The organism is Acinetobacter sp. V102_4 (assembly GCF_031799005.1).
GTDB lineage: Bacteria > Pseudomonadota > Gammaproteobacteria > Pseudomonadales > Moraxellaceae > Acinetobacter > Acinetobacter calcoaceticus.
Genome location: NZ_JAVQNR010000033.1, coordinates 1 through 57671, shown reverse-complemented (window position 1 = coordinate 57671; position 57671 = coordinate 1). Strand labels below are relative to the sequence as shown.

The following is a 57671-nucleotide window of genomic DNA, read 5'->3' as shown; positions in this document are numbered from 1 at the left end:
TTTACAAGAACTTATCAAGCTGGAACTACACAAACCGTTGCTGAAAAGCGATTGATTACTAAGGTTGAACTTACGAGTGGCATTGGAACTAAACAAAATGCGACTTTTACTTATGGTTCATATAATAGTCAGGATGCAAATGGCAACACAGGGAGTATTTATTATCCAGTAACAGCGACTTCAACTATAAGTGGTAAAACGACCTTTGGTTATACTCCAATTAAACAATGGGGAATTGATGGTTATTTGAACTTTATAGGAAAAACGATTAGTAATACAAATGCAGCTACTCTAACTTCTTTAAAAGATTCGAATGATGTATTACGTCGTGAATGGTTGGTGACACAAAATTATGCAACCTATAATTCTAATACAAAAACTTATGCAACAGCCAAAGTAACTTTACAGGTACGGACACCAATTGGTAGCAGTAGTGCAGATGATTATACAGTCAACTATGATGACAATGCTCGTACTGCAGTTTTGACTACAAAACCTGATGGGATCACTAACAGTACAGTGACCTACACAATGGTGCCTAAACCAAAATTAAAGGTTAGTGAGTCGGGTCAGCAGTATAATGATGATGGTGAACTTGAAATTACAGTTTCTGGTACGTTGCCAGCTTTGACTATAGATAATCAGGTTCCAAAGACAATTACCATGCATAGTTGGTATGATTTTCTTCCTCAAATCGTTATGCAAAATGGTTTAGTAATTACTCAAGATATTGATGTATCTGCGAGACCGATCAGTACAAGTTATGCCTATACTGGTTTACCTACAAAAACAACAACGTATAGTTATGGAACTTTAACAAATGGTGCAGCTAATCCGTATTTAGTACCTACAATTGTAAAAACGCCATTTTTAACGATTACTAATCAAGTTAATGCCAATGGCCAGATTATTAAACAGACACAGACATCGTCACAAACGGGAAGTACGAGTAAGGTTACAGACTATACTTACTACACTGACATAACAAAACCAGATTATGGATTGATAAGCAGTGTTGATGGACCGAGAACTGGTACGCTAGATAAAATAACCTATGTTTATGACACTTTTGGTAATTTGGCTAGCCAATCACAAACCGTAAATGCTGTAGCTAGAATTACTCAGTACATGACATATAATAATTTTGCTCAACCTGAAAGAACTGTGTACCCAACAGGTCTTGTTGAACAATATGTTTATAATGCTGATGGGACACTTAAAAGCCAGACTGTCGGTGTTGGTGGAACGACAGGTACTATTACAGGTCAAACAACCTCTTATACTTATAATACTCTTAAGCAAAAAATTAGTGAAACGAACCCAGATGCTGAGGTAACACAATTCGCATATGATACGATTGGTCGTTTAGTTCAAACTACATTACCGAATGGTAATCGTATTCAAAAAGCTTATTTCCCTAATGGGGTTGTCTCAAGCGAAAAGAGCTTATCTAGTTCGGGTGTAGTTACTGCTCAAAATTATCAATATCTTGATGCAAATGGTCGAGTCAGTAAGACTCAACAGGGTAGTGATTCGACGCGTAGAACTAGCACCATCCTTTACGATGTAAATGGTAATGTTGGACAAACTACAAGTGCTGAAGGAATTATTGAAAGATGGACCTATGATGGCTTTAATCGGTTAGTTAGCCATATGGATGGTATAGGAAATATAGATAAAAAAGCTTATGACCTACAGGATAATGTAATTCTCGCAAAAGATGCTTTAAATGCAGGGAGTGATCCATTTAGTTATCGTAACGGTAATGTATTAACTCAGGAAGTTAATAGTGATTATGGAACCAAAGCTTACACTTATAACGAAGCAGATCAGTTAACGCAGCGTTTGCATGGGACTCGTAAGTGTAACTATAACACGCTAGATGAATTAGGCCGTTATAAAGCATTTGTATGTGCTGCAAATAGTGGAACTACAGCTAGTGAATATCAAGTTAATGACAATTATAGTTATGACCAAAGCCGTTATGGCCGTCTAGATAAAGTTACAACTGGTGTGACAGGCTATGATGTAGATACATTATATACATATGATGCATACGACAGAGTTACCCAAAAAGGTACAACTAATCAGTTGTTTAACCGTTATGCGAACACCCTAGGTAAAACCCTTAATGTGAATTATGGCTATAGTACGGGCGGTAAACTTACTTCGATGACCTTACCATCTGGTCGTAGTCTTACTTACAGTTATAGTAGTACAACGGGAATGCTGACGGGTATTAACTTAAATGGTAGTGCCCTTGTTCGTAGTTTGAGCTATGACGGAGCTAACCGGGTTACGGGCTGGCAATGGGGAGCATCAGGTAATGCGGGTTATGCCCAAAGTTATAATAATGATGGATCTATAGCAGCTTTAACGAATAAAGATAATGCATCAGCAGTCAATTATTCATTAACTTTTGGGTACGATAAAGATGGTCGTATTACTCTAATTACCCGTAATAATGGTACAGCTGATACGTATAAATATGATGCAGTTGATCGTTTAGTATCTGAAAATCGGAAAACAGGAACTACTTCGAATTACGGTATTGGTTATACCTATGATACGAATGGTAATCGGGTTAAATATGCTGCCACTGGGCAACATATGCAGTCAGGTTCTATTATTAATTCGACATATACTGGTAATAAATTAGTTGGATTAACCAAAGATGGTGTTGCACAGAGTCTTACAAATACTGCCAACAGTGAGCTCAGCTATGGTACTTATTTACCGACTTACGATTATAGTGGTCGTCGCAAAGTAGACCGAGCAAGCACAGATTACTACTACATGAACTACAACCATAAAAATGAACGTAGTTTTAGAGATAAAGTAGTGAATGGTGCTGTGTCTACAATGACTCAATACATCTACGATGAGGAAAGTCATTTAATTGGAGAATATGACAAAACCGGAGCACTTGTAGAATATGTATGGATGGGCGGCAAACCAGTAGCCGCAATTTATGGTAGTGGTGCTGCAACCAAGATCTATTACATCGTTACAGATGCTCAAAATACACCAAGACGTTTAGTGGATGGCGTGAGTCATGCAGTAGTGTGGAGTTGGGATTCGACAGCCTTTGGTGTAGGTAACCCAACAGGATCAATCACGTTTAACTTACGTTTCCCTGGTCAATATTATGATGTGGGGACTAACCAGTTCTATAACCACAACCGTTTCTATAACCCAGAACTTGGCCGTTATATGGAACCAGACCCGATTGGGTTAGAGGGTGGTCTAAATCCTTATGCATATGCGGGTAGTAACCCTGTGATGAATGTGGATCCGAGTGGGCTATCATTAATGCAAATGAATGATTTTGGTTTATCAATGACTAGAGGGGCTGATTATTCATTAGATAATATGATCCTAAATCAGCAAATTAATCAGTTTAATAATTTTCAAACATTAAATATTGGTTATGGTCCAAATTATACTTCAGTAAGCTATGACACTTCTTATGACAATATATGGGCACTTGGATATGGAGGAGTACCTTCCAATTGGAATATCCCTCAAGTGAGTTCACCTTTAGACATTATGCAAAATCGTTACTATGATATGAAAACAGATAACACAATTGGTAATGATAAATACTTTCACTGCTTAGCACATTGTGAAGCATCTGCGACGGGAAGTATTGGTGTCGCCACTTCACAAGTAATAGGTATTGGTAGAGAGGTTACAGATATGGGACGGCCTGATAAATGGCCAGTAGATTGGCAAGGGAGTTTTTCAGACACTTTAGAATATAAATGGACTGACTCAAAAGCGGATATGGATGCGAATCGTACTGGTAGAGAAGGAGGGAAATCTGGTCAAGTTTGTTATCATGTATGTAATCCATATGTTGTACCAGGAATAAATCAGAGGTATTTAAGGAATGGAAGTCGTTAAAAAAATATATAAAATATTTAAATGGTTTGTTTTTATAGTTTTAATATTTATTGTATTACTCGGTTTAATTGGATTTATTGCAAATAAATTCTTTGATAATGCTGCTATGAAAGATGCTTGTGCAGACTCAGGAGGTGCATGGGATTATCAAAAAGATCAGTGCCAATTTGGTCCGAATGATCCTAGAAATAAGAAATGAGATTCTATTGTATTCTCTAATATCTAAATTATAGAAAATAGCCAGTTACTCATTAGTGGGTAACGGGCTTTTCGTTATATAAAGATAACAACTTTTTCTGTTAAAAAATAATCATTATAAAAATTTTATTAATATTATAAGTAGAAAAGTGATATGGATTTTTGGATTCGACAGTATTTGGTGTATAACCAAACAGGATCAATCACGTTTAACTTACTTTTTCCAGGTCAATATTATGATGTGGGAACTAATCGGTTCTATAACCACAATCGTTTTTATAATCCAGAGCTTGGCCGTTATATGGAACTGGACCCGATTGGGTTTGAGGGGGGCTTAAATCCGTATGTATATGCGGATAGTAATCCAGTGATGAAAGTAGATCCGAGTGGGTTGGAACTTATATCCATGTTATGCAATATCAATAAGGTATTGATGTTTTTAAAATTGGGTTATTTTTATAGTGTAAATAAAATTAATATTTATGATTTTCAGTATGTTACTAACAGTCCATTTTCTTCATATAATATTGAACAGCAAGGTGATTTTGCTGTAGGAATATTTAGAGGTAAATTGCCTAACATTATAAAAAACCGTGGTGCTGGAGGTAGCTGGTAATGGGGAATTTGTATAGCTTACTATTTATACTAGTATTAGTGGCATGCTCTGGTACAGTTAATTTGCTTATTTCGGGTAATGCTAATAAAGGAGTTGTATTTGAGTTATCTAAAAGTGATGCCAAAAAGCTTGATAGTGGTTTTGGATTTTATGTAATGGATAATAGTGCTGTTCCTGCTGGTGTGTTGAAAGAAACTGTATAGCAAATTAAGATAAGCAGGGAAATAAGTTGGTTTAATTTTAAAAATGATTACACCTATAAATGGACTTATGAAGTTAAAACAAACGGATTTAAAGATATTGTAAAACTCAAACAGCTAAAGTTAAATACCCAATATTATTATTCGATTGATGGTGGGGCTGGCTATCATGGTTCAGGTTGTTTTTATTTAAATGAGAATAAAATGGTTATAGGTAGTAAAAGCTGTTGAGTCGGGTATTTTTCATAACTCTGGACTTATATTTTATCTTGTATAGGCATTACTACTTTAGGTTTATGCTTTAACTGATGAGATGAATCAGTCTTTTGATAATTTAATTTTTCATTGTAAAAGTAATTTTGAAGACTGCGGGTTATTAAAATAGTTTTTTATATTTTAAGATGAAATAGGGTATTTTATAAATTAAGTGCCCTATTTTTATTTAAATATAGTAATTATTTTATATTTTACTTGGATATTTATAATTTAATAAATTTTAATTCAATCTAATAAAAGTATGTCTAAAAATAAAGCGATATAAAAAACATACAATTTGTTTTTTTATTGACCAAAGCAATTGTTTTTTGTATAAAGAGTGTTCTGTATATGTTTTTATTTTGGTAATTTTTAGTAACTAATAGGAAAAGTGAATGTTTAAATTAATTAATAAGTTAGGTTTTTTTTGTTTAGCACTTTCAGGAATTCTTATTCTTTCTGCCTGTGAAACAGAGCAAACTTCATCAAAAGAAAATGATGCTATGGTCGGGTACGCACAAGACCTCGCAAAAAAACAAGCTGAATTTGCCTCTGAAGAGCAGCTAAAAAAGCATAATAGTGATGTCATTATTAATCAAACCAATAAGTAAAAAAAGTTAAGTATAAATAACTGTGTTTAAGTTTTACATAAAATATTTTTAATAAAAATATTTTATATCATCATTAATGAATGCTAGATAACTTTATGAAATCTTTAAATCATGTTGTTCAATACATTATATTTTTTTGCAGTTTAACCATACTGAGTTTATTTAATCAGACTGTTCATGCAGAAACAGAAGACATCGTAGCTTATAATTATGCTGCTGCCCGAGCACCTGGGATACAATCCTGTACATATGGATATGATTTATTATCAGGTGATATTAGTTATAACAAAACTCAAATTACAGGTGCATTACCCTACAATTTGAATTACAGGGCACCATTACGTAGAAACTTTTCAGCTGCCCAAACATTTTTTCAACCCGAAACAAGTCGTGTAGGGTGGACAGATAACTATCATAGTCATGTTATTGTTCAGAATATTACTGAACAGGAAAAACAATATAAGTTAAAAGATTCTCCAACAGCTGACCCTAACACCAGATTTGCAGAAAGTTACGATCCGGTTATAACCGTGAATGCAATTAAGGCAATTATAGTCCGGTTACCGGGTGAGGTGGCTGATACAGTTTTTTTGGAAAAGGATGGAGCATTTAGGCGTTTATTTTCTGCAGATCCTGTAGCTCTTTTAAATAGAGCATATATATATAGTTTATGGGATGGTGCTGAGGCAGATGGGCTAGGAGAGTATCAACTTAGTCGTTCTGGAAGTAATCTTATTATTTCTAAAAATGGAGTCCAATATACAATAACTGGTACTTCATATCGGACTGTTAGCTCTCAAACATCTCTTAAAAAAATTAATTACTCCTATTTGACTACAGATTATCTTTTGTGGGGAGCTACAAAAGATACTTGGACAATTAGTAACAGGCCTTATTATGCCGTTTCAAATACGACGCCTCATATAGAGACTTCTGTTACAGTTTCAATGGATTTATATCGTGTTGCAAAGATTGATGATAAGCAAGGCAATGTGACTAATTTACAGTACGATAGCAAAATGAATCTAACTCAAGTTAGTGACCGTTATAATAATAAATTAGTTTTTGAACGTGCTTTTCATGATGTAACGCTTGGAGCAAGCCAAACTGTTGATGAATCACGATTAATTACGAAGGTTACTTATACGGCAGCCCAGGGTGGTACCCAGGTCGCAACATTTAACTATAAAGCATATGCCAATAAAGCTCCAAGTACAGGCACTGACACTTATGTATTTGCTTTAATTAGCTCTGACTCAACTGTAGCAGGCGCTTATAGTTATACTAATGAAATGACAGAAATAGGGGCAATAAAACTCTATGTGGCACAAAGGGGAGCAACTCCGGATTCAAGTTATTATTTTCCCGTGTTAACTGAGGTTAAAAATGCAGCAGGACAGGGTATAATAAAATGGCTCATTACCCAGAATTATTATGTGATAGGTAGTGGCCCAAATGCATATCTTTCAGTAGCAAAGACTACATTAAGAACATATGTTCCCGCAACATTAGCTGGTGGATCACGACAATCTCTAACTTCTTATGATGATAATTTTAAGACGATAAGTACTAAAGTCTCTTTAAGTAATTTAAGGAATGGTACAGCTACAATAAAAAGTTCATATAATGAAATGGAAGTGACGGGTTATCCGTGTTTGACAGTGGATGGAAAACCTGCTGATAAGCTTACTTTCGATGAGCGTAGTCGGTTAACGTATGTTAGCTATCCAAATAGTGGAGTTAACTATACATATGATGATCTCAATCGTGTTACTGAGGTTACGGAGTATGACCGTACCACAAAATATACATATGGACCGCTTAATAACAATACGGTTAATTTATTGTCAATACCAACGAGTATTGTTGCGCCGAATTTAACGATTACAAATGTTATTAACCCAAGAGGACAGATTGTTACCCAAACACAGACTTCAAGCCAGACAGGAAGTACAAGTAAAGTAACAACCTATGGTTATGATGAAACGACGACAAGTAAACATTTTGGACGTTTATTAAGTGTAGACGGGCCACGTTCTGGTACAGCTGATAAAATTATTTATGCCTATGATACTTACGGCAATCTAGCGAGCCAGACGCAAACAGTTAATGGTACTGCCCGTATCACGCAATATTTAGGCTATAACACTTTTGGGAGTCCTGAACGAATTGTTAATCCATCAGGTTTAGTTAGTCAGTTTATTTATAATACTGATGGAACATTAAAAAGCCAGACGGTCGGGGTTGGCGGAGCGACAGGTACGATTACAGGACCAACAACCTCTTATACTTATAATGCAATTAAACAACGCATTAGTGAAACAAACCCTGATGGAGAAATTACAAGTTTTACCTATGATCAGATTGGTTCTTTAATTGAAACTAAATTACCAAATGGTAATCGTATTCAAAATACTTATCATGGTACAGGAACACTTGCGAGTGAAAAAAGCTTAACTAGTGCTGGTGCCGTGGCTGCGGAAAGATATCAAGATATAGATGACAATGGACGAGTCAGTAAGACTCAGCAGGGCAGTGATGCGGCCCGTCAATATACAACCTTCACTTATGATAGTACTGGAAATTTAATTCAGAGTACGAGTGCAGAGGGTATAACTGAAAAATGGACTTATGATGCTTTTAATCGTGTAACGAGTCATACGGACAGTGCCGGTAATGTCGATACGAAAGAGTATGATGTTAACGATAATATTGTGCTTTCGAAAGACGCTTTAAATGCAGGAAGTAACCCGTTTAGTTATCGTAACGGTAATGTATTAACTCAGGAAGTGAACACTGATTATGGCACTAAAGCTTACACTTATAATGAAGCAGATCAGTTAATTCAGCGTTTGCATGGTCCACGTAAGTGTAACTACAACACGCTAGATGAATTAGGTCGTTATAAAGCATTTGTATGTGCGGCAAATAGTGGAACTACAGCAAACGAATACCAAGTTAATGACAATTATAGTTATGACCAAAGCCGTTATGGCCGTCTGGATAAAGTTACAACTGGCGTGACAGGCTATGATGTAGATACTTTATATACCTACGATGCATATGATCGAGTTACCCAAAAAAGTACAACCAACCAGTTATTTAACCGCTATGCGAACACCCTAGGTAAAACCCTTAATGTGAATTATGGCTATAGCACGGGCGGTAAACTGACTTCAATGACCTTACCATCTGGTCGTAGTGTTACTTATAGTTATAGTAGTACAACGGGAATGCTGACGGGTATTAACTTAAACGGTAGTGCCCTTGTTCGTAGTTTGAGCTATGACGGAGCTAACCGGGTTACGGGCTGGCAATGGGGAGCATCAGGTAATGCGGGTTACACTCAAAGTTATAATAATGATGGATCTATAGCGAGTTTAACGAATAAAGATAATGCGTCAGCAGTCAACTATTCGTTAAATTTTGGGTACGATAAAGATGGTCGTATTACTCTAGTTACTCGTCATAATGGAACTAAAGATGCTTACACCTATGATGTTGTAGACCGTTTACTTAGCGAAAGCCGTACCACTGGTACCGCAGCGACTTATAGTATTAGTTATACCTATGACAAAAATGGCAATCGTTTAACTTTAAATGCTACAGGACAACACATGCAGCCTGCTGCAAGTGCTGCCTATACCTATACAACTAATACAAATAAGTTAGCGAGTTTTACAAAAGGAGGCGTTGCGCAGACTTTTAGTCATACTGCTAACAGTGAGCTCAGCTATGGTACTTATTTACCGACTTACGATTATGCAGGTCGTCGTAAAGTAGACCGAGCAAGCACAGATTACTATTTCATGAACTACAACCATAAAAATGAACGTAGTTTTAGAGATAAAGTAGTTAATGGTGCTGTGTCTACAATGACTCAATACATCTACGATGAGGAAAGTCATTTAATTGGAGAATATGACAAAACCGGAGCACTTGTAGAATATGTATGGATGGGCGGCAAACCAGTAGCCGCAATTTATGGTAGTGGTGCTGCAACCAAGATCTATTACATTGTTACAGACCATTTAAACACACCAAGACGTTTAGTGGATGGCGTGACTCATGCAGTAGTGTGGAGTTGGGATTCGACAGCCTTTGGTGTAGGTAACCCAACAGGATCAATCACGTTTAACTTACGTTTCCCTGGTCAATATTATGATGTGGGGACTAACCAGTTCTATAACCACAACCGTTTCTATAACCCAGAACTTGGCCGTTATATGGAACCAGACCCGATTGGGTTAGAGGGTGGCTTAAATCCGTATGCATATGCGGGTAGTAACTCAGTAATGAATGTGGATCCAAGTGGGTTGTCATTTCAAGGACCTACTTCATTTATGCCATTGAATAATTACCAATTATCAAATGTACATGTTGGATATGATTTTTTTAGCCTAAATTTATCTATTGATTATTCTATAAATAAGTCGATAGGTTATCAAAGTAATGACCATAATTTATGGGTGGCAGATGGAAGCCGCTCTCGAGGTCAAGTAAATCTGAGTGATTATACTTTTGATGTGAATCCATTAGGCAAAGCATTTTCACTCGTTGGTGTAGGAAGAGGTGGGGGTACAGCTCCAAAAGCATCTGCTAATTATTATAGAGGTGCTAGAGAAGGTAGTGCAGTAAGTTTTATACCTCGTCAAAATGATTTTAAAATTGACCAGAGGACAGGTTATGTCAAAGACACTCATGGATTATCGATTTTTAATAATCCAAATAGTGTTAGTTCAAAAGGATTTGTTCCTTATAGGATAGATCCTAAATCTATCTCAGATCAATTGAGAATTATACAGAGAGGAAATGATCCTAATCACTATGAAATAACGCCACGTCCAGGTGCAGACCTAAAGCCTGAACAGTACATTAAATTGTGTTCTAATATTAAATGTTTATGATTGATGAGATTATATGAAAAATTATATTCTAAATTTATCCGATGATTTTTCTGAGTATGCTTGGGAAATTGAGTCGAAAGGATGTTTTGAAGTAGATATTAAGATATTTGATAAAATATATACTTTCAATTTTTATGATCCAATCAGATTAAATCAAACAATAGAGGATGACTTAAATTCAAATCAATATTTTTTTTATGAAAATATGGTTGTATTGCCAAAAGTAAATTTAAGGAATATTGAAAAATTTATAGAAGATATAATTGATACTCCTTATTTATTATCTTTTTCTACAAAAAGATAAATATTTATTATGTTCTTCTATATATGGTCTTCAACTATAGACTATTTATATTATATGTTATGTGCGCCCTGCGGGACTCGAACCCACGTCGGTCGCTTAGGAGGCAACTGCTCTATCCAGTTAAGCTAAGGGCGCATAATTTTATGATTATAAACGAAAAAGCTATTGCTAAGGCAATGGCTTTTTCATGTTTTAAGTATTAAAACTTTAGCCATAGTGGGTAATAACGATAAAGTTGAACCATTCAACGGTTTCGAACCCTTATGTCTTGTAGAAAAACAGTTTATAACGCTAAAAAATCACAAAAAATTCATGTTGCTCTTTCTATGATCTGAAGCAAAACACGAAAAAGGTTTAAGGCAAGCAATCGGGTAGGTGAAATTATTACCAGAGAGTTGTTTGTTAAAAATCAGATTTTGCTACCGTATAATTCAAAAGGGCTTAACATGAAAAAAATTGCTGAACAGGACTTATCTAGAATTATTGAAATGGCATGGGAAGATCGGACTCCATTTGAAGCAATTGAGCGAGAGTATGGCTTAAGTGAAAGTGAAGTTATTCGTTTAATGAGATACAACCTGAAAACCAATAGTTTTAAACTCTGGCGCAAACGTATGGCAGGGCGTAAAACTAAACATCAGCAATTACGTTCACCAGAAATTGAACGAGCTTACTGTTCGCGTCAGTATAAATATGCATAACTTCTAATTTTATTATCGATGAAACTTTAATTTTTACAGCGCATAATTTTCTGATTATGAATAAAAAAGCCCCTGTCGAAACAGAGGATTTTTTGTATTCAAGTATGAAATATAGAATTATTGTTTTTTAGAATTCAATAATTTAAATAGTACAAACATGAGAACGATCCAGATTGGAATCATCATCACTGACTCTTTGAAACCTTGGCTCCACATAATGTAGAGAACAACTGCAATAAAGCCTAAAACCAAATAGTTACTAAATGGTGCCCAAAGTGCAGGGAAGTGAGTTTTTTCACCTTTTGCTTTCATTGCTGATCTAAATTTGAGGTGAGTCAAACTAATCATTGCCCAGTTCAATACTAATGCACCAACGACGATATACATTAAGTGACTTAATGCATTTTCGGGTACAAAGTAGTTCAACAGTACACAACCAAAAATTAACAATGCAGAAAGTAATACGGCTGGAACAGGTACGCCTTGTTTGTTTACTTTTTTGAAAACTTTTGGAGCGTTACCTTGTTGAGCTAGACCGTATAACATACGGCTGTTTGCGAACATACCACTGTTATAAACAGATAAAGCAGCAGTTAAAATAATAAAGTTAAGAAGATGTGCAGCCCAACCAATTCCCATTTGGCTAAAAATCATGACGAATGGGCTTTTGTCGAGGCCACCAAGATCTAACTGGTTCCATGGCACTAATGAAAGCAAAATTGTCAATGAACCGATATAGAAAATTAAGATACGGAAAACGACTTGGTTAATTGCTTTTGGAATAGTTTTTTTCGGATCTTTTGCTTCCGCTGCTGCCATACCAATTAGCTCAATACCGCCAAAGGCGAACATTAAGAAAGCTAACATATAGAACAGGCCACTAAAGCCATTTGGAAAAAAGCCACCATGTGTCCAAAGGTTGCTAAATGAAATGCTTGAGCCAGCATCTGCTGTAAACAACAAATAAAGGCCAAAAACAATCATAGAGATGACCGCAGTTACTTTAATAATGGCGAGCCAGAATTCAGATTCACCATAAAATTTAACGTTGGTTAAGTTAACTGCCGTGATTACGACAAAGAAAAATAAGACAGAAGTCCATGCTGGTATGTGGGGCCACCAATAATTAATATATTTGGCCACAGCGGTGAGTTCACTCATGGCAACCAGAACATAGAGTATCCAATAATTCCATCCAGCTAAAAATCCAGGAAATTTCCCCCAATATTTATAAGCAAAATGGCTGAACGATCCTGCAACAGGTTCTTCAACAATCATTTCTCCCAAGTGACGCATAATCAAAAACGCGATTAAGCCGCCAATGGCATATCCTAAAATAATGGATGGTCCCGCAGATTGAATCACTTGCGCCGAGCCTAAAAATAATCCAGTACCAATTGCTCCACCCATAGCAATTAATTGGATGTGTCGATTTTTTAGTCCTCGTTGCAGTGTAGAAGATTCGTTGGTCAAAGGTCTTCACTCACAATGAATAAGTAAATTATTCTAATAGATGGAGTTATTTTAGCCTAGACTACAAATTAATAAGCTGTGACTGAAAAGTAATATTAAAATATATTTAAAATCATTGGCTTACTTTTAATATTTCAATATCGAGTGAAAAGTGCTCTAAAAAATATAATTTCATATAGACTTTTTTTCTTAGATTTTGCTTAGATTAAGTCATTGCAAGCACATTGCTAAATTCCCAAAATATGCTCGCGTCAATACGATTGATGTATAAAGCAGAGTGCTATCTCTTGACCTTAAAACAATTTAAGATGAAGAGAAGGGTAAACAAGAATGCTTGTTTTGATATAGAAGAACATAATAGTAAGGATAACAGTTGATATGAGCTCAGTACCGCAAATTAAAATTCCAGCAACTTATATGCGTGGTGGAACCAGTAAAGGTGTATTTTTTAAGCTTGATGATTTGCCGGAAAAAGCCCAAGTTGCAGGACAAGCACGAGATCAACTCTTACTCCGTGTAATTGGTAGTCCAGACCCTTATGGAAAACAAATTGATGGGATGGGGGGAGCCACTTCTAGTACCAGCAAAACTGTTATTCTCGCGAAAAGTACTCAGCCAGAGCATGATGTAGATTATTTATTTGGTCAGGTTTCAATAGATCAGCCTTTTGTAGATTGGAGTGGTAACTGCGGAAACTTAACTGCTGCGGTTGGCTCTTTTGCTATTTCAAATGGTTTGGTTGATGCAGACCGTATTCCTGAAAATGGCCTATGTACTGTACGAATTTGGCAAAAAAATATTCAAAAAACCATTATTGCCCATGTGCCTATCACCAATGGTCAGGTTCAAGAAACTGGTGATTTCGAGCTGGATGGGGTGACGTTTCCTGCCGCTGAAGTTCAAATTGAGTTTTTAGATCCGGCCGATGATGGTGAAGAGGGCGGCGATATGTTTCCTACAGGAAATGTCGTTGACGAATTAGACGTTCCTGATATTGGTCGTTTCCAAGCGACATTTATTAACGCTGGTATTCCAACCATTTTCTTAAATGCAGAAGATTTGGGTTACCAAGGCACTGAATTACAAGATCATATTAATAGTGATGCAGCTGCACTGGCACGTTTTGAAAAAATTCGCGCATATGGTGCGGTACAGATGGGTTTAATTAAAGATATTTCAGAAGCAGCTGCACGTCAGCACACACCAAAAATTGCATTTGTTTCTAAACCGAAAAACTATAATGCTTCGAGTGGTAAGCCTGTTTCAGAGATTGATGTTGATTTACTGGTCCGTGCTTTGTCAATGGGTAAATTGCACCATGCCATGATGGGAACAGCAGCAGTTGCAATTGGTACGGCAGCTGCCATTCCGGGTACATTGGTGAATTTAGCGGCTGGTGGTGGCGAACGTGAAGCGGTACGTTTTGGGCATCCATCTGGAACATTACGTGTTGGCGCTCAAGCTGAACTTGTTAATGACCAATGGGCGGTTAAAAAAGCAATTATGAGTCGTAGTGCACGTGTGTTAATGGAAGGTTGGGTGCGTGTTCCAGGTGACAGTTTCTAAGCTTCCTCTAAATAAAAAGCCTCTCAATATGTAGAGGCTTTTTTACGGCTGCCTTTAAAAACTCCGCACCCACTTTTCACAGTGAATCGTGTATGATGTAGCGCATGAATGCTTCATTACATTCAATAAAATTTCTCTACTGATTTTATCGAGGCGACTGTGTCATCACTCTCTCAAGTTAATGCGGATGTTTTAAAACAAGCTCAACAACGTATTCAACAAGATTTATTGACGACATTGGCCGCGTTCTCAATTCCAGAGCCTTTAAAAAGTGCAGTACACCATGCAGTTATGCTTGGTGGAAAACGTGTGCGTCCAGCTTTATGTTATGCCACTGCTTCTTTACAGCCAAATCCAAATTTTGCTGCGGCTCGTCGTGCGGCGGTTGCTGTAGAGTTAATTCATTGTTATTCACTAGCGCACGATGATTTGCCTTGTATGGACAATGATTTGCTGCGTCGTGGTCAGCCGACTTGTCATGTTGCGTTTGGTGAAGATACTGCTTTGCTTGCAGGCGATATTTTACAATCGATGGCTTTTGAGGTTTTAGGTAGTCGTTTGTTTGATGAACAAGGGCAGGGTACTGATGCTACGATTGTATTAAAACAAATGCAGATTTTAGCAACTGCCAGCTCTAAAATGGTCTCTGGACAAGTTTTAGATTTACAAGCTGAAGGCAAGCAAATTGCTCAAGACGAACTAGAAAATATCCATCGTAATAAAACTGGTGCGCTCATTCAGGCCGCAATTATGATGGGTGCAGTCACTATCTTTTCCGGAACGGATCAAGCAATTCCAAAATTGCGCCAATATGGGCAGACGATCGGATTAGCTTTTCAAGTGTTAGATGATATTCTCGATATTACGTCGAGTACCGAAGCTTTGGGTAAAACTGCTGGTAAGGATGAGCAAGTGCAAAAATCGACATACCCAGCGTTAATGGGTCTTGAACAAGCACAGATCTATGCAAAAGAATTGCACGATCAAGCTTTTGAAGCCTTAGCTCATTTTGGTGATAATGCAAAAGAATTAGTTGATATCTCACAATTTCTTTTAGCGCGTACGAACTAATAATATTAAATCAATATTCATAACTTCTATTCATGCGAAATGAATAAAGGAGAAAAAAATGAATGGTGAACAACTCCATCAAAAAGCAATTGAAATTGCGCGTAATCTTCCCTTTAGTCAACAGACTCATCCTTTTGGTCCAGACTATGAAGTTTTTAAAATTTTAGAGAAAATGTTCATGCTGACGGCGGAAGCCGCAGGCGTCAAAATGATTAATGTGAAGTGTGATCCGTATAAGAGTCAGGAATATCAGGAGCTTTATTCATTTATTATTCCGGGTTATCACATGAATAAAAAACACTGGATTTCGATTACACCGCATAAGAACTTAACAAGTGATTTACTGCAAGATTTAATTCATGATTCTTATGATTTAGTCGTAAAGAAATTACCTTTGAAAGATCAGAAAAGATTAAAAAACCAATAATATAAAAAACGGCGACATGATAGTCACCGCCTTGATTTTAATTACTTATTTGAAGTAATTGAATTAATTATGCTTTCCCATAATACCGCGAATTGTATTTAAAACATCGGCAGGTAAAACCACAGTTTTAGCATTATTTGATTTCGCCATATCCTGCATTGCTTTTACATATTGTTCACCCAAAAGGTAAGCAACCGGAATCTCTTTATCGCCAACTGCACTGGTCACCATTTCAATTGCACGTTGAGAAGCTTCAGCTAACACGACTTGTGCTTCTGCATCACGGCGAGAAGCTTCTAAACGACCTTCTGCACTTAAAATAGCAGCCTGTTTTTCACCATCGGCTTTAGTAACAGCAGCACGACGTTGACGTTCTGCGGCAGCTTGCTCTTCCATGGCAGCTTGCATGGTGTGAGACGGTTGAATGTCCTGAATTTCGACTGTTTTTAAGGTAATGCCCCAATCTGAAATATCGTCAGAAATAGCAGCTTTTAACTTAGCCTTAATGTGATCTCGTGAAGATAATGCATCATCTAGATCCATTTCACCGACAATAGAACGTAATGAGGTTTGTACAAGGTTTTGAATTGCCCATGTATAGTTTTCAATACCGTAAACTGCTTTTTCTGGTGTGGTTAAATTAATATAGGCTACTGCATTCATGAGCAATACGGCATTGTCACGTGTAATCACTTCTTGCGATGGAATATCTAGCACAATATCTTTCGTGGTAATTTTATAAGCCACTTCATCGATATAGGGAATCACAAAATTAAGTCCCGGATTAAGGGTCGTGTGATATTTACCTAAACGTTGGACAATCCATTTGTAGCCCTGAGGAACAATACGAACCCCTTTAAAAATGGTAACACCTACAAAAGCCAAAAAGGCTAAAACAATAATAGTACCGACTGGCATGAAAATACCCTCTCTTTATCTTTAATGTTTATGAAGTACCATGGGTTTGAACAATTAAGTCGTTACCCGAAATGTCAATAACTCTGACACGATCGCCCACTTTAACAGGAGTGGTGCTCCGACAATTCCACTCATCGGCCCCTAAAATAGGCATTGGAAAGCGAACAATAATTTGATCATGGTCTAGACCAGTTTGAATAACCATTCCAATTTGACCAATAGTTGCTTCACGGGGGAGGCCCGCTTTCGTTTTATCAATTGATAAGGGTTTAATAAACTTGAACCAAAGGATGGTGCATAGCACTGATAATATTATCCACAATACAATTTGCGTTGTGAGGCTAATATCTGGAAATAACCAATAGAGAATGCACACCATAATGGCGGCAATACCAAACCAGAGTGCGGCAAAGGCAGGTAGAATCAGTTCAGAAAGAATAAGTAAGATACCCAATACAAACCAGTGCCAAGGTTGTACAACAAACTCCATAAATCTGCTCTTTTATATATCTTTATGATGGGTAAAAGTGACTAATATCACTTTTACCACTGTAGCAGATGATAGGAAATGTGGATAGAAAAAAACCACTTCAATTAGAATTTAGAGCGTGGCGCGGGCTTAAATGCTGCTGGAGATTTTTTGAAGTTTGCAATTGCACCTTCAATTTGACGCATTTGAGCTTGAGCAGCTTTTTCACCTTCCAAAATTGCTTCATTACTGGATTTCAAGTCTAGTGTACCTAAATGACCAACTTTAGGTTTAATTACCACATTTGCTTGCTTGAGTTCTTCATTAATACTTTGTTGGCCCATGATATTAATCGTCTGATCAAGTAATCCCCACATATTGGCTGGGCGGTTACCTACTGGACGCGCGGAAATATCAACTGCAATCACAATATCTGCACCCATATCACGAGCTGTTTTTACAGGAATTGGGCTGACTAGGCCACCATCTACGTATTTTTGATTGCCGATTGTGGCAGGCACGAACACATTTGGAATACTGCAAGAGGCACGTACAGCTTGACCAGCATTACCTTTAATAAAATCTGCCTTTTGACCATTATCAAGACGAGTTGCCACAGCCGCAAAGCGGATTGGGAACTTCTCAATTGGTTTATTACCAACATTACGGTTAACGTAGTCTTGTAACTTTTGTCCGAGAATAATGCCTTGACGATTAAGGGTTAAATCACGGATATCAGATTCTTGTAATTTCAGGGCCAGACTTTGCAATTGATAAGGTGTTTGCCCACTCGCGTAGATACTTCCAACAAAGCTACCAGCGCTGGTACCCGTTACAATTTTAGGTTTAATTCCATGAGACTCTAAAACCTTGATCACACCAATATGTGAAAATCCTTTTGCTCCACCGCCACCTAAAGCAAGCGCAATGACAGGTTCACGGGCTTTAATTGAGGTCGTCGGTGTTGGTGTTTTGCTAAATTTATCACAGCCAAATAGTGCTAGAGAGATAAATCCAATACTGGCAAATTGAGCAATTTTCATCTTTAAAACAATCTATGTCGAGATAAATTAAGAAGGGCCATAAGACCAGATTCGCTCAATTTTTGCTAGGTTTTTTTCACTAGATTTTGTAAAGGTTCGGCCAGCCAATTACGATTTTTGGGTGAAATTTTTCCTTCATAGTGGTCAAAAATCTTTTGTAGATCTTCATCATAGTTTCCACTTGGGTCTAAGTGGCCTAAGCAGTGAATCGTTTTATGGTCATAATCAAAAGAAAACATCACAATGGGAATATTGGCTTTTGCGGCAATATGGTAAAAACCACTTTTCATTTTTTTTGCTTTTTTACGTGTGCCTTCGGGCGCCATCCCAATCCAGATCTTGTCATATTTTTGAATGGTTGCAACGACTTGTTCAGTTAGTCCATTGGCTGTGTCACGTTTAACTGGAATAACACCAGCCCAATCTAACACCCGTTTAAAAGGTGGTTTAAAAAGGGCATCTTTACCTAATACTGTAATTTGGATACCTAATCCGAAAATCGCAAGAAAGCCATACCATCCATCAATATTGGAAGTATGAGGTGAAATAATTGCTACTGCTTTTGGAAAATTAGGAACTTCACCTTCAATTGTCCAACCTTGCGCTAAAAAAAGTTTCTTAAATAGTGCCCGGCTTAAAGCAGTACCACGTTGGGGTACCAAATCAGGTAAATTAGGGAAATGTTGATCCATATTTTTTTAAATTTTAACTTGTCCTAGTTTTATCTTAATCTTTTGAAATATATGCTTCATTGGCAAAATGTAAGAACAACATGACATTTGATGTTATTCCTCATTAAAGAAATAAAAAGTAGGTATATATGTTTCGGCAGCAAAATCTTTATCTTCTGCTATTTTCCTTATATTGGGCACAAGGGCTACCTGTCGGTTTTATGACCCATGCTTTACCTGTTATTTTAAGGGCACAAGGTGTGTCACTCGCTCATATTGGTGGTTTTGGTCTACTAATGTTGCCTTGGTCAATTAAGATTTTTTGGGCGCCGTGGGTTGATCGACATGCGCTTTCACGTTTAGGGCACTACCGCAGCTGGATTTTACCTACTCAGTTTTTGACTGTGGTCGTACTTTGCATTTTGTCTTTTTTCCCCATTCAAGCTTTAGACCAGCCTATTTATCTATTTACCTTTTTTATTTCGCTTCTTTTAATGAACTTAACAGGAGCAACACAAGATATTGCTACCGATGCTTTGGCTGTCAATTTGTTACAGCATGACCAGCAACATTGGGGAAATACATTTCAGGTGATCGGTTCCCGACTCGGTTTTATTGTGGGGGGAGGCGCCGTACTTTGGTGTTTAGACTGGTTGACATGGCAACCTACTTTTTTGCTATTAGCGGCTTTGGTATTTTTAAATACGTTACCCGTTTTATTATTTAAAGAACCTAAACATGCAGCTTATTCAGGTCATCAACTTAAACCCAGTCAGCAAAATTTAGTCATAAAGATTAAAGCCTACTTGAGTTATTTCTCTCAAAATAAAGAGCTTCGTTCTTGGTTGGTTGTACTTATTACTTTTAAAGTAGCAGATGGTTTAGCTGGACCATTACTTAAACCCTTAATGGTAGACATGGGTCTAAGTTTTACTCAAATTGGCGTTTATATCACGATGCTCGGTGCTGTAGCAGCACTGGCAGGGGCGGCAATTGCAGGTTGGCTGCTTAAATACTTTTCTAGACCTACGGCCTTACTTGTTTTTTCAGTATTTAAAATTATGAGCTTAGCGGCTTATACCTATTTAGCTTATGCGTATGAGCAGAAAATTCAACTCAATGTTTGGGGAGTTTATATCGTAAACGCTTTAGAAGATGCATTCTCTGCAATGTTGTTGGTGGTTATGTTGACCTTAGTCATGCATTACAGTCGAAAAGAATATGCGGGTACAGATTTTACCTTTCAGGTTTCGGTTATGGCGACTGTAAGTGGTGTCCTTTATAGTTTCAGTGGTGTGCTTGGAGATGCATTCGGTTATTTCCATTATTTGATAGCTATTGTCATTATTGGGATTGTTACTTTGTTCCCTATTTACCTGTGGAAACATGCAAAACTACAAGAAAAATAATGTTAACTAAATGAAATAAAGAAAGTTAATATTGCTTAAGCGGTGATCTAAGCTTGATCTAATACCTTTGTCTATGTTTTTAAAAATGTATGTTTTTAGCTATTTAAATGCTCTATTAATTGTGCCATCTTGTTTGGGTAGCAAATGGAAGCTAAAAGGAGTAAAAATGGATTTCGTTAACAAGAAAAATCATGTGAATCAATCAAAATGGGTAGAAAAATGTTCAAGTAGATTGGATATTAGCCTAAAGTCTAAAAAAGAATAATGAAATAACGATTTAATCATTCTATAAGATAAGAGAGTTGTGTAGGATTCGTTACAACATGAAGTTAAGGTAAAAATCTGTAAGTCAAAGTACGTTTTTTATGTCTTTGGTTATTGGTTTTGGTCTTGCATAACGTTGAAATTGGTTTTGGTTGCGGTAATAAAATTAATGTAACCAAAGTGGAGGAGAGTTGATTTTTTAGCCCCTAATTTAATGGCGTAAATCAACTTGGCATGGATAGGCAACATAAAATATATTTTTGGAGTTTTTGATGGATCTATTCCTTAATCGTAAATCTTTCGTTGTTAAAAGTTTAGCTCTTACAGTTACAGCTTTAATGATGAGTGGGGCACATGCTGCGACTTCCGACAAAGCGGAAATTCAACAGCTTCGTAAAGAAGTTGAAGCTTTAAAAGCTTTAATTCAACAACAAAGCCAAGTGCAGCAACAACAGCAGCAAGTACAGCAACAACAGCAAGTACAGTTAGCTGAAGTTAAGGCACAACCTGTTGCTGCACCAGTTTCACCTTTAGCATCATTAAAATCTAAAGCTGGCGCTGATGTGAACCTATATGGTTATGTTCGTGGGGATGCTAACTATATTATTGAAGGTGCGGATAACGACTTTGGTGATGTAAGTAAGTCAACTGGCGAAGCAAAAGATAAATTGCGTGCAACAGCTAAAACGACACGTCTTGGTTTAGATTTTACTGCTCCAGTAAGCAATGCCAAAGTTGGTGGTAAAATTGAATTAGACTTTGCAAGTAGTGACAATAGCAAATCTGAAAACGTACGTATTCGTCATGCTTACTTGACTTATAACAACTGGTTGTTTGGTCAAACAACGTCTAACTTCTTGGCGAGCCATGCACCAGAAATGATCGATTTCTCGACGAACATTGGTGGTGGTACGACACGTATTCCACAAGTACGTTATAACTATAAGTTAGCTCCTGCAACTCAGCTATTTGTTTCAGCAGAAGAAGGTAATAGCTCGGCAACAGGTGACTCAGTTAAATACAGACTACCTGTATTAACAGCTAAAATTACCCAAGGCTACGCTGCAGGTAATGGTAATGCTTCTGCTCGAGCTTTTGTTGAAAACTATAAATCAGGTAAAGGTGATGACCAAACTGGATGGGGTGTTGCTGCAGGTACCGACTTTAAAGTATCAGATCCTTTAAAACTCTTTGCTGATGCTTCTTATGTTGTAGGTAACAGCAACTACTTATATGGTAGTAATTCTGCTTATACTTTAGTTAATGATAATATTGAACAAAATGAATTTGTAGCAGTACAAGTAGGTGGAACTTATAAGATTTTACCTAACTTACGCGCTACTTTAGCGTATGGTGCACAATTCGCTGATGACGGTACTGATTATGCAAAAGCATATACAGCTGGTAATGAAAAAGTTCAACAAGCATGGCTTAACGTAATTTACACACCAGTTAAACCAATTGACTTAGGTATTGAATATGTCAATGGTAAACGTGAAACCTTTGCTGGTGATGACTACAAAGATAACCGTGTTGGTTTAATGGCTAAATACAGCTTCTAAACCTAGCAAAAACATTATGTTTTGAAGAGTCGAGGTTCATGTGAATCTCGACTTTTTTCTTTTTATATAGAATTTAACAATGAGTATTTCTAAAAGTAGCCATTTATGGCTGCTTTTTTATTTAAGTGATTTTTAAGTTTTAATTTCTACAGTGAAGCATCATAAAAGATTGTAGTTGTCCGAGATGCTTAATTTTTTTTCTAAATTAAGGAATAAACAGGTTTCACTGTTTATGTTTAATTTAATTTTAGCTATTTGGTTAGGAGCCATTCTCAATATTGGTTTCTTCCAGAGCATTAATCTTTTAACTCCATATTTTGGAGTAAAGGCTATTTTGTTCTTGGCTGCTACAGTGGTTATTGTTGTTGCTGCTTATTATGCAATTTTACAGATTTTAAATTGGAAATGGACTGCTAAAGTTGTTGCCATTATTCTGGTGATTGTTGGGGGATTTAGCGCATATTTTGTAAATACACTCGGAATAGTAATTTCACCAGATCAAATTCAAAATATGGTACAGACCGATGCAGCAGAGATTTCTGATTTAATCTCATTACGTTTTGGACTTTGGACAGTTTTTTTAGTAATTTTACCTATCATTTTGATTTTTCAAATAAAGCTTAAAAAAGAAAAAACATCTCATTTATTGTTGAAAAAAGTCAGTTCAATTGTCGCTTCTTTTGTAATTGTAGGGACTTTGTTGTTTACATACTATGTTGATTTTGCATCTATCTTTCGTGAACATCGTGATTTAAAAGGGATGGTCTCACCACAAAATAGTATTTCATCTTTAATGTCTTACTATCACAAGATGGCACCTAAGAAGAACTTACCATTAATACATTACGGTGAAGATGCTCATCAAGTTCAGCAAGTACAAAAGAACTTGCCTAAATTGATGGTACTAGTCGTTGGTGAGACAGCTCGTGCGGAAAGTTTTTCACTCAATGGTTATGCCAAAAATACAAATCCAGAGCTTTCTAAACAAGATATTTTGAATTTTTCTCAAGTCAGCTCATGTGGTACAGCAACCGCTGTTTCAGTTCCATGCATGTTCTCTGGCATGCCACGTGTTGACTATGATGAGCAATTAGCAAGTCATCGTGAAGGTTTATTGGACATTGCAAAGCGTGCGGGTTACCAAGTGACTTGGATTGATAATAATTCTGGTTGTAAAGGGACTTGTGATCGTGTTGAGCAATATCAAATATCAGAAAAGTTAAAGCAAAAATGGTGTAAAGATGGCGAATGCTATGATGATATTTTAATTGATAGCTTAAATGAGTATTTAGTCACTATTCCCAAAGAAGACACTCGTCCACGACTCATTGTTTTACATCAAGTCGGAAGTCATGGTCCAGCTTATTACAAGCGTGCGCCTGCTGAGTATCAACCGTTTAAACCGACTTGTGATACTAATGCGATACAGGGCTGCTCTCGAACAGAGTTATTAAATAGTTATGATGACACGATTGTGTATACAGATCATGTGTTAAGTCAGATGATTAATAAACTAAAAGAATTATCGAAATATCAAACAGGTTTATGGTATTTATCTGATCATGGTGAATCAACTGGTGAACATGGTTTATATTTACATGGTTCACCGTATGCAATCGCACCAAGCCAACAGACACATGTACCAATGATTATGTGGTTTTCCGATAGCTGGAAACAACACAACCTTGCACAAGTGAGTTGTTTAGGCCAACAAACTAAAGAAAAGTTAAGTCAGGATAATTTATTCCCAAGCTTATTAAGTTTGTTAGATGTAAAAACTCAGGTCATCAACCCTCAACTGGATATGCTGCACTCTTGTGCCCATGTGAATTAAAGCGAGCCTAGAACATGACAAAAATCTTGATGATTGAAGATGATTTTATGATTGCAGAGTCAACAATAACGTTGCTGCAATATCATCAATTTGAGGTGGAGTGGGTCAATAATGGCTTAGATGGTCTGGCTCAATTGGCTAAAAATAAGTTTGATTTAATTCTTTTAGATTTGGGCCTACCTATGATGGATGGCATGCAGGTCTTGAAGCAAATTCGCCAAAGGGCAGCAACTCCTGTATTAATCATTTCGGCACGAGATCAGTTACAAAACCGCGTGGATGGATTAAACCACGGTGCAGATGATTACTTAATCAAACCATACGAATTTGATGAGTTACTTGCTCGGATACATGCGCTATTGCGTCGTAGTGGGGTGGAAGCTCAGCTTGCGAATCATGAGCAACTATTACAAAGTGGCGATCTGGTTTTAAACGTTGAACAACATATCGCAACCTTTAAAGGTCAACGGATTGATTTGTCGAATCGTGAATGGGCGATTCTTATTCCTTTGATGAGCCATCCAAATAAAATCTTTTCTAAGGCAAATCTTGAAGATAAGTTATATGATTTCGATAGTGATGTGACCAGTAATACAATAGAAGTATATGTGCATCACTTGAGGGCTAAACTCGGGAAAGACTTTATTCGAACTATTCGAGGTCTGGGTTACCGTTTAGGACAATCGTAGTTTTAGTTGTGGAACTTTATAAACGTGCATTATTCATTAAAAAAACGACTGATTTGGGGCACCTCAATTTTCAGTGTCATTTTAGGTTGTATATTAATTTTTAGTGCCTATAAGGTTGCGCTTCAAGAAGTTGATGAAATTTTAGATACTCAAATGCGTTATTTAGCAGAACGAACAGCTGAATATCCATTGAAAACAGTAAGTAGTGAGTTCGATTTTCACAAAACTTATCATGAAGAAGATTTATTTGTAGACATTTGGGCCTATAAAGATCAGGCCCATTTATCTCATCATTTACACCTGTTGGTTCCACCTGTTGCACAAGCTGGCTTTTATTCGCATAAAACCAGCCAAGGTTTAATCCGTACCTATGTTCTGCCTTTAAAAGATTATCAGATCCAGATTAGCCAACAAGAAAAGGTCCGTGAGGCTTTTGCTTGGGAACTCGCAGGAAGTATGTTCATTCCGTATCTAATTATTTTGCCATTTGCGATTTTTGCTTTAGCCGCAATTATTCGTCGAGGTTTAAAGCCGATTGATGATTTTAAAAATGAACTGACTCATCGTGATTCGGAAGAATTAACGCCAATTGAAGCTTTAGACTATCCTCAAGAATTATTGCCAACTATTGATGAAATGAACCGTCTGTTTGAACGTATATCGAAGGCTCAAATGGAACAAAAACAGTTTATTGCCGATGCTGCACATGAACTTCGAACTCCTGTCACAGCTTTGAATCTACAAACTAAGATTTTAATCAGTCAACTGCCTGAGCATGAGTCATTGCAAAACTTGAGTAAAGGATTGGCGCGTATTCAGCATCTGGTCACCCAGCTTTTAGCTTTGGCAAAGCAGGATGTGTCTTTGAGCGTGATTGAACCCACCAAATATTTTCAGCTTAATGATGTTGCTTTAAATTGTGTTGAGCAGCTTGTTAATTTAGCCATGCAAAAAGAGATTGATTTAGGGCTGGTTCGTAATGAACCTATTGAAATGCATAGTGTTGAGCCGACAGTACATTCTATTATTTTTAATTTAATTGATAATGCAATCAAATATACGCCCCACCAAGGCGTGATTAATATTTCAGTTTTTACAGATACAGATGGCTACGCGTGTATTCAAATTGAAGATAGTGGTGCGGGGATTGAACCTGAACACTATGATAAAGTTTTAAAACGTTTTTATCGGGTACACCACCACCTTGAAGTGGGCAGTGGCTTAGGTCTATCGATTGTTGACCGTGCAACTCAACGTTTAGGTGGAACTTTAACACTTGATAAAAGCTTAGAGCTTGGTGGACTTTCTGTTCTGGTTAAACTGCCTAAAGTTTTACATATTCATGAAACAAGAACTTGATTTATACAAGTTCTTGTTTGATTCGTTTTTCAAATTCGAAGCGGTGAATACAAACTGCATAAAATAAGATATTTACTGCCCAAACTACCCAACCTGTCCATAAATTGTGGCTCAGGAAATGCGCACCACGCATCATTTGCCCCCAACCCATCATAAAGCCTAAGATAAGACCCGCCGCTAAGTAAAAATAGGCACGCTTAGGCCGCTCAAGACGATAAACAAAATAACCTGTCATTAAGATGAAACCAGCACTTGCATGGCCGCCCGGAAAACAGTGTCCGTGTTTGGCGGTAAAATCCCATACATATCCTAACGTGGTAGGATGAACCATATTCCAAGGGCAGGCATGAGCCGATTGTGATTTTAATAAGCCAATTATACCGCTACCAATCATGCTCACAAAAAACATATAGCCATATTGCCAGCGATAAAGCTTCAATTTTTCTACTTTGAATGACGCAATCCAAAGACCTAAAAAGATGACATAAACAGTGGTGATGATTTGTTTTACGATTTCATGGTTAAGCCGTACAAGATACCAATTGTCCCGATTGAAAAAATGACCTGTTGAATCCGTCCAAGGTTGGATAAGGTACATATCAATTTTTCCGCCGACTGGAAAAACGATTAAAAGCAGAAAAAAACTTAAAAAAAGTAAGATAAGGTTAATTTGGAAAAAAAGTTTTTGCTTAGTCATTCTGATGAAATATCAATCGACAATGGATGCGACTAATTACATAAAATTAAGCTTAAATTGCTCTTAAACTCTACAGAAGAAAGGGGCCCAATTTTCCTTAAAAAATAAAAAAAGCGACGAGAAGTATCGTCGCTTTGAGCACTTTAGAAAGGATTAAAACATACCTTCTTCAGAGTTTGCAGAAATCTTATGAATGGATAAATCTGCACCACGGAACTCATCTTCTTGAGATAAACGAATGCCAATGGTCGCTTTAAGTAAGCCGTACACAATAAAACCGCCAGCGAGCGCAATGGCAATCGCAAGTGTTGTACCAATGAGTTGTGAGATGAAAGACACACCGCCTAAACCACCAAGCCACTTTTGACCAAATAGACCCACTGCAATACCACCAAATGCACCACACACGCCGTGTAACGGCCATACACCTAACACATCATCAACTTTGAGTTTGTTTTGTGTGTAGGTAAATAGGTATACAAACATCGCACCAGCTGCACCACCAATAACAAGCGCGCTGATTGGATGAACAATGTCAGACCCTGCACAGATTGCCACTAAGCCTGCAAGTGGACCGTTGTGTAAGAAACCTGGGTCATTTTTACCAATCGCATTTGCTGTAATCGTTCCGCCAACCATTGCCATGAGTGAGTTAATGGCAACTAGACCAGAAATAGCATCTACACGCTGAGCACTCATCACATTAAAGCCAAACCAGCCTACAATTAAAATCCATGAACCAAGCGCCAAAAATGGAATAGAAGAGGGCGGGTGAGCACTTACACGACCATCTTTCTTATAACGACCAGAACGTGCTCCCAATAAAATGACCGCAGCAAGCGCAATCCAACCACCCATAGCATGCACTACAACTGAACCGGCAAAGTCATGAAAAGCTGCACCAAAGGTAGTTTCTAACCACTTTTGCAGACCATAGTTACCGTTCCAAACCATGCCTTCGAAAAATGGATAAACCAGCGCAACTAAAGCGAGTGTCGCAATTGCTTGTGAACGCATTTTTGCACGTTCAGCAATACCACCCGAAATAATGGCAGGAATTGCCGCAGCAAAAGTGAGTAAAAAGAAGCAACGCATGAGGTTGTAGCCATGATCGTTTGATAAAACCGTACCATCATGGAAGAAATGCTGGCCATAAGAAATGTAGTAGCCAACAAAGAAATATGCGATCGCAGAGAGGGCAAAGTCAGTCAGAATTTTACTTAGTGCGTTCACCTGATTTTTATGGCGAACCGTACCAAGTTCCAAGAATGCAAAACCTGCGTGCATGGCAAGAACCAAAACAGCACCAAGTAATAAGAAAAATAGATCTACATTTTGCATAGCATGCTCGAAAAAAGTGCTAAATTCCATTTTGGAACAAATCTGGGTCTGTAAATTGCACCAAAATAGATTTAAGGAATCTAAAAACCTAAGTTTGTCGAAACAAACTCAATTGCATAAAAGTGAATATGCAATAAGTGCACCAATTTGAATTGGAAAAGTGGTTTTTGGCGATAAATGGTGCGCCGATTTAGTTAAAATAGGGCAGTTATGGCGCTTTTTACGTTACAAGTCATCTAATGTGCTTAAAAAATGACCTTAAAAAGTTCGTTATCAAATTCCTAAAAATTATCCGTAATCATTTAATGATTTGACCAAACCTCTTGAGCAACTTCTATAAATGCTTTCACAGCAGGACTCATATGCTTTTTATTCTTGACTGCAAGGCCAATTGAGCGTTTAAGGTTCGGTTTAAAAGGGCGTTTAGCTACATTTGGATAGAGTGAGAGTAACTCTTTGGTGATGACCATATCAGACACAATGGACACCCCTAACTGGTTATGCACCATGCTGACGATACTCAAAATTTGTGACACATAAAATTTGATGTCCGGTTTCACATTAAAGTTTTTTAAAATTAATTCGACCTGATGTCTACTGCCTGCCATTGTCATGATAAAAGGGCAGTTTTCTAGTTGTACTGGATCAATATAGAGCTGTTGCGCCAGTGGGTAACCATTCGGAATTAGGGCAACAAAACGGTCTTCAATTAAAGGGAATGTATCGAACCGCTCATCTGGCATAATCAAAAAACCGACTTCTATACGCCGTTCCAATAACCATTGAGCTACTTCTTTATCCTCACCTTCATCGATATAAATTTCGATTTTAGGGTAGCGCTGCCGAAAGCTTTCTAAAATTTCAGGCAATAGATAAATGGATGATGAAGCCCCAAAAGATCCGATATGTAATGTGCCTTCATTTAATCCATGGATCGCAGCCACTTCTTTTTCTAATGTGTTGGAAATACTCAATAGTTCTTTTACATGAGTGAGTAACTGCTGGCCTGTTGTAGTCAGTTCAATATCACTTTGAGTTCTTGAAATGAGGTTAATGCCCCATTGTTGTTCTAATGACTTAAGGGCATGAGAAACTGCCGACTGTGAAATTCCCAGCTTTTCTGCTGTGGCAGTAAAGCTTTTCAGTTCAGCAATGAGTGCAAAAATTTCAAGCTGGGTAAATGTCATGTTGTACTTATTATGAGTAAAAACTCATTTTATCATGAGTTTTCATTATCTTTAATATATGAGTAAGCCAAGGGAATTGCCAAAATAGCAAGTCCTTCAACCAAACTCGAGTAAAGAAATGAATAGCATTGTTTTATCTCTATTTCCTTTAGTTGCATTAATTGCATCGGGATACCTGTTTAAAAAATATCATTTTTTTAGCGATGAGTTTTGGGCTGGGGCAGAGAAGCTCAATTACTATATTTTATTTCCCGCTTTGCTTTTTAGTACGTTGTCGACTGCGAAAATTGACTTACAAAGTTTGAGTACAGCCATTATTGCCATGTTGATTGTAGTTTTGGCAGTTACCATTTTCTTGTACATACTTCGCGTGTTTTGGCACATACCACCTGCACGTTTTGGTGTGCACGTACAAAGTATGGTTCGCTTTAATACTTATATTGGTCTGGCGTTAGTGACTTCGCTTTTTAAAAGTGAAGGAATGGCAATACTGGCAATTTTATTGGCGCTTTGCATTCCACTTGTGAACGTTATTTCGGTGCTTGCTCTAACCTCTAAAGAACACATGGCAATTAAACCTGTTTTGATTGCTCTACTTAAAAATCCGTTAATTGCATCGTGTGTGGTGGGAGCGGCAGTCAATGCACTTCACATCCCGATTTGGGACGGCATTGCTAACTTTATTAAACTTTTTTCAGCATCGAGTTTGCCACTGGGTCTGTTATGTGTGGGCGCAGCTTTACAGTTTATGCAAATTAAAAAAGATATTGTCGTGTTGGCGGCAGACACTTTTGCACGACTTTTGGCAGTGCCTGCTTTGGCTTATATGGTTTGTACTTGGTTTGGTTTACCAAGTTTGCAAACACAAATTTTAGTCATTTTCTTTGCGCTACCGACTGCTTCTGCTTCATACATTTTAACTAAAGTATTGGGTGGCGACAGCCAACTCATGGCAGCAGTAATCAGCTTTCAAACCCTATGTGCAGCTGTGACGTTGCCAGTGATGATTTGGTGGATTTCTTAAGATATAAACCTTTAGGTAAGACACGTTCTATTTTCTAAACATTAATAGGCTGATTCTTATTTAAAGAATGCTTTGCTACCTTCCTCATCTGATTATTGCTACACTTTTTTCTTTTTCAGGTGGATGAGTATGTCCTTTGATCTTAAAGTGAGCTTACAGCAAAGGTCTGAGCCATCTGCACAGCAGAAAAAACTGAATCGCCTGATTGATAAAATAGAACAGCAAAAAGTTAGCCTGAGTACATGGCAAAATGCGCAAGCTGAGATTCAACAGCACATACGGCAAAAATTGATGCCTGTGTATAGCGATTTGCATGGCGTCTTATTTCAGCAGTTAGAGCAACTTTGGAATATGTTGCATAGCCATGAGTTTTCCAAAGCGGATATGCAACAACTTGATGAAAAAATTGCCCAGCTTGCACACATGTTGAAGCGCTCCAAACAGCTATCTGAAGAACAGTTGGAGTTAGTGAAGCAGATTGATACCTTTTATCAGAAACATGCGGGGGAATCGGCAAAAAAGAATAAAAAAGCTCAGTCAATAAAATTTGAATATGAAGAAAGTGCTGATCAAAGTGCAGAACTTGAAGAAGACTTTGAACAGTATGCTGCTGAGCAGCAACAAGCACGGGAACAAGCCAAACAGCAACGACAGCAACAGAAACGTGAACAAGCTGAGCAAATGGCAGCCCAGTCACTTAAAACGGTTTATTTAAAAATTGCCGCGATGATTCACCCAGACCGTGAGCAAGATGAAACAAAAAAAGAAGAAAAAACTGAGTTGTTCCAACAAGCAAGTCAGGCCTATGAAAAGCAGGATTTGTTTTATTTACTCAAACTCCAGTTACAGCTTGAACAGCATAAAGAAGTAGGGGCTAAAGAATTATCTGCCGAGCAGTTGAGGTTTTATAAGCTCGCTTTAGATGCACAAAGTCAGCAGCTTGAAAGCCAAATTACTGAGATTTTGGACTCTTTTCAGTTAGCCAAGAATGTGAAAGCTGAGCATGTGCACATCAGTGATGTTTATAAAGCTGTAGATGCGGACTGTACTGAGTTAAAGCAGCAGGTGAAGTGGGAAAAGGAGCGTTTGAAGCATATGAAAAAAGTGAGTGGGGTAGAGATGTTATTGGGGCATGGGGTGCTTTAATTATCTCTGATAAGCCTATTGGCGTATCAACTTATGGCAGCAATAATTAGATTTATACTTTATTTGCTGCCATAACCATACTAATGATGATGTTGTGAGAGAGTAGCTTCTGAAATAAGAAATCGTTGAGATTGGATTTTTTATAAAATATAGTGTGAAAATTATAAAAATTAAAAGATCGGATTTATGAATGAAAAATTTATTCAATTATCAAGAGAACTTAAACATAGACCTATTTTAGAGAAGGCTTTAGGTTATTTTCCTAACTTACCTTTAGTTGCTATCGATTGTGGCTGTGGCGCTGGCAATGAATCTGCTTATCTATTATCAAAAGGATTTAATGTTCATGCTTTTGATATTTCAATTGATGCGCAAAAAGTCTGTGCTGAGCGATTTAAAGATGACTCTAAATTTAGTTTCTATCATGAATCTTTTGAAGACTTTAATTTTCCGTCTGCAAGCTTAATTATTGCTTCATCAAGTCTGTTCTTTTGTAACCCAAGCTATTTTTATAGCGTAATTAAACGAATAATAAATGCACTTCCTGAAGGCGGAATTCTGGTAGTTGATTTATTAGGAAGTCAAGATGAATGGGTTCTGAGAGAACCTGAAAGATTTATAGGATTTACTTATCAAGATATAGCTGATCTATTCTTATATGATTTTAATTTATTGTTTCATAAAGAAATGAATGAAAATTTGCCTTTATTGAATGGTTACATAAAATCATGGCATCTTCATATGGTGATTCTAGAGAAAAAGTAATTTCTAAATATAGAAAAACCCAGAACCTGCTTGCACAGATTCTGGGTTCATTTAACTAAAAAAGCTTAAAGCGCAGCAATCTGCTCCATATTCGCTTTAACTTTCTCTAACTGAGCAGCAAACTCAGCAAGCTTCGCTTTTTCACCTTCAACAACCGCTGCTGGTGCTTTAGATACAAAGCCTTCATTTGCAAGTTTGCCCGCGATTTGGTCGTGTTGCTTTTGGATTTTATCCAAGTCTTTTTGCAAACGAGCAAGCTCAGCTTTAGGGTCAATTAAGCCTTTCATTGGTACAAATACCGATGCATGGCTAACAACGCTAGAGCAAGACAAAGGTGGTTCTTGGTCTTTATTCAAGAATTCAATGCTTTCAACTTTTGCCAATGCTTTGAACAACGCTTCAATACGAATGATTTGTTCACGTTCAGCGTCAGATGTATTTTGAAGTAATACTGGCAATAAGCGCGCATTACCTAAGCCCAACTCACCACGAATGTTACGTACTGCACCAATCAAACCTTGAAGCCATTGCATGTCTGCTTCAGCTTGTTCATTGATTTTTGCTTGCTCAGGAATAGGGTATTGAGCAGTCATAATCGTTGGACTGCCTTTACCAAGCATTGGTGCAAGCGTTTGCCAGATTTCTTCTGTCAAATACGGCATTAACGGATGAGCTAAACGTAAAGAAGCTTCCATCACTGCAAGCAATACACGGCGTACTTCAGCTTTACGCTCTTCGGCAACGTCTGTATCGTTCAGAACTGGTTTAGTTAACTCAACATACCAGTCACAGTATTCATTCCAAATAAAGTCGTAAATCGCTTGTGCAGCAAGGTCTAAACGGTAAGTTGCAAACGCTTGGTGTACAGCAGCTTCTGCTTTTTGCAGACGGCTCATAATCCATTGTTCTGGAAGTTCCCATAGATCAGGGCGAGCGTCAGTACCAACAGTTTGGCCTTCAACATTCATCAGAACGAAACGAGTTGCGTTCCAGATTTTGTTACAGAAGTTACGGTAGCCTTCAACACGTTTTAAGTCGAACTTAATGTCACGACCAGTGTTTGCAAGCGCACAGAACGTGAAACGAACTGCGTCAGTACCATACGCATTAATACCTTCTGGGAACTCTTTGCGCGTTGATTTTTCAATCTTCGCTGCATCTTTCGGGTTCATTAGGCCAGTCGTACGTTTTGCAACCAAGCTTTCTAAATCAATACCGTCAATCAAGTCTAATGGGTCAAGTACGTTACCTTTAGACTTCGACATTTTTTGACCTTCACCATCACGTACTAAGCCGTGAACGTAAACAGTCTTAAATGGAACCTGAGATGAACCATCTTCATTTTTCATGAAGTGTAGGGTCATCATGATCATACGGGCAACCCAGAAGAAAATGATGTCAAAACCAGTCACCAATACATCTGTTGGGTGGAAAGTTTTTAAGAAATCATTTACTTCATCTTGCTTCGCATCGCCAGTCCAACCTAACGTTGAGAATGTCCAAAGCGCAGAAGAGAACCATGTATCAAGAACGTCTTCGTCTTGTTTAAGTTCAACGTCAGCAGCGATGTTGTTTTTCTCACGAACTTCTTGTTCATTACGACCAACATAGATGTTGCCATTCGCATCGTACCAAGCTGGAATACGGTGACCCCACCAAAGCTGACGTGAAATACACCAGTCTTGAATGTCACGCATCCATGCCATGTACATGTTGCTGTACTGCTCTGGAACAAACTTAATACGGCCATCTTGAACTGCTTCAATTGCAGGTTCAGCAAGTGGAGCAATTTTTACATACCATTGGTCAGTTAATAAGGGCTCAATGATTACGCCTGAACGGTCGCCGCGTGGCGCTTTCAAGTCATACGGTTGGATTTGATCTAACCAGCCTTCAGCTTCTGCTTGAGCAACTAACTTTTTACGTGCTGCAAAACGCTCTAAACCAGCATATTCCGCAGGTGCAGTAATGGTTTTAGAAATTTGTTCACCAGCTTTGGCAATATATTCAAACTCACCTAAAACTTCGGCATTTTTGTTGAAGATATTAATGATTGGTAAGCTATTGCGTTTACCTAGGTCATAGTCGTTAAAGTCATGGGCAGGCGTGATTTTTACACAGCCAGTACCGAAGTCTTTTTCAACGTAGTCGTCAGCAACGATTGGAATTAAACGACCAGTAATTGGCAATACAATGTTTTTACCAACAAGGTGTGCATAACGTTCATCTTCAGGGTGAACAGCAACAGCAGTATCGCCGAGTAAAGTTTCAGGACGAGTCGTTGCAACGACTAAATAGTCTTTGCCATCTTGAGTTTTAACTGATTTGTCTTCAAAGAAATATTTAAAGTGCCAAAGCGAGCCTTTTTCTTCTTTGCTTTCTACTTCAAGGTCAGAAAGTGCTGTTTGAAGTTTAGGATCCCAGTTTACAAGGCGCTTACCGCGGTAAATTAAACCATCTTCGTGCAAACGAACGAATACTTCTTTAACAGCGTTTGATAAACCTTCATCCATCGTGAAGCGTTCACGTGACCAGTCTACAGACGAACCTAAGCGACGAATTTGTTTAGTAATCGTGCCGCCAGATTGTTCTTTCCATTCCCAAACTTTTTCGATGAACTTATCACGGCCCAAGTCATGACGAGTCACACCTTGTAAGCCAAGTTGACGCTCAACAACCATTTGCGTTGCAATACCCGCATGGTCAGTACCCGGTTGCCACAAGGTATTTTTACCCATCATACGGTTATAACGGGTGAGGGCATCCATAATGGCATTGTTAAAGCCATGGCCCATGTGCAAACTACCAGTGACGTTTGGTGGCGGAATCATGATACAGAATGATTCACCGTGACCAGAAGGTTTGAAGTAACCTTGTTCTTCCCACGTTTGGTACCACTTCTTTTCGATCTCGGTTGGATCGTATGTGGTCGCAATATTTTGAGCGGTTTGAGCGTCAGTCATAGTAGCTTAGATCGAATATGCATAAAAAATTGCACCTATTGTAGCAAAAAAATGCCTCGAAATTAATGTGCTGAAAACAGATAAACGGTTTTGTATTTTTTTCAAAAAACGGTAGATTTATGAAAGATGGATCACAATTTAATCGTGTAGAGACACGGCACAAAAATTACAAAAGAATTGAAAAAGGATGTTGCTCATGAGTTATGAAGTTTTTTTGAAAATTTCCGATTCAACTTATACCCAATTCGAGACCATTCGGCAGAAACTGCATGATGGGGTGAGCCAAAGTCAGGCAAAACCTTTAGGGGATGTATTGTCTGACCTTTCTTGTGAAATTATTGAGCAGGTTTTTTCTGTACTTTTACAGTCAGGGAATACAACTATGTCTCCAAAACAGCAAGCTGAGTCTGAAAAAGTAGTTCAGCAAGTTTTAGAGACTTTTCGAAAATACATGCCTTGGTCGGTTTCATTCTTTGGAAATGAACGTCTTTTACCTTTAGTTGACTATATGACATCTCTGATGAAAGAACAGGGGCAGCAAGTTTATATTACCTATCCAGTTACCCTCCAACTCGTGCAACAAGCTGAAACTCTTACGCAGCAAATTCGTGATGGGAATATGCAGAGTGTTGCAGCTGCTTTTGATACTCTCATTCAAATTGTAGATTTAGGCGTAACAAGCCTAGTACGTGAACCTAAAAAGCGTTTAAAATTTAATTTAGTTGTCGATAAAACCCTGAATGGGGTGATTAACATGACGACGCATTTAGGCTATAAACGTTTGGAAAAGTTAGGTACACAGGTCGATCAGACCACAGCAACTCATTATATCAACCACTTTTTGGCCTTCATGCATCAAGCAGCATAATTTAAAAAGATAATAGGAACATAAAGCATGGCCAAACTTGATACTTTGCAAAATAAAGTGGTATGGATTACGGGAGCATCTTCTGGTCTGGGTAAGGCCTTAGCAGGCGAGTTGGCTTTGCAAGGAGCGGAGGTGATTTTGACCTCGCGTCGTTTTGAAGAATTAGAAGCAGTTCGGGTTGGTTTGTTAAACCCAGACCATCATTTGTCTGTGGTTGCAGATATTACTGATGAAAAACAAGTTGATGAGGCTTATAAGCAGATTTTAAAAGCTAAAGGGCGAATTGACTGGCTTATTAATAATGCAGGTTTGAGCCAACGTGCTTTAATTGAAGATACGACCATGGCAACTGAACGGGCCATTATGGAAGTCGACTATTTCTCACAAGTGGCATTAACCAAAACCGTACTACCGACCATGTTAAAACAAAAGTCTGGTCGAGTTGTATTTGTGTCGAGTGTGGCGGGTTTATTAGGAACGCAGTACCGTGCAAGCTACTCGGCTGCTAAAGCTGCAATTCATATGTGGGCAAATAGTTTGCGTGCTGAGGTCTCAGATCAAGGCGTTGAAGTTTCAGTTATTTTCCCAGGATTTGTAAAAACTAACGTCTCTTTTAATGCGTTAAATGGTGCTGGGCAACCTCAAGGTCATCAAGATGAAGCAATTGAAAATGGTTTAGAGGCAGATGTATTTGCAGAGCAATCTGTAAAAGCATTAATGCAAGGCCAAGAATATATTGTTGTTGGTGGAACAAAAGAAAAACTAGGGGTTATGGTTTCTCGGATGTCACCAAAATTACTCTATAAAATGATTCGGAAAACAAAAGTAAAATAAGGCATATTTATTTGTCGCCACCTAGATAAAAAACTAAGCCAATGATTCACAAATAAGTAGTTATTGGTTTAGTTTTTTCAAATTATTAAAATCAATTCATTAAAAAAGCTACTTGATAAAACTATTCATTATTTGCACAATCATTCAGTTGACCTGTCACTATAACGTCTTAATACAAAGGTCTGGCGTAAGCCACAGTCATCGCCTAGAAACTTATTTACAAATCAAAAAAAATAGATGAAATGGAAACTTCATTTTGCCCATGAAAGCACGGAGCATTGTACATGGAACAACAATTTTCTCTCTTGGCAAAGGAACGAACCATTGCCCACTCAGGTTATAACCGCTGGCTACTACCTCCTGCTGCATTAGCGATTCATCTCAGTATCGGTATGGCATATGGATTTTCCGTATTCTGGCTACCGCTATCCAAAGCATTGGGAATTGATGCGCCAATAGAATGTGCAAAAGATATGAGCCTGCTCGCACAACTATTCACTACGACCTGTGACTGGAGTGTGTCTACCTTAAGTATCATGTACACCCTGTTTTTTGTGTTTTTAGGTTCTTCCGCATTTTTGTTTGGTGGTTGGCTTGAGCATGCAGGACCGCGTAAGGCAGGGGTGGTGGCCGCATTTTGTTGGGCAGGAGGACTTATATTATCTGCGCTGGGTGTTTATACCCATCAGTTATGGTTGATGTGGCTGGGTGGTGGCGTTGGGGGTATTGGGCTTGGGCTGGGCTATATTTCGCCCGTCTCGACTCTCATCAAGTGGTTTCCAGATCGCCGCGGTTTGGCAACAGGCCTTGCGATTATGGGGTTTGGTGGCGGTGCCATGATTGGTGCACCACTCGCAGATAAATTGATGAAGTTCTTTGCAACTGCCGATTCGGTGGGAGTATGGCAAACCTTTTTGGTATTGGCCGGTGTTTATTTTATTTTCATGATTGGTGGCGCTTTTGGCTATCGCATTCCACCATCAAACTGGAAACCAAATGGTTGGGAACCTACGACTGCTAAATCTAAGGGGTTAGTCACTAACCGTCATGTACATTTAACTAAAGCTTGGAAAACTAAGCAATTCTGGCTGATTTGGGGCGTGTTGTGTTTAAACGTTTCCGCAGGTATTGGCATTCTGGCTATGGCATCACCTCTGTTGCAGGAAGTATTTGGGGGACGTTTAATTGGTTTGGAAGTGGGGATCAATGAGCTAACAACAGACCAGAAAATGCAGATTGCAACCTTTGCAGCCGGTTTCACAGGTTTACTATCACTGTTTAATATTGGTGGACGTTTCTTTTGGGCATCAGCATCGGATTTCATTGGTCGTAAGAATACTTATTTTATTTTTCTGGCATTGGGCTTTTTATTATATGTTTCCGTTCCGCAATTGGCTCATGCAGAAAATTTACCGTTATTTGTTTTAGCCTTCTGTGTCATTCTGTCCATGTATGGCGGTGGTTTTTCTACTGTACCTGCTTATCTGGCAGACATTTTCGGTACGCAAATGGTTGGCGCAATTCATGGACGCTTGCTCACAGCATGGTCTGTCGCAGGTGTATTGGGAACGTTGTTGATCACTAATATTCGTGATTATCAGTTGGCCCACGGGGTAGCTCAGGCGCAATCTTATGACATTACCATGTACATTCTGGCAGGCATGCTGGCAATTGGCTTTGTGCTCAATTTGCTGATTAAACCCGTAGATGATGATAAATATATGACTGATGCTGAGCTAGCCGCAGAAAAAGCGTTGGCGCATGAAAAACTACCACAAAGTGTAGGCATGGCGAATGATACAGCCTATGCACCATCTAGCATGGTCATGGTTATACTGGCATGGGCGGTAGTTGGTATTCCTTTGTTGACGGGCATCTGGTTTACTTTACAAAAAGCTGTTGTCTTGTTTCATTAAATAAGCCTTACATTATGAAAAGGCTGTCTCACGAACACATGAGACAGTCTTTTTATTAATCATCTGCTATTTATTTTTTGACCGCTGTACCGTAGGCAAAGACTTCGACCATTCCACCTTGCATGCCAAGTTCGGTTGTACTTAGCCGAACTCCCATAATATGGTTAGCTCCTGCAGTATGTGCTTGTTGTTTTAAACGGACAATCGCTTCACGACGAGCACGCTCAACCACACTTTCATAACTGGTGAGGCGACCACCCAAAACATTCTTAATGGATGCCAATACATATTTAAAGTAGTCATGAGAAATCACGACATTACTGCTAATAAAATGGCCAAGCTGATCACTCGTTGCAAAGCGGTTGGTATCAATTCTGATATGGGCCAGTCGTTGCTCTTTTTCTAGAAGTTCTTTCAAATGTTTTCGTTCAATATGGCGCCCAAAACCCCAACCAATACTGAAAAGAATTAGAAAAATAACAAGCTGAAAAATAAGATTTTCCATTTTCTACCTATGCACTAAATGGATCTGGTAGATGGGGTGCTTGAGGTTGCACAACCACAGCGGTGCCATAGACAAATAGTTCAGAAGCACCTTGAGCAATATTTGAAGTTGAAAAGCGAATACCGACAATTGCATTCGCACCCAGTTGCTGGGCTTTGGCAATCATACGATTCATGGCTTCTTGGCGGGATTCTTCTAATAATTCGGTATAACCTGTAAGTTCACCACCCACAATATTTTTTAAACTCGCCATCAAGTCACGGCCAACATGCTTACTACGGACAGTACTTCCATAAACAACATCAAGCTGTTTTAAAATCTGGTGGCCCGGAACACTTTCTAAATTACTCAGTAACATTATTTTTTATCAATCTAAATCTCTTAAGCTTTCAAGATAAGAAATATTCACATGAGATGCAATAAAAAAGCCCACCGAAGTGAGCTTTTATAGATAAGTTATTTAAAACTTATTGCTTTTTAAGTTCAGCACTTGATGGTTGATTAACCACTGTATCTGAAGAATTTGCTTTTAAACCGCCACCTAGAGTTTTGTATAACTCGATTTGGTTGTTTAAGTTAGCTTGTTGAAGCAACAATAAACCTTGTTCTGCTGAATAAGATGAACGCTGTGCATCAAGAACTGTCAAGTAACTATCAATACCAGCACGGAAGCGGGCATTTGATAATGTGTAGTTGCGGTTAGTCGCTTCTACCAGACGTTGTTGAGCTGTTAAACGTTCACCAATATTGGCACGAGTTGCAAGCGCATCATTAACTTCACGGAATGCAGACTGAACTGATTTTTCATAATCAGACAATGCAATTTTCTGATCGGTTTCAGAAATTTTTACATTGGCACGACGCGTGCCCCAGTCAAAGATTGGTAAGTCTAGGCTTGGCCCAACTGACCACACAAATCCACCCGACTTAAATAGATCACTTAAGTCAGTCGATGCATAACCTGCAGAACCCGTTAAGCTAATTGTTGGGAATAAACGTGCTTTGGCAGCACCAATATTCGCACCAGCAGCGCTTAAGTTATATTCGGCAGCTTTTACATCTGGACGATTGTTAAGTAAGTCGCTTGGTAAACCAGCTGTATATACATTCTGTTGAGTAATGCGTTTTACAGGTTGGTTTGGCAACAAGTTTTGCGGAATCGATTGACCTGCTAACAAGTTCAACAAGTTTTGTGCTTGAGCCATCTGAGTTTTGTAGTTCGCTACATCGTTACGCGCAGTTTCTACTGAAATCTGTGCCTGACGTAGTGGAACTTCACTGTCGATACCCACATCAAAACGTTTTTTGTTGAGGTTGTAAGAATCTTGCTGTGCTTTTAGAGTTTGCTCTGCAAGCTTTAGATTCGCCGATGCAAAAGAATAGTTCAACCATGCTTGAGCAACCTGACTAATCAGACTGATTTGTGTCGAATCACGTGCACTTTGCGTTGAAAGATAACTATCTAATGCAGCATCTTTCAAGCTACGAACGCGGCCCCAAAAATCAAGCTCATAGGCGGTTACACCCAAACCCACCTGATAGGTAGAGTAGGGGTTATTCGGATCACGGCTTTGAGAAACCTGACGAATTGCACTACCACTTGCTCCGATGGTTGGAAGCTGGTTGTTTTGAGTAATTCGATATTGCTGTTGAGCACGTTCAATATTGAGCGTTGCTGTACGTAAGTCACGGTTATTGGCAAGAGCCAAATCAATCACTTCGAGCAAACGAGGGTCAGAAAAGAACTGTTTATAACCCTGTTCTGCAATAGACGTACCAGAAGCACTGTTATATCCATAGCTTTGTGGTATATCGGTTTTCACGACTGGTTCTGGGCCGCGCATGCTTTGACAAGCTGCCAAAGCAAGCGCAAGTGCAGATACCGCAATGCTACGACCTGAAATAGACCATACTTTTTGCATCACGATTTATGCTCCTGAGTGTTTATGGTTTTTGGTTTGTACTTAAAGATACTACGAATCCACACATAGAATACAGGGATAAAGAAGATACCTAAGAACGTTGCACTGAGTACGCCACCGAGTACACCGAAGCCGACTGAGTGCTGACTTCCTGCACCAGCACCTGTTGAAAGGGCAAGTGGAAGTACACCAAAACCGAAGGCAAGGGTGGTCATAATAATTGGACGTAAACGCATTTTTGAAGCATGTAAAGTTGCATCAAGTAGGTCTTCGCCTTTTTCCTGCAACTCTTTTGCGAACTCAACAATCAAGATCGCATTTTTTGCAGAAAGACCAATTACCGCGATCATCGCTACTTGGAAGTAAATGTTATTTGAGAGATTTGGATCTCCTTTAATAATCATACCCAAGTAAGTCAATACGATTGCACCAATAATACCGAGTGGTACTACAAGTAAAACCGAGAACGGAATAGACCAGCTTTCATATAATGCAGCTAAGCAAAGGAAAACGATTAACAACGAAAGAGCATAAAGGAATGGAGCTTGAGCACCAGACTCACGTTCTTCAAGTGATAAACCTGTCCATTCATAGTCGAAACCTTGTAAGCCCATAGATGGTAACTTAGCAATAATTTCTTCCATGGCTTTCATAGAATCACCAGAACTTACGCCCGGTGCAGGTGTACCTTGAATGTTAACCGATGACACGCCGTTATAACGTTCAAGACGAGGAGAACCATATGTCCATTCGCCTGTAGCAAATGCAGAGAACGGTACCATTTCGCCTTTGCTATTACGTACATACCACTTGTTTAGGTCTTCAGGCATCATACGGCTACCCGAATCACCTTGAACATAAACTTTTTTCACACGACCGCGGTCAACGAAGTCGTTAATGTATGAGCCACCCCATGCAATACGCATAGTGTTGTTAATGTCAGCAATGCTAACGCCCATAGCACCAGCTTGAGCCTGATCTACATTAATTTGATACTGAGGTGTATCTTCTTGACCATTAGGACGTACCCCTACAAGACGCTTATCTTGTGAAGCCAAACCTAAAATTGTGTTACGTGCGGCAATCAGTTTCTCATGGCCTTGACCACTTGAGTCTTTAAGCTGCAAGTTAAAACCAGCAGTTACACCGAGTTCAGGCATTGCTGGAAGCTGTAATGGCATGATGTAAGATGCGTCTTTGACGATCATGTTTAATGCCATACCGCGCTGAATTAACGCACCAATTTGAGATTCTGGTGAAGTACGTTCACTCCAGTCCTTCAATTTAACGAAGCCAATACCAGCATTTTGACCAACACCCGTGAATGAGAAACCTGAAACGGTGAAAATAGATTCCACTGTATCTTTTTCATTCATGAAGAAGTTTGTCATGGTATCAACAACTTTATTCGTACGATCAAGCGTTGCATTCGGTGGTAATTGTACAAGTGTCATGACCACGCCCTGATCTTCTTCTGGTAAGAATGAAGATGGGAGTTTTTGGAACAAGAACACCAATAGGCCAATCACTAAAGCGTAAAGTACGCCAGAGAAGATTTTGCCTTTAAGCATGCGGCTAACACCATTTTGGTAGCTATGCGACATGCGGTCAAAACCGTTGTTAAATCCTCTGAAGAAACGAGCAAAAATATTATTGCTTGGTTCTTTGTTAGGATCATGCTGTTTTAAAATTGTTGCACAAAGTGCTGGAGTGAAGGTTAACGCCACAATTAACGATAAGACCATTGCTGTTACAAGGGTAATCGAGAATTGGCGGTAAATTACACCAGTCGTACCACCAAAGAATGCCATTGGTACGAATACCGCTGTCAATACGCTTGTAATACCAATTAATGCACCAGAAATCTGTTCCATTGATCGTGAAGTCGCCGTGACCGGATCGGTATGTTCTTCACTCATCACACGTTCAACGTTTTCCACTACAACAATGGCGTCATCGACCAGAAGACCAATTGCCAATACCATAGCGAACATGGTTAAGGTGTTAATTGAGAAACCAAAGATATTGATGACAGCAAATGTACCTAATACAACAACAGGTACTGCAAGTGTAGGAATAATGGTTGCACGCCAGTTCTGCAAGAACAAGAACATGACAATAAATACTAAAATTACCGCTTCAATTAATGTGTGTACAACACTTTCAATTGAAAGACGAATAAATGGAGTAGTGTCATAAGCCAGTTTATCTGCAAGGCCTGCTGGATAGTTCTTACGTAATTCGGTTAAACGATGTTCAACAGCATCAGCGGTATCAAGTGCGTTGGCACCAGTTGCAATTTTAATTGCAAGACCACCAGCAGGTTTACCATTAAACTTCGAATCGAATTGATAGTTATCAGAACCTAACTCAACACGAGCAACATCTTTTAAACGAACCTCAGCACCTGATGCTGTGTTCTTTAAGAAGATATTTTTAAATTGCTCAGGTGTTTGTAACAAGCTTTGTGCATTCACTGTCGCGTTAAGCACTTGACCTTGTACCGCTGGCGCTCCGCCTAACTGACCTACAGCAACTTGTGAGTTTTGCGCTTGTAAAGCAGTCGCAATATCACTTGGTGTTAACTGGTAATTAGTCAATTTTGCAGGGTCGAGCCAGATACGCATAGCGTATGAACCACCAAAAACTTGTACCTCACCAACACCAGCAACACGGCTAAGCGGTTCTTTAATTGACGAGTTTACGTAGTCTTTAATGTCTGAGTCTGAAAGGGTATTGTCTGGTGAATAGAATGCAATAACTTGCAAGAAGCTTGCACCAGATTTGGTAACTGTCACACCTTGACGTTGAACATCTTCAGGTAAAAGAGCAGTTGCAGATTGCAGTTTGTTTTGAACCTGAACCTGTGCAATATCTGGATCAATACCTTGTTCAAAGTTTAATTGAATAGAGGCCTGACCGTTACCTGCACTGTTAGATGAAATATAACGTAAACCATCTAGACCATTCATTTGTTGTTCAATGATCTGGGTTACGGTGTTTTCAACAGTTTCAGCCGATGCACCAGGATAAGTTGCAGCAATTGTAACTGTCGGTGGTGCAATCGTCGGATACTGTGCAATAGGCATTTTTGTGAGCGTGAGAATACCCGCTAACATAATGACTAGTGCAATCACCCACGCAAAAATGGGGCGATGAATAAAAAATTGTGCCATTCAATCTACCCCTTATGCATTAGATGCTTTCTGTTCTGCTTGAGGTTTACCTGATTGAGCCGGTTTTGTCGCATTTGGAGCTGCACCTTGAGGGGTTGCTGGTTGAGCTTGGTAAGGTTTTGCTGACACTTCTTGCCCTTCTTTAACTTTGGCAACACCATCAACAATCACTTTATCACCAGCTTTGAGACCATTGGTCACAATCCAGTTTTGTCCTTGAACACCAGAAGTTTCAACAGGACGACTCTCAACAGCACCTTTTGCATTAACAGTCATCGCCATGGCTTGACCTGTCGGTAAACGGGTAATTGCAGCTTGAGGAATCAGATAAGCATTTGGAACTACACCCTGAACAATTTGTGCAGTTGTGTACATGCCTGGAAGTAACAGATGATTCGGGTTCGAGAATACGGCACGTAAAGTAATCGTTCCTGTATCCTGATTTACAGAAGCATCAGAGAAAGCAAGTTGTCCTTCGATTGGATAGGTTGAACCATCTTCGAGCTTCAATTTTACTTTCGTGTTGTTACTATTGTCTAAACTACCTTTACTTAATTGTTGACGTAAACGTAATAACTCGGCGCTAGACTGGTTAATATCAACATAGATTGGATCTAACTGTTGAATCGTCACTAAAGGATCAGTTTGGTTTGCAGTGACTAAAGCACCAGCTGTTACAGAAGAACGTCCAGACTGACCAGAAATTGGTGAGCGAATTGTAGAGTAACCTAGATCTACGTTTGCATTTGTTACTTGAGCCTTCGCTGCAGCAACTTGTGCTTCTGCAACGTTAACTTGACCAAGTAAGTCGTCATACTCTTGTCTAGATACAGCGTTACTCGAAACAAGTTGCTTATAACGGTTTAACTTAGTACGTAGGGAAGCTAGATTTGCCTGTTGTTGTAAAAGTGCTGCTTTTGCATTTTCGAGCGTTGCATGGTTAGTTCGAGAGTCAAGTTGATAAAGAGCCTGACCTTCACGAACATAGCTTCCTTCAGCAAACAAGCGTTTTAAAATTACGCCACTTGTTTGAGGGCGAACTTCAGAAATTTGATATGCTGAAGTACGGCCAGAAAGTTCAACGCTTTGTTCAACACTTTGTGGTTGAGCAACAATAACACCTACTTCAGCAGGCGGCATTTTCTGAGCAGCAGCAGCTTGCTGTTTCTCATCGGAGCCTTTGCCACAACCAACAAGTGCGATACTTGTTGCTAATGCGCAAGCAGTAAGGGCAGGAGCCCAAAGCTTAGCCGACATCATTGTTCCACCTCGTTAGATAAAATCTAAAAATATATTTGTTTTTTACTTAACCTACTTTGTGTTTGTAATAACCAGAGCCAAAGCAGTGCAATCCAAATAAAACCTATGCCCCAACCGGCGAGTACATCTGTTGGAAAATGAACTCCAGCATATATTCTTGAAAGCCCCATACAGATAAACCAAAGACAGGAGATCAAAATGATATAAGGAGAGTTAGTGTTGGGCTTATGGCATAACATTATCATTGCCAGACAGGCCAGTGTTGATGCATAAACACTGTGTGCACTTGGGAACGATGCACCGTAACTTTCGACAATATGATATACCTGTGGGGGTCTTGGGCGGTCAACACACCACTTGAGCAGCCAACCCATGGTGATACTGCCAATAACTCCCACGCTAATGAAAATAACAGTAATATATTTTTTATACCATGCTTGATATATACATACCAGAAAGGATAAAAAACATACAAAAGGCATACCACCTATTCGCGCTAGAAAGATCGTAATAGAGTTAAGATAATCTAATCGGTGTTCACTCAATATTTGAACGCTCAGGAGATCCATAGATTGAAGTCTTGGTACAAAAAGACCGAGCACACCTAATCCGAAAAAAATACAACCAATAAAAAGCAACATATAGGGCATGTATATACCTTTGCTTATTCAAGCAGTGTCCACTACTGAAAGCCGTTAAAAGTGTACTTGCCAGTACACTTTTTTTCAAGCCTGATAGATCATCGTAAATTCATTTTGAAAAATTTTTAACATTTGGAAAAACAATAACAACAAAATTGACGGAATTCACATTTTGTGTACAAAGCAAAATTCTTAGTGCTCTGCCTTTTTTCCACTATTTGTTGTCGTATTTTCTTCAACTTCTAGAGGTTGTTTTGGTGGCCAGAAAAAATCGCTGGGGCGAGTCAGAAAATGGGTCATTACCAGTTTAGCTAAAGGTTTCCATTGTTCGAAGCGAACTCGACGTGCCCGTAGTGCCACAATAATGGTTAAGGTGAAACTAACGAATAAGTTAGTGAGACCAATACATAACACGCCTAAAAAGGACACGATAATCAGTCCGATATCTGGGCTGCCGTTAATTGTCATTAAACCTTGAATAAAGTTAGCCGAGGCAAAGGCAATATGGCGAATATCCAAAGGTAAACCTAGAATAAAACCTATGGTGCCCATACTTCCTAACATAATCCCGAATAAGAAGTTACCGGCTAAAGCTCCTAAATTACGCTCAATATATTCAGCAAAACGGTTGAGGCGATCTTGTCCTAACCAGTTTGCTAAACGGCGATGTGCTCTAAGGCGTGGACCGACTTTTCGGTAAACAGCCATATTGTCGAAGTATCCTGCAATAAGGCCTGACAAAAATAAGCAAACTCCAGCTATGGCTGCATGTGGAACTGCCAAAGAGGTGAAGGGATTTAGGCTGTGCAACAAATAAGTTGCTTTAGTATGAGTTAATAAAGGCTCATCAAGATAGAACTGCCAAGCAAAAGTAATGAGTGCGGCAGTAGGAATCGCAATTGAAATATTGCCTAAAATAGCAATGAATTGTGTTCGAATAATATTAATAATCAGAGCTGCTAACTCTGCAATTTGAGCTGTTTTAGAGCCTTTGCGTTGTTGTACCGTTGCAGCAAGGGCAGCAGCAGTCATTGCGGGTTGTTTGGTTGCAACTGTGAAATGAAGAACATGAATCAGAATGAACCCTAGAGAATAATTCATACTGAAAGTAAAGGCTTGCATGAGCGGAGCCATGGTCATTCTTGCTGCAAGAATTTTTAAAGATGCCATACAGGCAATAATAACGCCCGCTCCAGCGGCAGCTTTATACATGCCCCAGAAACCTTTTGTATCGGTACTTACATAATGTTCGCCTGTTCGGCTAGCATTTTCAGTCACTTGAAAGGCAATGAGTTCACTTGTCGTACTTAATAAAGAGCGAACACTTTTTTCACTGTAGTGCGCCTTGGTTAAATCGGAAATAAGATGTCCTAAAGAGACATATTTTCCTTTACTGTTATCTACAACCAAATAAAGCAGTAATTCAATTCTGTCGAGGCACTGCTCAAGTAACGACAGTAAATAAGTCAAACTTAAGCTAACACCAATTCTTTTGGTGGCACGGCGAATCTTTAAAACCACATCCCGACATTGTTCCAGCATAACAAATGCTTGTGATGCATCCGGAGGAGAAATAACTGCAATTTCATGTTCAGAAAGTTCTTGTTTTTTGTACTTTTCAATAAACTCAATAATTTCACGGTTCTGAACTAAAAATGGTGACTCATATTCAGTTAATTCCGGTTGAGCATTAATAAATTCAGGGTAAAGGCCAATTCCACTAATTCGATAGGTTAAGACGGTAATTGCTTTAATCATTTCACTTTGAATGACAAGCTTTTCATCTACATTACTTTGGCTTTGTCCAATAAGACTGAATAAATTTGCCCAATCTTCATCATCAATATTATTGAGCCAGATTTTGTCACTTTCTAAATAAAAAATTCGACCAATTAATATTTTGAGTTGGCTTGCATCTTCGATTAACGGTAAAAAATGTGCTCCGAGTCTTTGCCCGAGTTGGTTCCAGAAACCATCTAAAGATAAAATTCCGCTATCGGCATACAAGCTGACTTGTTTATAACGATTAATTAGACGTAATAAAAAAGTTTGTAGTAGGAAGGGGGCTGTAGGTGTGCGTAATAGGCTCTCAATTAAAGCCTGTATTTTTTGCTTTATCTCATCCGTATCATGAGGATCGGATGGACGAATGGCATTGACTAATTCAATGATTGGATTTTCATCAATGACAGCTTGAGTATCCTCAAGCTGTTTCTGTATTTTTAAAAAATGATCTGAAAAATTTATATGCATAGGCAAAATAATATCTATTGTATTCGATGTAACGCAAGCTGAGTTAAGTTAATCAAAGCCTGACGATATGGTGTATCGGGTAGGTTTGATAAAGCTTGCAGTGCTGCTTCTGTTTCTTCTTGGGCACGTTGGTGACAATAATCTAAAGCACCAGACTTCTGTACAATTTCTATAACTTGAGATAATTGGTCCACTCCACCAGTTGCGATACTGCGACGAATAATCGCATGCTCATCACCTGTTGAGTGTGCTAATGCAGAAATTAACGGTAAAGTTGGCTTACCTTCCATTAAATCATCACCAATATTTTTACCTAATGTTTCAGCATCTGAAGTGTAGTCTAAAATATCATCAATAATTTGGAATGCATTACCAAAATGGCCCGCAAATAATCTCAAAGGTTCACGATACGCTTCTTGTCCTGCCAAAATAGCAGCACCTTCTGTAGCCAGTTCAAACAGACGAGAAGTTTTACCGTGAATAATTTTTAAATAAGTTTCTTCTGTTGTATCTGGTTGATGTTGCGATTGAAGTTGTAATACTTCACCTTCCGCAATTTCACATGTACCTGTTGAAAAGTCTTTCAATAAAGTCATGTTGTTTAAATCGACCAGTAAATCGAAAGCACGTGCAATGAGGAAGTCACCGACTAATACGGCTGTCTGATTGTTCCATGTCGCATTTGCTGTAGGTCGACCACGGCGAAGCCCAGATTCATCTACCACATCATCATGGACTAATGTCGCGGTATGCAACATTTCAATGATTGCGGCCAGACGTTGTGCGTTTGCCATATTATCTAGGCCACATGCGCGAGCAGCGAGTAAGCACATGATTGGGCGCATACGTTTTCCGCCAGCTTCAACAACATGTTTGCTGACAGACATGACTAAACCGACTTTTGAGCTAATTCCTTCATTAATCAAGTGATCCATCGCAGCAAAGTCTGAGGCAACAGGCGCAAGTATGTCTTGCTTGAAATCGATGACCATATGAAGAAAAACCCCGTATTGGTAGATAAGTGGCGTTAGTGTATCAAGTAAAGGTGTGTTGCACAGGTTAACAAGTGGCTGATATTAATCATTTCTATTGTCTTTATGCGTTCTTTGTTCTTTATTTAAGCAAAACATGATATTTCCGGCAAAACAATAAATTTAATGACATCAGCATTAATACAACTTGTTCTTGTCGCAATTTGTGTCTGGAACTGTATTTTAATTTTCATTCAGAATCAATGAAAACTGCTAAATTCCAATCTAAGCTGTTTGTTGATTTTGTAAAAATAGGGCAATAGACTTTACTGATAAATAGAAAATACTTGTCGTTTGATCAAATTTCACTTAAAATCTGTCGCCTTATATAACCCCAGTGGCGAGCGTTTTAAGATCGATATATCCCTTATCGGCACGTCGACACGGGCTAATTGGAGTACATTATGTACGCAGTAATCCAAAGCGGTGGTAAACAGCACCGTGTAGTTGAGGGTGAAACCCTTAAAGTTGAATTATTGAAAGCTGAATCTGGCGCGACTATTACATTTGATGATGTATTAATGGTTGTAAACGGTGACAGCATTCAAATCGGTGCTCCAGTTGTAGCTGGCGCTAAAGTAACTGCAGAAGTGGTTGGTCATGGTCGTCACGACAAAATCCGCATTATCAAAATGCGTCGTCGTAAACACTACCGTAAACAACAAGGTCACCGTCAATGGTTCACTGAGTTGAAAATTACTGGTATTTCAGGCTAATCACGAGGAGTAAGAGACATGGCAACTAAAAAAGCCGGTGGATCGACGAAGAACGGTCGTGATTCAAACCCAAAAATGTTAGGTGTTAAAGTTTACGGCGGTCAAGCTGTAACTGCTGGTAACATCATCGTTCGTCAACGTGGTACTGAGTTCCACGCTGGTGCAAATGTTGGTATGGGCCGTGACCATACTTTATTTGCTACTGCTGACGGCGTAGTAAAATTCGAAGTGAAAGGTCAATTTGGCCGTCGCTACGTAAAAGTTGAAACTGTTTAAGTTTTAGCTTCAAAAAAAGCCCACATTTTGTGGGCTTTTTTTATGGAATCTAATCTGGTTTATCTTCATCATGATGAATGAAATTCTACAAACAGCATGAATAACATAACAAAATATCTTATTTTCTCAATGATTAGCACAGAGTTTGTCGGTTAATATGAGTCTTGAATTAAGAGCTTGCTAATTTTTTATAACTTTGAAAGATGGCAAGTTGTCTTACAGCAACTAAAAAGGTGATGACATGAATATGCTTCGTAAAACTATGTGTGCTATTACACTCAGCGCGTCAGTGCTTGCTCCTGTAATGAGTACTACAGTGTTTGCTGCGCCTGTAGCAGCACCGGAGCAACAGGCAATTGGGAACCTGGTTAATCAGTTATCAGGATTACAGCGTTTAACTGCCGATTTTGAACAAACAACGAAAGCCAATACAAAAACTGTGGCACAGAAAAAGAGTTTAAGTGCACAGCATATGAACCAGACATTTAAAGGCTCAATGAAAGTTGAACGCCCTGGAAAATTTTATTGGGAAACGGTGAGTCCGTCTAAACAAACGATTGTAACGAGTGGGAAAACAGTTTGGATTTATGACCCAGATTTACAACAAGCTGTACGTCAAAGCTTAGATGATCAGGTTGCAGATACGCCAGCGTTATTACTCTCTGGTAATACCAATCAAATCATGAAGTCTTATCGTGTAACACAGCCAGATAAATCTAAATTATATTTCACGTTATTTCCGAAAAAAGAAGATGGTGCTTTCCAAAGCTTAACGATTAGTTTTGGAGCAAATAAAGCGCCTACGCTTATGGTGTTACAAGATTCACTAGGTCAAACTACCTATGTTCGTTTCAAAAACGTGAAAGTAAATGCTTCAATTCCAGCATCTGTCTTTAACTTTACGCCACCAAAAGGCACAGATGTTATTGACCAATAATTAATTCTTCTCAAAAAAGCTACCTTTCACGGTAGCTTTTTTTATATTAGAGAGATAGATACATTTCTTAACCCCGTCTTATTCTTACGCTTTGTATAGTGATAGAGGTAAATTCATGGGGATTATTATGCGACTTTACGATAAGAAAATTATTTGTATTCTTCCATTAATGGCTGCAATGGCAATTGTGAGTGGTTGCCAACCCAAGTCGGCAGCTAAAGAGGAGCAAGCCGCTTCGACTGCCAAGGTTAAAGAAACAAAAGAGGCCGAAATTCCTGTAATTCAGGCAAAAGTAATCCCAGTAAAATTGCCGAAATCAAAAGTTTGTTTAGAAGATGGTTGTACAGAGTATGACTTTCAAACGGTACAAACCAATCAGAAGTGGATTAATGATTACTTTACCAATCGTATAAAGAAAGCAGATCCGAATGCTTTTGCAAATTTAGCTGATCAGCCAGTCGATGTACCTGAAGGTGAGCCTCGTTCGAGTCAAAGTGCAATTTATGTCCGTTATTTAGGGCAAAATTATAACCTTGCAACTTTTGCATTCCAGACCTATTCATATTCGGCTGGTGCAGCACATGGCATGTCTCATCAAGAATTTGTGACTTTTGATTTATTAAATAAAAAGCACATTACTGTTGCCGAACTCATTCAGCCAGATGTTGAAAAAAAATTAGTTGATGCGCTTTTTGATGCGAATACCAATTGGCTTCAAGAGCACAATATCAGCCGTGAAAAACTGCAATTAAGTGATAATTTCTACTATGGCGCTAATGGTATTGTTTTTGTCTATCCGATCTATGAATTAGCTTCTTATGCAGAAGGGATGACTGAATTAACATTGCCATATTCTGAAGCAGCTAAGTTCATTAAACCTGAGTATTTGCCAAGTGTGCCAAACTATAACTTGTAAAATAGATGATCTATTCTAACAATTGTGTGAAAGCTATTCGTTATGAAGATGATCACTATATTTTTTAGTGTGAAGGCCTTACACTATAGCCAGTTTTTTACCCATATTATGATTGATTATGATCGACCCTAAGTTACTCAGAAATAATATTGAAGCCGTTAATGCGGCTTTGGCAAAACGTGATGTTCAATTAGATGTTCAAGAATGGGCTTCTTTGGAAACTCGCCGTAAAGACTTGCAATCAAAAACTGAAAAATTGCAGGCAGAACGTAATGCCGGTGCAAAACAAGTGGGTCAGATTAAAAAATCCGGTGGCGATGCTTCTGAAATCATGGCGCGTATGCAAGCCATTGGTGATGAAATCAAAGCTGCTGAAGTTGCTTTGTCAGAACTACAAAATGAGATTGAGCAAAAAGCGCTTAGCATCCCTAACTTACCAGATGAATCTGTTCCTGCTGGTAAAAATGAAGATGATAACGTTGAAATCTCAAAATGGGGCACGCCTCGTCAGTTTGATTTTGAAATCAAAGATCATACTGATTTAGGTGAGTGGATGGGCGGTTTAGAGTTCGAAACAGCTACTAAATTGACTGGTTCACGTTTTAGCGTATTGAAAGGTTCTTTAGCGCGCTTACAACGTGCATTAACACAGTTCATGCTGGATACCCATACTTTAAAGAATGGCTATACAGAAGCTTATGTGCCTTATTTGGTAAATGCTGATTCACTACGTGGTACGGGTCAGTTACCAAAATTTGAAGAAGATTTATTTAAACTTCAAGGCGAAAAAGAATATTACCTCATCCCTACAGCAGAAGTTCCTGTTACTAACTTCGTTCGTGATGAGATTATTGATACCGAACGCTTGCCATTAAAATACGCTGCGCATACGCCTTGTTTCCGTAGTGAAGCAGGTTCTTATGGTCGTGATACGCGTGGCTTGATTCGTCAGCACCAGTTTGACAAGGTTGAAATGGTGCAAATCGTTAAACCTGAAACCTCTATGCAAGCACTTGAAGAACTCACTGCACATGCTGAGGGCATTTTACAGGCACTTGGTTTGCCATACCGTAAAATTTTGCTCTGTGGTGGTGATATGGGCTTCGGTGCGACTAAAACTTATGACCTAGAAGTTTGGGTTCCAAGCCAAAATACTTACCGTGAAATCTCAAGCTGTTCTAATATGGGTGATTTTCAGGCACGCCGCATGAAAGCACGCTACAGAATGGATCAAAAGAAGACCGAATTGGTGCACACATTAAATGGTTCTGGTCTAGCAGTTGGACGTACTTTACTTGCAGTAATGGAAAATTACCAACGTGAAGATGGTTCTATCGAGGTTCCAGAAGTATTACGCCCATATATGGGTGGTTTAACATTTATTGATTAAGCTTTGCATCTAAATTGTGCACGGTTTTTGCTTAAACATAATCAGATGATTAATGTAGAGGTTTAAGGTGGATATTTTTCCAATCTCTTTAAAGTTGCAAGAGCAACGTTGTCTGATTGTGGGTGGTGGGCATATTGCGTTGCGCAAAGCAAACTTATTAGCAAAAGCAGGAGCAGTAATTGATATTATTGCTCCTGCGATTGAAGAGCAGCTTTTACAGTTAGTCAAAACGACAGATGGACAGTATTTTGCTGAGTCCTTTGTCGAAAAAATATTAAATACGCCTTATCGCTTAGTGATTGCTGCGACTAATGATGCACAAGTGAATAAAGCCGTTTTTGAACAATGTGAAGCGCGTAATTTGCTGGTTAATAGTGTAGATGATATTCCACACTGCCGTTTTATGGTTCCAGCCATTATTGACCGTTCTCCGTTGATTATTTCTGTCGCCTCAAATGGTGCATCGCCAGTCTTATCTAGACAACTTCGTACTCAAATAGAAACGATTGTTCCACATGGTATGGGGAAACTCGCTGAGTTTTCAGGTCAATGGCGTAAGCAGGTAAAAGAAAAGATTACTAACCCAGATGAGCGTCGAATCTTTTGGGAAAACTTATATGCCAGTCCATTAAAAGAACAAGTTTTTAATGACAATCTGGACGTTGCAAATGATTTAATTGAGCAAGCCTTAACAGAGTGGACTGCACCTAAAGGTGAGGTTTACTTGGTAGGTGCTGGGCCGGGTGACCCTGAGCTACTGACATTAAAAGCATTACGTCTTATGCAACAAGCAGATGTTGTGATTTATGATCGTTTGGTGTCTGAACCCATCTTAGAACTTTGTCGCCGTGATGCGACTAAGATTTATGTCGGTAAAGCTCGTTCAAATCACTCGGTTCCACAAGACGGTATTAATGCTTTACTGGTTGAATATGCTCAACAGGGAAAACGCGTTTGTCGTTTGAAAGGTGGTGATCCGTTTATCTTTGGGCGTGGTGGTGAAGAGATTCAAGAGCTGGTTGAAGCAAATGTCACTTTCCAAGTAGTACCAGGTATTACGGCAGCATCAGGCTGTTCCGCTTATGCGGGTATTCCGCTAACACATCGTGACTATGCACAAAGTGTCCGTTTCTTAACTGGGCATTTAAAGGAAGGTTCACCTGAACTTCCTTGGAATGAACTGGTTTATGAAAATCAAACTTTAGTTTTATATATGGGATTGGTTGGATTAGAGCACATTTGTGAGCAACTTATTGCTCATGGTCAACGTGCTGATATGCCAGTGGCTTTAATCTCTAAAGGAACCACACCAGAACAAAAAGTTATCGTTGGAACATTAGCCGATATTGCGACTAAAGTGTCTGAACATCATATCGTAGCACCGACTTTAACCATTATTGGTGAAGTGGTGAGTTTACGTGAACAGTTAAAATGGCAATAAGTTCATCTGAATTTATTGTTTGTTATTAAAGTCGAGAAAATTTGTGATTCATGTTGTCCTATACGAGCCTGAAATTCCTGCCAATACAGGCAATATCATTCGTTTATGTGCTAATACGGGCGCACAGTTGCATTTAGTCAAACCCTTGGGTTTCGAGCTAGATGATAAAAAGCTCAAGCGTGCAGGATTGGACTATCATGAATGGGCGCGTATGCAGATTTGGGACAATATTGAACTATGTCTTGCAGACTTAAAAGCTAAAGGTGTTGAGCATGTTTTTCCGCTCACTACTAAAGGTTCTGCAACTCCGCATACAGTTGATTTAAACCGACCTGTAGCTTTATTGATGGGACCAGAAACACGTGGTTTGCCTGAACATGTTCGCTTAATGTTTCCGCAAGAACAATGGATTCGATTGCCGATGGCTGAAAATTCAAGAAGCTTAAATTTGTCTAATGCCACAGCCGTCATTGTTTATGAAGCATGGCGTCAGCAAGGTTTCAAAAACTTAGGATAAATAATTAAGTTTTAAATAAAAATAAGGCCACAATAGTGGCCTTATTTGTTTTTGGATTCCTTATTTAGGGAAAACCACACCACTTGCTAAATCATAGTTAGTCGGTGAGTTGGTATAGACCGATCCAAGTCGAACAGCAAAGAACCATCCTAATTTACCTTGATCTTGAATACGGTTTTCAACGAGATATGGCTCATCTAATTCAGATACTGCATCTTCAATAAATACTTTATATTCAACAGGTCCTGTATTTTCACTGTCACGTTCAAATAGATAACCATCAACATTAAAGAAGCCAAGATTGTTATTTGCATCAACAAGTCTATAACCTTCTGCAGCTTGCTCTTTAAGAAGTTTTTCAAGTTTTATTGCATCATCTTTGTTAAAAGGAATATGTTGTGGAACTTCAAAATAACGATAAGCATAAGTACCGTTATGCGTACTACTATTTACACATGTTGGTACGTAGAATGTGCCATTTGTTGTACCATTATTGGTAAATGTCGAGTTTGCGTAGAGCAATTTGCACCCTTGAGCACCCAGTTCATTGAAAGCATTTATGATGCTAGTCCGAGAAGTATTTGTTAAGAATCGGTTAGAGTAAGTATACGTTGCTGGTTTTTTATCATTTTTCACAAATAAATATTTGTCTGTGTTTGATGCCACTTCTCCAAATGAAAGTTTATATATATAGCCTAAGCTACCTTGTTTGTTTAACTCATTGACCCACAGTAAATAACGGTTTGCCACTGATGTAGTTTTGACATCAACCGTTTTATAGGTATATGTGTCAGTGGATTTATTGTTTTTTACATATAAATTTTTATACAGCGCAAAGCTACCGTCAGGGTTATCTAAACTGACTGATGGAGTAAGAAGGGCATAGCCTTGGCGTCCTTGGTCATTGAGTTGGTTCAATACGTCTGCCCAAGATTCTTTATTATCTCCTAACCTATAACTTGCTGTTGCCAATACTTGAGTTGGCTTTTGCATACTTGCTGGTGGAGTTGTTTTTGTAAAGCATGTATTTATGAGATCAAAGTTTGCTTGCTGTAGATAATTATGTATTGCATTTGGCTGATCTGTAGGTACTAAACAGAATTGATTTGCGTTTTTAAAGCCTAGAATGGCTGGTTGTTTCTGAGTTAGTTTTCCTGCAACTACAAGTTGCCAATCTACCTTGTTATAACTTGAAGTTTGTACAGTTTGCGGTGCTCCAATATTTGAAACCAGACTAAAATCTTCAGCTTGGCGATAACTTGCCACAATGTTACCTGTACAGTTCGCTTCATTTTCATAACGTACAGTTTCACTCGTAAATCGAACACTATTATCAGAAACTTTAATAATATTCATTTTTAGAGCAGAGCCATTAATACAAGCTCCTTTACCTGCTAGCCAACTTCCAACGAAGCGATCTGCTACCGTTGTTGGTGTTGGTGTTGGTGTTGGTGTTGGTGTTGGTGTTGGTGTTGGTGTTGGTGTTGGTGTTGGTG

General features: G+C 38.6%; 47 protein-coding genes, 1 tRNA gene and 1 pseudogene (1 of these 49 running past the window's edge). 30 read left to right on the top strand and 19 right to left on the bottom strand.

Features of this window, described 5'->3' with window-relative positions:
- From RMB13_RS04030 to RMB13_RS04000, 7 genes and pseudogenes are all read left to right on the top strand, one after another.
- Nucleotides 1-3906, top strand: partial view of an RHS repeat-associated core domain-containing protein gene (locus RMB13_RS04030; RefSeq protein ID WP_311084480.1) — the 3' portion only. Its footprint begins 735 nt before the window's first position; 3906 of the gene's 4641 nt are visible here — the last part of the coding sequence; its start codon lies off the left edge, out of view; it ends in the stop codon at nucleotides 3904-3906.
- Nucleotides 3893-4105: an OadG family protein gene (locus tag RMB13_RS04025; RefSeq protein WP_311084479.1), complete on the top strand. Its 213-nt coding sequence runs from the start codon at nucleotides 3893-3895 to the stop codon at nucleotides 4103-4105. The genes RMB13_RS04030 and RMB13_RS04025 overlap by 14 nt, the downstream gene beginning before the upstream one ends.
- A gap of 164 nt (nucleotides 4106-4269) precedes the next feature.
- A pseudogene (locus RMB13_RS21815) lies at nucleotides 4270-4498 on the top strand (RHS repeat-associated core domain-containing protein); the annotation flags it as partial.
- Between the two features lie 221 nt (nucleotides 4499-4719).
- Complete coding sequence (locus RMB13_RS04015) at nucleotides 4720-4923, top strand: hypothetical protein (RefSeq protein ID WP_311084477.1); 204 nt, start codon at nucleotides 4720-4722, stop codon at nucleotides 4921-4923.
- A 647-nt stretch (nucleotides 4924-5570) separates the two neighbouring features.
- Entirely contained in the window at nucleotides 5571-5786 is a 216-nt protein-coding gene (locus RMB13_RS04010; protein ID WP_311084476.1) for a hypothetical protein, read from the top strand.
- A 95-nt stretch (nucleotides 5787-5881) separates the two neighbouring features.
- Nucleotides 5882-10693 (top strand): RHS repeat-associated core domain-containing protein, encoded by a 4812-nt coding sequence (locus RMB13_RS04005; protein ID WP_311084475.1) that lies wholly within the window; start codon nucleotides 5882-5884, stop codon nucleotides 10691-10693.
- A gap of 13 nt (nucleotides 10694-10706) precedes the next feature.
- Nucleotides 10707-10997, top strand: coding sequence for a hypothetical protein (locus RMB13_RS04000; RefSeq protein WP_311084474.1), 291 nt, complete (start codon nucleotides 10707-10709; stop codon nucleotides 10995-10997).
- Between the two features lie 62 nt (nucleotides 10998-11059).
- Here the strand turns inward: RMB13_RS04000 and RMB13_RS03995 are convergent.
- Nucleotides 11060-11132 (bottom strand) — tRNA-Arg (locus RMB13_RS03995).
- 311 nt (nucleotides 11133-11443) lie between these two features.
- Here RMB13_RS03995 and RMB13_RS03990 point away from each other — a divergent pair.
- Nucleotides 11444-11698: a TIGR03643 family protein gene (locus tag RMB13_RS03990; RefSeq protein WP_004639076.1), complete on the top strand. Its 255-nt coding sequence runs from the start codon at nucleotides 11444-11446 to the stop codon at nucleotides 11696-11698.
- A 117-nt stretch (nucleotides 11699-11815) separates the two neighbouring features.
- Here the strand turns inward: RMB13_RS03990 and RMB13_RS03985 are convergent, their stop codons facing one another.
- The gene (locus RMB13_RS03985; RefSeq protein ID WP_005036408.1) at nucleotides 11816-13171 is read right to left on the bottom strand and encodes an amino acid permease; all 1356 of its coding nucleotides are present in this window, start codon (nucleotides 13169-13171) and stop codon (nucleotides 11816-11818) included.
- A gap of 378 nt (nucleotides 13172-13549) precedes the next feature.
- Between RMB13_RS03985 and prpF the strand changes: the two genes are divergently transcribed.
- The 3 genes from prpF to RMB13_RS03970 all read left to right on the top strand — a co-directional run bounded on the left by prpF (nucleotide 13550) and on the right by RMB13_RS03970 (nucleotide 16235).
- Nucleotides 13550-14737, top strand: a complete 1188-nt coding sequence (prpF, locus tag RMB13_RS03980) for a 2-methylaconitate cis-trans isomerase PrpF (RefSeq protein ID WP_311084473.1) — start codon at nucleotides 13550-13552, stop codon at nucleotides 14735-14737.
- A gap of 159 nt (nucleotides 14738-14896) precedes the next feature.
- Nucleotides 14897-15808: a polyprenyl synthetase family protein gene (locus RMB13_RS03975; RefSeq protein WP_231764666.1), complete on the top strand. Its 912-nt coding sequence runs from the start codon at nucleotides 14897-14899 to the stop codon at nucleotides 15806-15808.
- A 58-nt stretch (nucleotides 15809-15866) separates the two neighbouring features.
- A complete protein-coding gene (locus RMB13_RS03970; protein ID WP_311084472.1) occupies nucleotides 15867-16235 on the top strand; it encodes an MmcQ/YjbR family DNA-binding protein in 369 nt (122 codons plus the stop codon).
- Between the two features lie 63 nt (nucleotides 16236-16298).
- Here the strand turns inward: RMB13_RS03970 and RMB13_RS03965 are convergent, their stop codons facing one another.
- The 4 genes from RMB13_RS03965 to RMB13_RS03950 all read right to left on the bottom strand — a co-directional run bounded on the left by RMB13_RS03965 (nucleotide 16299) and on the right by RMB13_RS03950 (nucleotide 19357).
- On the bottom strand, nucleotides 16299-17153 hold the full coding sequence (locus RMB13_RS03965; RefSeq protein WP_005036413.1) for an SPFH domain-containing protein: 855 nt from the start codon (nucleotides 17151-17153) through the stop codon (nucleotides 16299-16301).
- Between the two features lie 28 nt (nucleotides 17154-17181).
- Nucleotides 17182-17643 (bottom strand): NfeD family protein, encoded by a 462-nt coding sequence (locus tag RMB13_RS03960; protein ID WP_004789340.1) that lies wholly within the window; start codon nucleotides 17641-17643, stop codon nucleotides 17182-17184.
- A gap of 104 nt (nucleotides 17644-17747) precedes the next feature.
- Nucleotides 17748-18665, bottom strand: a complete 918-nt coding sequence (locus RMB13_RS03955) for a patatin-like phospholipase family protein (RefSeq protein WP_205468595.1) — start codon at nucleotides 18663-18665, stop codon at nucleotides 17748-17750.
- Between the two features lie 65 nt (nucleotides 18666-18730).
- Nucleotides 18731-19357, bottom strand: coding sequence for a lysophospholipid acyltransferase family protein (locus tag RMB13_RS03950; protein ID WP_311084471.1), 627 nt, complete (start codon nucleotides 19355-19357; stop codon nucleotides 18731-18733).
- Between the two features lie 128 nt (nucleotides 19358-19485).
- Here RMB13_RS03950 and RMB13_RS03945 point away from each other — a divergent pair, with 128 nt between their 5' ends.
- From RMB13_RS03945 to RMB13_RS03920, 6 genes are all read left to right on the top strand, one after another.
- Nucleotides 19486-20745: an MFS transporter gene (locus tag RMB13_RS03945; RefSeq protein ID WP_311084470.1), complete on the top strand. Its 1260-nt coding sequence runs from the start codon at nucleotides 19486-19488 to the stop codon at nucleotides 20743-20745.
- A gap of 73 nt (nucleotides 20746-20818) precedes the next feature.
- Nucleotides 20819-21010, top strand: coding sequence for a hypothetical protein (locus RMB13_RS03940; RefSeq protein WP_205470170.1), 192 nt, complete (start codon nucleotides 20819-20821; stop codon nucleotides 21008-21010).
- Between the two features lie 271 nt (nucleotides 21011-21281).
- Nucleotides 21282-22571 (top strand): DcaP family trimeric outer membrane transporter, encoded by a 1290-nt coding sequence (locus RMB13_RS03935; protein WP_205468598.1) that lies wholly within the window; start codon nucleotides 21282-21284, stop codon nucleotides 22569-22571.
- A 184-nt stretch (nucleotides 22572-22755) separates the two neighbouring features.
- Nucleotides 22756-24405 (top strand): phosphoethanolamine--lipid A transferase, encoded by a 1650-nt coding sequence (locus tag RMB13_RS03930; RefSeq protein ID WP_311084469.1) that lies wholly within the window; start codon nucleotides 22756-22758, stop codon nucleotides 24403-24405.
- A 14-nt stretch (nucleotides 24406-24419) separates the two neighbouring features.
- Nucleotides 24420-25094, top strand: a complete 675-nt coding sequence (locus RMB13_RS03925) for a DNA-binding response regulator PmrA (protein ID WP_002116411.1) — start codon at nucleotides 24420-24422, stop codon at nucleotides 25092-25094.
- A gap of 24 nt (nucleotides 25095-25118) precedes the next feature.
- Nucleotides 25119-26453: a two-component system sensor histidine kinase PmrB gene (locus RMB13_RS03920; RefSeq protein WP_005036428.1), complete on the top strand. Its 1335-nt coding sequence runs from the start codon at nucleotides 25119-25121 to the stop codon at nucleotides 26451-26453.
- Between the two features lies 1 nt (nucleotide 26454).
- On the opposite strand, the gene RMB13_RS03915 is transcribed toward RMB13_RS03920, so the two are convergent.
- The 3 genes from RMB13_RS03915 to RMB13_RS03905 all read right to left on the bottom strand — a co-directional run bounded on the left by RMB13_RS03915 (nucleotide 26455) and on the right by RMB13_RS03905 (nucleotide 29678).
- Nucleotides 26455-27150 carry a phosphatase PAP2 family protein gene (locus RMB13_RS03915; RefSeq protein WP_311084468.1) on the bottom strand — a complete coding sequence of 232 codons (696 nt, stop codon included), beginning with the start codon at nucleotides 27148-27150 and terminating at the stop codon, nucleotides 26455-26457.
- Nucleotides 27151-27303: 153 nt separating this feature from the next.
- Nucleotides 27304-28491, bottom strand: coding sequence for an ammonium transporter (locus RMB13_RS03910; RefSeq protein WP_311084467.1), 1188 nt, complete (start codon nucleotides 28489-28491; stop codon nucleotides 27304-27306).
- 302 nt (nucleotides 28492-28793) lie between these two features.
- Nucleotides 28794-29678, bottom strand: coding sequence for a LysR family transcriptional regulator (locus RMB13_RS03905; protein ID WP_311084466.1), 885 nt, complete (start codon nucleotides 29676-29678; stop codon nucleotides 28794-28796).
- A 118-nt stretch (nucleotides 29679-29796) separates the two neighbouring features.
- On the opposite strand from RMB13_RS03905, the gene RMB13_RS03900 reads away from it, so the two are divergent.
- The 3 genes from RMB13_RS03900 to RMB13_RS03890 all read left to right on the top strand — a co-directional run bounded on the left by RMB13_RS03900 (nucleotide 29797) and on the right by RMB13_RS03890 (nucleotide 32613).
- Nucleotides 29797-30702, top strand: a complete 906-nt coding sequence (locus RMB13_RS03900; protein ID WP_311084465.1) for an AEC family transporter — start codon at nucleotides 29797-29799, stop codon at nucleotides 30700-30702.
- A 129-nt stretch (nucleotides 30703-30831) separates the two neighbouring features.
- Complete coding sequence (locus RMB13_RS03895) at nucleotides 30832-31848, top strand: molecular chaperone DnaJ (RefSeq protein WP_311084464.1); 1017 nt, start codon at nucleotides 30832-30834, stop codon at nucleotides 31846-31848.
- A 186-nt stretch (nucleotides 31849-32034) separates the two neighbouring features.
- Nucleotides 32035-32613 (top strand): methyltransferase domain-containing protein, encoded by a 579-nt coding sequence (locus RMB13_RS03890; protein ID WP_311084463.1) that lies wholly within the window; start codon nucleotides 32035-32037, stop codon nucleotides 32611-32613.
- 65 nt (nucleotides 32614-32678) lie between these two features.
- On the opposite strand, the gene RMB13_RS03885 is transcribed toward RMB13_RS03890, so the two are convergent.
- The gene (locus RMB13_RS03885; protein WP_311084462.1) at nucleotides 32679-35576 is read right to left on the bottom strand and encodes a valine--tRNA ligase; all 2898 of its coding nucleotides are present in this window, start codon (nucleotides 35574-35576) and stop codon (nucleotides 32679-32681) included.
- 196 nt (nucleotides 35577-35772) lie between these two features.
- Here RMB13_RS03885 and RMB13_RS03880 point away from each other — a divergent pair, with 196 nt between their 5' ends.
- From RMB13_RS03880 to RMB13_RS03870, 3 genes are all read left to right on the top strand, one after another.
- The gene (locus RMB13_RS03880; protein WP_005036445.1) at nucleotides 35773-36444 is read left to right on the top strand and encodes a hypothetical protein; all 672 of its coding nucleotides are present in this window, start codon (nucleotides 35773-35775) and stop codon (nucleotides 36442-36444) included.
- Between the two features lie 27 nt (nucleotides 36445-36471).
- Nucleotides 36472-37278 carry an SDR family NAD(P)-dependent oxidoreductase gene (locus RMB13_RS03875; protein WP_307012731.1) on the top strand — a complete coding sequence of 269 codons (807 nt, stop codon included), beginning with the start codon at nucleotides 36472-36474 and terminating at the stop codon, nucleotides 37276-37278.
- Between the two features lie 284 nt (nucleotides 37279-37562).
- Nucleotides 37563-39194, top strand: coding sequence for an OFA family MFS transporter (locus RMB13_RS03870; RefSeq protein ID WP_311084461.1), 1632 nt, complete (start codon nucleotides 37563-37565; stop codon nucleotides 39192-39194).
- A gap of 70 nt (nucleotides 39195-39264) precedes the next feature.
- Here the strand turns inward: RMB13_RS03870 and RMB13_RS03865 are convergent, their stop codons facing one another.
- The 8 genes from RMB13_RS03865 to sdsA form a co-directional block, all read right to left on the bottom strand.
- Nucleotides 39265-39699 (bottom strand): YbjQ family protein, encoded by a 435-nt coding sequence (locus RMB13_RS03865; RefSeq protein WP_005036451.1) that lies wholly within the window; start codon nucleotides 39697-39699, stop codon nucleotides 39265-39267.
- 7 nt (nucleotides 39700-39706) lie between these two features.
- Nucleotides 39707-40057: a YbjQ family protein gene (locus RMB13_RS03860; RefSeq protein ID WP_003655405.1), complete on the bottom strand. Its 351-nt coding sequence runs from the start codon at nucleotides 40055-40057 to the stop codon at nucleotides 39707-39709.
- A gap of 109 nt (nucleotides 40058-40166) precedes the next feature.
- A complete protein-coding gene (adeK, locus tag RMB13_RS03855) occupies nucleotides 40167-41621 on the bottom strand; it encodes a multidrug efflux RND transporter outer membrane channel subunit AdeK (RefSeq protein ID WP_005036452.1) in 1455 nt (484 codons plus the stop codon).
- On the bottom strand, nucleotides 41621-44797 hold the full coding sequence (adeJ, locus tag RMB13_RS03850; RefSeq protein WP_005036454.1) for a multidrug efflux RND transporter permease subunit AdeJ: 3177 nt from the start codon (nucleotides 44795-44797) through the stop codon (nucleotides 41621-41623). The genes adeK and adeJ overlap by 1 nt, the downstream gene beginning before the upstream one ends.
- Nucleotides 44798-44809: 12 nt before the next feature.
- Entirely contained in the window at nucleotides 44810-46057 is a 1248-nt protein-coding gene (gene adeI, locus RMB13_RS03845; RefSeq protein WP_056483250.1) for a multidrug efflux RND transporter periplasmic adaptor subunit AdeI, read from the bottom strand.
- Between the two features lie 23 nt (nucleotides 46058-46080).
- Nucleotides 46081-46707, bottom strand: a complete 627-nt coding sequence (locus RMB13_RS03840; RefSeq protein WP_017392551.1) for a phosphatase PAP2 family protein — start codon at nucleotides 46705-46707, stop codon at nucleotides 46081-46083.
- A gap of 183 nt (nucleotides 46708-46890) precedes the next feature.
- Nucleotides 46891-48951, bottom strand: a complete 2061-nt coding sequence (locus RMB13_RS03835) for a site-specific recombinase (protein ID WP_017392552.1) — start codon at nucleotides 48949-48951, stop codon at nucleotides 46891-46893.
- 14 nt (nucleotides 48952-48965) lie between these two features.
- A complete protein-coding gene (sdsA, locus tag RMB13_RS03830) occupies nucleotides 48966-49943 on the bottom strand; it encodes an All-trans-nonaprenyl-diphosphate synthase (protein ID WP_003655412.1) in 978 nt (325 codons plus the stop codon).
- Nucleotides 49944-50386: 443 nt separating this feature from the next.
- Between sdsA and rplU the strand changes: the two genes are divergently transcribed.
- The 7 genes from rplU to RMB13_RS03795 all read left to right on the top strand — a co-directional run bounded on the left by rplU (nucleotide 50387) and on the right by RMB13_RS03795 (nucleotide 56175).
- Complete coding sequence (rplU, locus tag RMB13_RS03825; protein ID WP_004639133.1) at nucleotides 50387-50698, top strand: 50S ribosomal protein L21; 312 nt, start codon at nucleotides 50387-50389, stop codon at nucleotides 50696-50698.
- An 18-nt stretch (nucleotides 50699-50716) separates the two neighbouring features.
- Nucleotides 50717-50974 (top strand): 50S ribosomal protein L27, encoded by a 258-nt coding sequence (gene rpmA / locus RMB13_RS03820; RefSeq protein WP_002116037.1) that lies wholly within the window; start codon nucleotides 50717-50719, stop codon nucleotides 50972-50974.
- A gap of 241 nt (nucleotides 50975-51215) precedes the next feature.
- Complete coding sequence (gene lolA, locus RMB13_RS03815; protein WP_003655415.1) at nucleotides 51216-51911, top strand: outer membrane lipoprotein chaperone LolA; 696 nt, start codon at nucleotides 51216-51218, stop codon at nucleotides 51909-51911.
- Nucleotides 51912-52026: 115 nt separating this feature from the next.
- Nucleotides 52027-52827, top strand: coding sequence for an RsiV family protein (locus RMB13_RS03810; protein ID WP_311084460.1), 801 nt, complete (start codon nucleotides 52027-52029; stop codon nucleotides 52825-52827).
- A gap of 118 nt (nucleotides 52828-52945) precedes the next feature.
- Nucleotides 52946-54217, top strand: coding sequence for a serine--tRNA ligase (gene serS, locus RMB13_RS03805; RefSeq protein ID WP_311084459.1), 1272 nt, complete (start codon nucleotides 52946-52948; stop codon nucleotides 54215-54217).
- A 67-nt stretch (nucleotides 54218-54284) separates the two neighbouring features.
- Nucleotides 54285-55658, top strand: coding sequence for a siroheme synthase CysG (gene cysG / locus RMB13_RS03800; protein ID WP_311084458.1), 1374 nt, complete (start codon nucleotides 54285-54287; stop codon nucleotides 55656-55658).
- 43 nt (nucleotides 55659-55701) lie between these two features.
- Nucleotides 55702-56175 (top strand): tRNA (cytidine(34)-2'-O)-methyltransferase, encoded by a 474-nt coding sequence (locus RMB13_RS03795; protein ID WP_002116042.1) that lies wholly within the window; start codon nucleotides 55702-55704, stop codon nucleotides 56173-56175.
- A gap of 60 nt (nucleotides 56176-56235) precedes the next feature.
- Here the strand turns inward: RMB13_RS03795 and RMB13_RS03790 are convergent.
- A partial coding sequence (locus tag RMB13_RS03790; protein ID WP_311084457.1) for a PT dipeptide repeat lipoprotein occupies nucleotides 56236-57671 on the bottom strand: 1436 nt, incomplete at its 5' end.

Coding starts and splice junctions, on each gene's coding strand:
- RMB13_RS04025 (WP_311084479.1), top strand. CDS start 3,893: ATGGAAGTCGTTAAAAAAATATATAAAATATTTAAATGGTTTGTTTTT.
- RMB13_RS04015 (WP_311084477.1), top strand. CDS start 4,720: ATGGGGAATTTGTATAGCTTACTATTTATACTAGTATTAGTGGCATGC.
- RMB13_RS04010 (WP_311084476.1), top strand. CDS start 5,571: ATGTTTAAATTAATTAATAAGTTAGGTTTTTTTTGTTTAGCACTTTCA.
- RMB13_RS04005 (WP_311084475.1), top strand. CDS start 5,882: ATGAAATCTTTAAATCATGTTGTTCAATACATTATATTTTTTTGCAGT.
- RMB13_RS04000 (WP_311084474.1), top strand. CDS start 10,707: ATGAAAAATTATATTCTAAATTTATCCGATGATTTTTCTGAGTATGCT.
- RMB13_RS03990 (WP_004639076.1), top strand. CDS start 11,444: ATGAAAAAAATTGCTGAACAGGACTTATCTAGAATTATTGAAATGGCA.
- prpF (WP_311084473.1), top strand. CDS start 13,550: ATGAGCTCAGTACCGCAAATTAAAATTCCAGCAACTTATATGCGTGGT.
- RMB13_RS03970 (WP_311084472.1), top strand. CDS start 15,867: ATGAATGGTGAACAACTCCATCAAAAAGCAATTGAAATTGCGCGTAAT.
- RMB13_RS03965 (WP_005036413.1), bottom strand. CDS start 17,153: ATGCCAGTCGGTACTATTATTGTTTTAGCCTTTTTGGCTTTTGTAGGT.
- RMB13_RS03960 (WP_004789340.1), bottom strand. CDS start 17,643: ATGGAGTTTGTTGTACAACCTTGGCACTGGTTTGTATTGGGTATCTTA.
- RMB13_RS03955 (WP_205468595.1), bottom strand. CDS start 18,665: ATGAAAATTGCTCAATTTGCCAGTATTGGATTTATCTCTCTAGCACTA.
- RMB13_RS03950 (WP_311084471.1), bottom strand. CDS start 19,357: ATGGATCAACATTTCCCTAATTTACCTGATTTGGTACCCCAACGTGGT.
- RMB13_RS03945 (WP_311084470.1), top strand. CDS start 19,486: ATGTTTCGGCAGCAAAATCTTTATCTTCTGCTATTTTCCTTATATTGG.
- RMB13_RS03940 (WP_205470170.1), top strand. CDS start 20,819: ATGTTTTTAAAAATGTATGTTTTTAGCTATTTAAATGCTCTATTAATT.
- RMB13_RS03935 (WP_205468598.1), top strand. CDS start 21,282: ATGGATCTATTCCTTAATCGTAAATCTTTCGTTGTTAAAAGTTTAGCT.
- RMB13_RS03930 (WP_311084469.1), top strand. CDS start 22,756: ATGCTTAATTTTTTTTCTAAATTAAGGAATAAACAGGTTTCACTGTTT.
- RMB13_RS03925 (WP_002116411.1), top strand. CDS start 24,420: ATGACAAAAATCTTGATGATTGAAGATGATTTTATGATTGCAGAGTCA.
- RMB13_RS03915 (WP_311084468.1), bottom strand. CDS start 27,150: ATGACTAAGCAAAAACTTTTTTTCCAAATTAACCTTATCTTACTTTTT.
- RMB13_RS03910 (WP_311084467.1), bottom strand. CDS start 28,491: ATGCAAAATGTAGATCTATTTTTCTTATTACTTGGTGCTGTTTTGGTT.
- RMB13_RS03905 (WP_311084466.1), bottom strand. CDS start 29,678: ATGACATTTACCCAGCTTGAAATTTTTGCACTCATTGCTGAACTGAAA.
- RMB13_RS03900 (WP_311084465.1), top strand. CDS start 29,797: ATGAATAGCATTGTTTTATCTCTATTTCCTTTAGTTGCATTAATTGCA.
- RMB13_RS03895 (WP_311084464.1), top strand. CDS start 30,832: ATGTCCTTTGATCTTAAAGTGAGCTTACAGCAAAGGTCTGAGCCATCT.
- RMB13_RS03890 (WP_311084463.1), top strand. CDS start 32,035: ATGAATGAAAAATTTATTCAATTATCAAGAGAACTTAAACATAGACCT.
- RMB13_RS03885 (WP_311084462.1), bottom strand. CDS start 35,576: ATGACTGACGCTCAAACCGCTCAAAATATTGCGACCACATACGATCCA.
- RMB13_RS03880 (WP_005036445.1), top strand. CDS start 35,773: ATGAGTTATGAAGTTTTTTTGAAAATTTCCGATTCAACTTATACCCAA.
- RMB13_RS03875 (WP_307012731.1), top strand. CDS start 36,472: ATGGCCAAACTTGATACTTTGCAAAATAAAGTGGTATGGATTACGGGA.
- RMB13_RS03870 (WP_311084461.1), top strand. CDS start 37,563: ATGGAACAACAATTTTCTCTCTTGGCAAAGGAACGAACCATTGCCCAC.
- RMB13_RS03865 (WP_005036451.1), bottom strand. CDS start 39,699: ATGGAAAATCTTATTTTTCAGCTTGTTATTTTTCTAATTCTTTTCAGT.
- RMB13_RS03860 (WP_003655405.1), bottom strand. CDS start 40,057: ATGTTACTGAGTAATTTAGAAAGTGTTCCGGGCCACCAGATTTTAAAA.
- adeK (WP_005036452.1), bottom strand. CDS start 41,621: ATGCAAAAAGTATGGTCTATTTCAGGTCGTAGCATTGCGGTATCTGCA.
- adeJ (WP_005036454.1), bottom strand. CDS start 44,797: ATGGCACAATTTTTTATTCATCGCCCCATTTTTGCGTGGGTGATTGCA.
- adeI (WP_056483250.1), bottom strand. CDS start 46,057: ATGATGTCGGCTAAGCTTTGGGCTCCTGCCCTTACTGCTTGCGCATTA.
- RMB13_RS03840 (WP_017392551.1), bottom strand. CDS start 46,707: ATGCCCTATATGTTGCTTTTTATTGGTTGTATTTTTTTCGGATTAGGT.
- RMB13_RS03835 (WP_017392552.1), bottom strand. CDS start 48,951: ATGCATATAAATTTTTCAGATCATTTTTTAAAAATACAGAAACAGCTT.
- sdsA (WP_003655412.1), bottom strand. CDS start 49,943: ATGGTCATCGATTTCAAGCAAGACATACTTGCGCCTGTTGCCTCAGAC.
- rplU (WP_004639133.1), top strand. CDS start 50,387: ATGTACGCAGTAATCCAAAGCGGTGGTAAACAGCACCGTGTAGTTGAG.
- rpmA (WP_002116037.1), top strand. CDS start 50,717: ATGGCAACTAAAAAAGCCGGTGGATCGACGAAGAACGGTCGTGATTCA.
- lolA (WP_003655415.1), top strand. CDS start 51,216: ATGAATATGCTTCGTAAAACTATGTGTGCTATTACACTCAGCGCGTCA.
- RMB13_RS03810 (WP_311084460.1), top strand. CDS start 52,027: ATGGGGATTATTATGCGACTTTACGATAAGAAAATTATTTGTATTCTT.
- serS (WP_311084459.1), top strand. CDS start 52,946: ATGATCGACCCTAAGTTACTCAGAAATAATATTGAAGCCGTTAATGCG.